This is a genomic window from Alteromonas sp. BMJM2, from assembly GCF_027257845.1.
GTDB lineage: Bacteria > Pseudomonadota > Gammaproteobacteria > Enterobacterales > Alteromonadaceae > Alteromonas.
Map to the genome: position 1 here is coordinate 1 of NZ_JAPVOT010000015.1, position 57,671 is coordinate 57,671.

Consider the following 57,671-nt stretch of genomic DNA (forward strand, 5'->3'; position numbering starts at 1 on the left):
TCGATATCCAAACGAATTGAGCAAAGCAATGCAAATTATTCACCGCGCCATTTCGACTTACATTGTTAACAAAGCTGGCTTTTCAAACAAACAAGCGAAATCAGGTGCGGTGACGCTTATTCAACGCGACTTCAACTTTGGAGCGTAGACAATAAGCAAAATAAGATACTAAGACCTAGATTCTCTTGGTAGGGCAGCCTGCACTCAATTTTCACTATTGCTGTACCAAAGACTTGAAAAGATCAAACAATGAAAACTGTGCAATTAACCCAAATGCCTAAACCATCTTCGTAACGGACATCTAGCCACACTAAAAGCCAGCTGCAACGAAGGATAGCATATAGCGTTTGCTTTTACTTATACTCCAACAATCCGAAACTCTTACCTTTGTGTATACATCTTACTAGCGTTATTTTTTCGCATTTTAGTGAGAGATTATGAATCAGTTACGAGCAATTTTGGTTTGCAGCATTTTATTTATTGTCGGTTGTGCGCAAATTTCACCGCAATTAGAAGCAGCTATCAATGACATTTCCGATGGCGTGAGCGCGCAACAAATCTTTGATAATACGTTTCTCCGACATGGCGGTGAACACCTAGCAACACTGACTGACGTTAATGTTGCTGTTGATGGTGAGTGGTATTATTTGATTACAAAAATTCAACCTGATGTTACTGACGAAGATTATCGTCAGCAGTCAGAAGAGCGCATCCTATTAGCGCCCAAGTTTTACGCCGCTCTGTACAATGGCGAAGCAGGCAGCAAGCAAGTGCTACGTTCTGAGCAGAATACGGAGGTAGCTTACAATGGGAAACAAACGACTGCGCCATTAAAAGAAGGTGCAGCGGCACTAACCGCAGACGCTTTCTACATGTTCGTACTTGGGCCATTAGCATTGTCTGAGCAAGTCAATAACTGGAAACGGCTTGAGGATGGGGATTGGGAAGGAAAATCCTATTACCGTATCAATGGTCAACTCAAACCAGGCATTGGCCAGTCAAATAGCGATTTTATTACCCTGTGGGTGGATAAACAAACCGACTTAACATTTCGTTTGCACATTACATTGGAAGGCTTTGAATCTACCCGAGGCGCTCATGTTGACACTAGCTTTCTAAATTATGCCAAAGTTGGAAATTTCACGCTTCCGACTCATTTCTTTGAACGCGTGATAGGCCCAATAAAATTGGATGCCCACGAATGGTGGTACACAGGATTAGATATTAACCGTGGGCTTGAGGGAAATGACGTCAGTATTAATGGTTGGTCTGAAAAGGCTGCAGTACCTGCCACTAAAATAAGCGGTAGGGCGTCTAACTAAGCGCCCTCTTTGTTTTACTTATACTCAGGCTGTTACCATGGCCATGCCGATTCGCTTTTGGTTAAAGCGGGCTCGGGTGCTTTAACTATGGGCGCGCCTAATTCACCAGGTATTCCTGAAGATTTTGCTAAACATACATTAACGGTATCGTTTAATAATATTGAAGAAGTAATGACAGGTTTTCGCGTAGCATTAGGTGGCGCGCAAGCATATTACAACATAAAGCCAGACTTAACCTGTTTAGGTAAAGTTATTGGCGGCGGCATGCCGGTCGGCGCATTTGGCGGTAAAACCGAGATTATGGATTACATTGCGCCTGTTGGCCCAGTATATCAAGCAAGCACACTGTCGGGTAATCCAATTGCTATGGCTGCAGGTTTAAAATCATTAGAGCTACTAAGTGAACCGGGTTTACACGATAAGCTGGAAGCGATTTCAAAAGCCATATGCGAAGGCTTTGAAGCAGGCGCTAAAAAAGCGGGTATCGCTCTTACAACAAACTACGCGGGCGGCATGTATGGCTTTTTCTTTCCTGACGCAGAAAAAAGTAACCACTTACAAACAAGCGACTGAGTGTGACCTAGAGCGTTTTAAACGCTTTTTCCACCTTATTGCTTAAAGAAGGTGTATACCTTGCACCGTCAGCATTTGAAGCTGGCTTTGTATGTGCTGCACACACAGAGCAGGAAGTACAAAATACCATAGCTGCAGCAGAGCGCTGTTTCGCAAAACTTTAATCACCAGCGTTGCCTAAACAGGGGTTATATACCTACTTTTAAAACAGGCAATCAATACTAAAGATTGAAAAAAGCCCACTAAGGGCTTTTTTTATTTGTAAAGTAACATAATTGAATGATAATTAAGCGTAACAAGGTCTAGTTGTCTTCACCCTACTTTATTAATTACAAGAGAATCTTATGTCTGGATTACGGCAGTTTGCTGCGCCTGCAATGCGATTAATGGCGAACCTAAAATACAAATCAAAAATAAGTATTACATTTGGTATTCTCTTGATCCCACTTGCACTGAGCATGTTTTTTCTAGTGTCGTTGTTGAGCAAAAGTATTCATGTATCAAAAATGGAACAGCAAGGCTTAAAAGGCTATCAGGCAATACTCACTAACCAAATAAAGGGTGAAACGGACAAAAACATTAATATAGCACGAGCACTAGGCTTCAAAATAAATGACAATGAAGGCGGAGATGTTCTTGAGCTTGTGTCTATTCAATCTAATTTAGCGCTTGATAGTGAACTTGCCAGCGCCTATTTAAATCGCGCGTTGGTAACCCGTGTCCCTGCTTTTATCACTCAAATAAACCTAACCGCCGCGAGCGCAAATACAGTACTGAACAATAACCAATTTACCCCAGATACCTTTATTGCACTTTCAAACCTAAGTAAATCGTTACCCCAATTTGAGCAGCAACTTTTGAAAACACTCGCTATTGCAACGTCAGCGGATAAATCGGTAAATAAAGTGCTTTCTCCCACTTTGAATGAACTACAAAAATCAGTCTCAGCATTTAAGAACGCGATAGATAAAAAACTACTTGAACCCGACGACATAGAGTTAACTCAGCGTGAATTTTCAGCACTCACTGACAATGTTCAAAAAAATATTAGCGCTTTAATCAACACAAGTATCCCAACTTTAGAGTCGTTAATTAGCAATAAAATAAAAGGTCAGCAGTGGACCCGAAACACCGTATTAGTTGCCTCAATAATGAGTTTATTATTTGCACTTTATTTAATGGTTGGATTTTATTTTGCAGTCGTTGGTACCATCAGTCGATTCTCTAAAGCAGCCACTAAGGCCGCTAACGGTGATCTAAATGCAACCCTTAATTCACATGGTAATGACGAAATGAGTGTTATTGCTGAGCAGTACAACGCCCTACTTAGTGCCTTTTCATATTTCCTTTCAGATGTTAAAACCAGCACAAAAGCACTCTGCGATGCCACTAAGTCTCTTTCGCATGCCAGTAGCCAAACCAGCGACGACGTAATAAAACAGCAAACGCGGGTAAATGCAATTAGCCATGCATTAAGCGACATGGCGCAAACTGCACATACAATTGAAGAATCGGCTCATCAAGCAACCCTCACCGCTCAAAATGCCGCAGAACATGTAAAACAAGGGTCGAGTAATACCATGGAGCTTGCTCAATATATGCAAGATTTAAAAATAGAGTTTACTGAAAGCCAACAAGCACTTGACCGACTAGCCCAAGATAGCCAAGAAATAAGCAAAGTTAGTAAAGGGATCAGTGAAATTGCCGACCAAACAAACTTATTGGCACTAAATGCAGCAATTGAAGCGGCCAGAGCTGGTGAACACGGACGTGGTTTTGCGGTAGTCGCAGATGAGGTAAGAACACTTGCGTTACGTACTCAAACACAAACACAAGAAATTCACCAAATTATTAGCTCACTGCAAAAAGCATCTGACGATACACAAGTGAAAATGCGTTCAAGCGTTGAAAAAATGGAGTTATCTGTTGAAGCCGCAAATCAAACAAATACAGTACTGCAAAGTGCGGAAAGTAGCATGGGTGATATAAAGCATCAAGGCGAGGTAATCGCTGAACGAGTTAAACAACAAGCCAATGCGACAACTCAGGCTCTAAATGACTCGCAAGAAGTAAATAACTTGGCTGACCATACACTCGTCTCAGCACAGTCAACGCTGCAAGACGCGGAGCAGCTCTCACGCTTATCAAACGACTTAACAACGTCAATGCGCTTTTTTAAATCTTAGTTATTAATATCTATAAACAACACAGCCGCTAAATAGCGGCTGTGTTGTTTGGGTTGTCATTTTATACAGCGCGGCCTTGGCAGTGGGTTTTAAGCCTGCCCATTCCTTTGCGATTGCTGTTGGCTCGATATCCAAACGAATTGAGCAAAGCAATGCAAATTATTCACCGCGCCATTTCGACTTACATTGTTATCAAAGCTGGCTTTTCAAACAAACAAGCGAAATCAGGTGCGGTGACGCTTATTCAACGCGACTTTAACTTTGGAGCGTAGACAATAAGCAAAATAAAATACTAAGACCTAGATTCTTTTGGTAGGGCAGCCTGCACTCAATTTTCACTATTGCTGTACCAAAGACTTGAAAAGATCAAACAATGAAAACTGTGCAATTAATCCAAATGCCTAAACCATCTTCGTAACGGACATCTAGCCGCACTAAAAGCCAGCTGCAACGAAGGACAGCATATAGCGTTTGTTTTACTTATACTCACGCTCGGGCTTTGTCTAAGAGTGCTAAAAGCACAGGCGTCGCGCCGATGTCATCCGGTTCTGGCGAGTTCCCGTCAATGACTACCGCCAACTTCCCATGAGGTAAATTAACTTGTTCAAGTACTGACTGGGGTACTACAAGCGCACGATTTCGATTTTGTATATCCGCGTGTGTAGAACAAGCCGACAGTACAAGACTTGTAAATGCAATGTGAAAAGCAGTTTTCATCAATTCCTCGTGTAGGGAGCTATCAAGCAGGCAGGTCAATTAAGCTCAATGCAAAATAACCAATAATGAACAGATATGATTATATATTGTCAACTTTAGTCACATTGTGTCAGAATGTAAATATTGTTAATAGGTGTTCTGTTTGCGGAGCATTCAGTGTGTGACCACGGTCACGTGATACTTTTCGGGAACCTTAGTACATAGAAAACGGTTTACGAGTAAGGTGAGACATGACAAACGCAAAGTGGTGTATTTTTGGTGCAATTATTACTTTATTGGCCTTTTCCGGTCAGGCGTCGCAGACCAATCAACACAATATCGTCATGATCATCGTCGATGATCTTCGCCCGGTGCTCGGGACGTATGGCGATGAAAAGGCTTACACGCCTAATATTGATAGACTGGCGTCTCAAGGCGTTACATTTAATCAAGCCTATGCAAATGTGCCAGTATGCGGCGCCTCGCGCGCCAGTCTCCTCACAGGGTTGCGACCTACTAAAAATCGGTTTCTCAATTACAAAACTTTGGCAGAGATTGATGCACCGGGTGCTAAATCGCTCCCCCAGGTACTGCGTGAAAATGGGTATCGCACTATGGCCATAGGCAAAGTATTTCATCACCCACGGGATTTAGCCGATGTTAGCTGGAGCGAAGGCGTGCATACATCGGGAATGCCTCACACAACATCGTTGCGAACCGATGCTGGAATAAAACAGGATGAGCAATTAGCAACCCCAGACAACACGAGTATTCCTTGGTACGAAAGTGCGGATGTCGATGACGAAGATTACCCAGACGGTAAAGTAAAAAACAAGACATTGGAGGCATTATCATTTCTCGCTTCCAAAGATGAGCCTTTTTTTCTAAGCGTAGGCTTTATTCGCCCCCACCTGCCTTTCTATGCGCCCAAGAAATATTACGATCTTCATCCTCTGGAAAAGTTCTCACCATTTTTTCATCGGACTCGTCCCAGCCAAGCACCTGCTTCGCTGCGCGGTTCCGGCGAAATTAAAACTTACAGTTTTGGCGATTATGTCTATAACAGTGACGAATTCCATGTCGCTTCCAAGCGCGGCTATTACGCGTCAGTAAGTTACGTGGATGCCCTGGTTGGTGATGTACTTGAACAATTAACATTCTTAGGTTTGCGGGAAAATACCACTGTAATTTTTGTAAGCGATCACGGTTTCCATTTAGGCGAACACAACTTTTGGACTAAACACACCTTATTAAAAATGGCGTTGCAAGTACCTCTCATCATAGCTGGCCCCTCTGTAGCAAAGAATGAAAAATCAGATGCACTCCTGGAACTAATCGACATTTTTCCTACCGTACTGGATTTAGCCAAAATTCCCAAACCGCAACATATTGATGGACAGAGTTTTACAAAAGTAATGACCGCACCTTCAAACACCCACAAAAAGCAGGTTTATAGTCGCTTCAAAAACGGTGACTCTATCATTACCGATGATTTGATTTTTACTACCTATAAAGCAGATGATTCGCGCGTTGAGGAAATGCTATACGATTTCACCGTTGACCCATACGAAACCATTAATCAGTCAGCAACCCCTGACTATAAGAAGCATGTAAACGCATTAAAAACGATGCTGCAAAACTGTACGAAATATCACCAATGCGTTACACGCTAGCGACTGGTCATGGCATTTAGGGGAAATAGATCGATGGGGATACGGGTGAAAATGAGACTCTACAAAATTCTTTTGGGCGTACTTTTAGCAGGTTTTCTAATGGGTTGCGCAAAACAGGAGGGGCCTGCATCGACAGCTATCCAACAATATAATACAAACCGACCCAATATTGTATTTTACCTGGCTGATGACCAAGACTATACGGATTATGGTGTTTACGGTAACAAAAAGGTCGATACTTCAGCAGTTGACCGCTTGGCAAAAGAAGGCGTGTATTTTGCCAACGCATTTACAGGGCAGGCAATTTGCGCCCCCAGCCGATCTCAATTGTTTACCGGAAATTACCCCATAAAAAACGGCGCTTTTGCAAACCATACCCCCACTAAACCCAATATAGACGCGGTAACAAAGAAAATGCGAGCCCTGGGCTATGAAGTAGTGTTAGCGGGGAAAAGTCATGTGAGACCGGAGTCAGTTTATGACTGGGATCGGGAATGGGAGCCGGTACCCAAAGCGGGAGTTCCCCGTGACTATATTCCGTTAGAAGACATTGAGAGCTACTTTTTAACAGCTACAAAACCGTTTGTGATGTTTATTGCCTCAAAGTATCCCCATGGCAAGTACTTCACGGTAGAAGATCCTGTGCCTGAAAGTTTAACGTTTTATCCTCACGACGAGCACTTAAAAACAAACCCGGACTATATTGCTAAGAGAGCAGGCTACTATCGCAGTATTCAGGAGGACAATACTCAACTGAAGTATGTGTTGGACATGGTCGACCGTATTCTTCCTGATAATACAGTGTTTATTTACAGTGCCGACCATGGAGTATCCGGTAAATTCACGGTAACAGATATCGGATTAAAGGTGCCATTTGTGGTGCGGTGGCCTGGCGTTGTTCCCGCCAATTCTCATTCAGAACAACTGATCCACTTTACTGATGTATTACCTACTTTTATTGACATCGCAGGCGGTGCAACAGCTAGCGAGATGGACGGTAAAAGCTTTCTCCCTTTATTAAGGGGAATAGATAGGCCTATACATCAATACGTTTACGGCATAAGCACCAATCAAAACATCATTAATGCCCATGTATTCCCCTCCCGCATGATTCGCGACAAGCGCTTCAAATACATACGAAACTTCAACGCACTGGACGTATTAAATGAAAACCTCACTGACAATGAAAACGCAAATGTGTTTTTGCGATTAGGTGCGTTAAAACACGCTGATACTCCCTTTGAAGAATTATATGACTTAGAAGCCGACCCTTTCGAAAAAAATAACCTGATTAATGCGCCACACATGGGAGATGTAGTTGAACGACTTAAAACAGAACTGTTTTCATGGATGGAGAAGCAAGGGGACTTTCTCGATGAAGAAATGGGTAACGTGCCGTTGCTCTATGCTCCTACATTCAAACTCGATCAAAACAACCCGCTGAAAAAAACACGACTAAAGCCTGAGCACTTAAACATCTTGAAAGAAGATGATTACCTAATAATCGAACACTGGCAGCATCGGAATGAAGAATAAGGACCGCAAATGAAATTATACATCCTCGCAATTGTATTCTGCGTTGCACTCGCTTCCTGCAGCAATGGGCCGTCGCTTTCCAATTCCAAATTTAACGAAAAAGTTGTATCGCCTAACTTCACTAAGCCCAATATTGTGATGATAGTGGTCGATGATTTAGGTTGGTCTGATGTTGGGTATAACCAGACAACTGATTTATTTGAAACGCCCAATATAGATATGCTTGCTCAACAGAGTCTGAATTTCGACAATGCTTACGCAGGAGCGGCAAATTGTGCCCCTAGTAGAGCCGTTTTAATGTCCGGTCAGTATGGCCCTCGACATGGCGTATATACGGTTTCACCATCAGCCCGGGGGGATATAAAAACACGTAAGTTGATCCCAATTAAGAATAAAAGGGGCTTATCTACAGAGATTACCACTCTAGGCGAAACCTTAAAAACCGCAGGCTATACAACGGGACATTTTGGCAAGTGGCACTTAGGAGCTGATCCTGATGAGCAGGGTTTCGATGTAAATATAGCGGGCAGTCATCAGGGGATGACGTTTCATTATTTTAGTCCTTACAACTTACCGAATATTGAAGATGGTCCAGAGGGAGAGTATCTAACCGATCGATTAACCGCGGAAGCGATCAGCTGGATGAAAGCCCAAAAAGAACAACCATTCTTTGCCTACATCCCGTACTATACTGTTCACACACCTTACCAAGCAGTGCTGGATAGAGTAGAAAAATACCGGAATAAAGGAATTTCCAACGAAAAGCAGGCAACTTATGCGGCCATGGTAGAACACATGGACACTAATGTAGGACGCATAATGAATATGTTGAAAGCTGAGGGCTTAGATGAAAATACTCTGGTGATTTTTACTTCTGACAATGGGGGATATCGCATGTCTTCCTTTCCGTCGCCTTTACGCGCGGGTAAAGGATCTTATTACGAAGGCGGTTTGCGTGTCCCCTTGTTATTTCGCTGGACGAGTAAAATCCAACCCGGTACAAAGCACACGCCGGTTATCAATGCCGATTTTTATCCAACCCTACAAGCACTTTCACATGCAAAAAGCCCAACACAACCCTTAGATGGCATAGATTTGACGCCCATATTAATGGGCCACCAGCAACGGGCTTCGAGGGACATATTTTGGCATTTCCCGATTTATCTACAAGCCCATCACGCCCCGACTGATCAGTCGCAAGATCCGCTCTTTCGTACTCGGCCCGGTAGCGCAATTCGAAGCGGAGACTGGAAGCTTATTCAGTATTTCGAAAACAATGATTACGAGCTATACAATGTAACTCGGGATGTTGGAGAAACCGTTAACGTCAGAGATCGCTATCCAGAAATTTTCAATGAATTGAAAGCCAGGCTATCGAATTGGCAGCAAACTATTGGAGCGGATATTCCCTCTCAATTAAACCCCATGTACGACGAAGCTTACAACCGACGTAGGAGTGCTGAGCAGTCTCATTAGTCACGAGCAGCTAAAGAACCTTTGGAAACCCCGTGCCAAGGTTATTCAAGTGGCCTTTACTACATATCCAGCGCGGGTTTCAGATGTTCTATAGCTCACCTGATTCGCTATAGATATTGCTGTGGCTTCCGGCTTGGTACTTGAAGCGCTGTTTATATCTTTTTTGGAAATAGCTTTTATCAGTAAGCTGCAGCGTATTTTATACCGAAAACTACCACATTGATCCCGGACAAACTAAAAAGGTCTGACAGTAAAAAAGAAAAATTAAGCCACCTATTTCTTGAACAAATAACATAACTCGTTTTCATGGCTTTGGCGAGGGTTACGAACGATGTGAACAGCTCATCAATTTTTATCGATATAGCTAAAATATTATCGTTAAATGAGTGATTTATGTGTCATCTAAGAAATTTAGCACATCAGAAAAACTTGATAGCTATCAAGTTTTAGAAAAATTGAAAATTGATTGGGGATGATGACTTAAGCGCACAGCCAGCGCTGACAATTTGCCGCGCCTTGTCGTCGTTTTCGCTCTAAATGCTCACAATATTCAGTTAATGCGGGTAATGCTCCGACTGCACCTTTAAATAATGCACCAAACTCAGTGGTGATTTTAAGCCAATTATCTGCGGGAATGTTGAGCCTATTCAGTATGTCCTGGCTGCTTGAGCTAATGGCGCCACGCTTATCTTCTCGAATAATTCGACCGGTATCTTCAACCAGTACAATGTAATCTTTAACGCTGAACATAAGCCCGTTAGGCATATTGAGTCTTTCATTTCCCACAAACGGTGATAGCTCTCGTGGTTGCTCGCCTTTCATTGCTGAATTTATTCGGCGCTGAATACTGGTGTAATCTGAGGTTTCTGGAGTTGTGGCCATCTTGGCTCTGACTGGGTTTAAATCCACATAAGCCATACAGGCGAGTACTGCGGCTTCATCAAGTAATGCCCGGGATTTAAACCTGCCTTCCCAGAATCTGCCTGTGCACTTGTCTTCTTTGTTGGCCATTCTGGCGATGGGTTCACTGAGTGAACGCATAAACCAACTGATATCAATTAAGCGCTTACGGTATTCAGTAATGCATTCATTAACCGTTTGAAGTTCAAACTGGTTAAGGTCTTCCTCTTTAAGGTATTTGTGCGTGAGTAACGTACCTTTAAAGCCCTTGTGCCATTGAATGAGCACTTCTTTATCTGACCACTGTTTTGCTTTGTCAGCATCAACTTTTAACACCACATGTAAGTGATTACTCATCACGGCATAGGCACAAATATCAATAGCAAAGATGGTCGCTAACTCAAGAATGCGTGAATCAACCCACTCACGCCGATGCTCAAAGTTCTCACCTGTTGAATTATCAAAACCGCAAAGAAATGCCTTACGCACCACACGAGAACAGCAGTGATAGTAAGGCGTATCTTCCAGGCTAACGATTGTCTGTCTTGGTCTGGCCCTCTTTAATTACCGTTTGGAAAGAGTAAATAAAACGTAGTTCAGTGCACGATATTTAGCCAACAATCTTGGGTGTCTTAATTTAATATTGATCTGAAAGAGAACTTTCAGAAGAGGTTGGCTATAACAGAACGGTGATTCGTGAACAGCTTGTTCGTCTTGAATCTTATGAATACGTAGAAATTAATCATGGCAAGTCTACAATACTTATCAAAGATCTCCCCAGCCTTAACAATTTAAAGGATGGCGATTGAGATGTCCGCTCCTTGTCTATTGTTGCCTGAGGAGGAAATTCAGCTTGGTGTATGTGCAAATGATACCAAAGTGCTGGGATAATATGTTTCTTGTAAAATCAGGTGTATACTATCGACCTAGTTATGAGAGGTGTTTATGAATACAAAGATTGAAGTTTACGGTGTTAAAGCTGTTCAACGCCCCAAAATTCCAGCAAGAAAGAAACTTGACCTTTCTGGTGAGTTTGGGCAACAGATCGTGAAGTCCGAAACTAAGCTAGTGCTAAGAACACACAAGCGTACGTTCGAAAAACTCGCTTACATGTAATGGAGCTTATTTTTTTCCCCTTCGAGCGCGTTATAGAGATTAACGCCTACATTCTCGAAAACGAGCCTGGTATGAAGGGGGCCGCTGATATCAATAAGCTTCAGGGTGCGCTAGGCAGGATTGATAATGCTATTGTTTATTCAGGCTTAAATGATGTTTTCGAAATAGCAGCAAAGTATGCTGCCTCTATTGCACTTTCTCATTCGCTTCCTGATGCGAATAAGCGGACTGGACTTGCTGTAGCTCTGGAATATTTATCTCTCAATGATTATGAATTAATTGCTGATAATGAATTATTCGCAGATGCTATTAGAGATTTGGTTGTGAGCAAAATTGGTGAAGCGGATTTTGCTGACCTACTTTATGCCCAGTATATGTCTGAACAAAATCAAAATAATTAAGATATCATACAGTTTACTTTGCTTATGGCATCGTGAGTAGTTTAAAGAAGTTCAATATCTAATAAATCATATTGTTTCTCAGTCTGATGGTTGAGCATCACCGAATTACTGTATAAAAATCTGACAGCGCCATTATTCAAAACATAAATTTCGGCCGAGCTGCCATACTTATGTTTCCGATTAAACAGGAGACAACTCATGGCAATTCAAATCCATACACCTTGGAACAAAAATCGCATTATCGGCCAGAAAAAGCCTCTTCAGATATCACATATATGGGGTATCCGAATTCGTTTAGAGCTTGAAAGACGAACGCGAGATCTCGCACTGTTCAATCTTGGTCTTGATAGCAAACTACGCGGTTGTGATCTTGTAAAACTCAAGGTATCAGATGTCGTTCAGCAAAAAACAGGGAGTCCTGTCCAATTTGAGATTACACCAAACACGGGAGAATCGATTTTGGCTTGGGTAATAAAAGCTGGATTAAAACCCTCTGACTATCTTTTTAAGTCACGTATACATGGCGCTCAGCATATATCAACCAGGCAATACAATCGTATTTTTCATGGATGGATTGAAAAACTCGGGCTAGACACGTCACTATACAGCACTCATTCAATGCGCAGAACTAAGCCTTATCTGATATATAAGAAAACCAATAATCTTCGGGTAGTTCAACTTTTGCTCGGCCATAAGAAATTAGAGAGCACTGTCCGTTATTTAGGCATTGAAGTTGACGACGCTTTGGAAATATCAGAATCTCTTGAAGTTTAGGTTCTATGGGCTGCCTGTGCAGCCCTTTTGTACGTAAAGCAGTCATACGATTAATCAGACCTGAAGAACGGACCAAGGTAAGCGGCAGTTCGTAACTTTTGAGGCTTACTTTTCATTAACCACTTCTAAGTTTTTGCATCTAGTGAGATATTCAAAATCGCATTACATCACGATAGTCATTAGCGATGATTATTGTCTTGTGTTTGCTACCAAATCTCACCACACTTTATGAGAAAGTTTGCCTTTGAAGACACATGATTATCTTTATGAAATACAAAAACTTTTTCCATTGTATTGAACATTTTCTGTTCCAAAAAATAAGGAAAACCGTCTGAATAAGCAATCCTGCGTAAAGCATTATCAATATTATGCTCATGAAACGTAGTGAAGCGCCTATAGCCCTCTTTATTACAGTTTGCCAAGTAATCTTTAAGAAGCACTTCTGTAACTGCTATTTCAGGTTGAGCATCTGAAATTCTAGACTGTAGATATGTCCTATCTTTTAGGTATTGACCTGTTAAAAAACTCAAGATTAGTAGACAGAAAAAGATAAAATATGTGAGTTTCACAAACACAGCCAATGAGATAACAAGTAGTTAACTTGTGTATTGGGGTGCTTTCCAATAAGACAATATCAAAAATCCATTCTTACAAGTTATTTGATAGAGACAGCGTGCAGCGGTTTAGGACGAGGATCAGATATTCAGTATTGCAGCTTCGAACTTCTGCCACAGTACCCACTAGAGAGAGTAACAAAGCCGAAAACGATTGACCGCTTCTTGCACAAAACTGAAATAGCAGCTCCTATGAATGACCGTCCGCTACTTTTCTGAAGCAGACTATATTCGCTGAATCACTAAGTTCTGCTTCACATTCATCGTCACCGTTTAATGAGGGGCGCATGTGAATTATCTCTTAACAGAACTAAGCCTAGACCTGCAAACCTCACTCGGTAAAATGCAGAACCCGCACTAAAGCTTGAGGTTAGCGATCGTTTCTTTGATGCAGTTATGAAATATCTCGTTAACCATACTCACCTCTCCAGCTTTGCCAGGGCGTAGTTCTTCGTTTTTAACAACATTCATTAAATGGCTAGCATTTTGCTCGATAGTTTTTGTCATTTTTCTCACCTGAACCGCTGCTAAAGAAGCGGGAACACGTAACTCCTCAGCAAATTCCATAATGTTTGCTTCAGACAATTCTCCCAAGAATTGTGCTTTCCCCATGGGCTGGGACAATTCATGATCCATGTGTTTATGCGGCAATTCATATATCGCCGTCGACAATAAATCATAATGTGGGGTCATAACTACATCAGAGTCTTTGATGAAGAATGAGAGGTTTTTCAGATGAGCGTCGCCGTTGCCAACAAACGCATTAAATAAAGCCCAGCGAAAGATATCCAGCGTTGTTTTGGCCTTCATTCTAGAAAGCTGCGCCAGCTTGTTTAGACTCTCTGCTGTACTGTTGGGGTATTTCATATTTGGTGCAAGATTCAGTAACTGACAACCATCTAAGACATGACAACGATGTTGGCTAGGGTAAAAACCTACGCGGTCAAACCGCTCTATAAGGTATACCGGCTCTGGCAAATAGCGAATATCTACTGAAGGGACGTCTAAACCACAAAGCTTTGCCAACTTCATGACAAACCATTCATTCCTAACGGTATGGTAATAAACATCTGGCGAAGAATGTTCAGGTTTAAGGATGTGAGTCGACGGAAAAAATCCAGAAGGCTCTAGAATTTCACCGTCGCGATATATAACCAGCATCTTGTGCTGCGCACCAGCTACGGACATTCTTTTACGCTCGGCGCGGTTCAAAGGCGCTTTTGGCAAATTTTTTATTCGCTCATTCACTTCTTCGTAAGTAAGTGAATGTACTTCACCTCGTGTAAGCTGCTCGCCTTCTGGCAACAAGGTTATGGCGCCAGCGGATTCAGCACCTGCAACTTTGAGTAATCCAAAGGCATCTTCTATTGGCACTCTCACGTTTTTTGCCAGCAAATCACGCGCTTTCTCTTCGGGTAACAGATTGTCAAAAAACCACTGCACCGGTCGATAAGTACCGCCGTCGATGTGCTTCCCTTCTCGCAAAGGAATATGAGGAGAAAGCGCTTGGCGACTCTCGCTTGCCAACCAACTTGGGGCGTACTCAAATCCCCAAATGTTATTTTCGTCAGTCAATTTGCCAACGAGCGTGTCATCCACGTATACATCAAGAGCTCGGTTCATAAATCAATGCCGTCGATGATTTGTGACATCCGTTTTCGTTGTGCATCTGAAAGTGCCTCTTGTTCAATTGGAACATCGATGGTGACCGTGATCCCCAATGAATCCATAACTCGCAACACTCGACCTAACTCAACCGTCGGCTTGCCATTCTCAAAATCACTCAGGAACGTTGTGCCATTGGAAGACAACGAGGCAACAGACATCTGATCTAAACCTTGCGTCTTCCTGACTAATTGCGCGGCTTTACCCAATTGTTTGGCATCTTTAACTGAAATTTTCACACAACACCTCAAATATACGCGTTCGCGGTTATCTTATAAGAGATGAGACAAATAGCAAGTTTTTATATGCGTTCGCGGTTAATTTGAATGTTACACCTTATAAAAACGAGCAGTAACCGCGAGCGCGGTTGTAATTTTTCTTCTGGTTCACGCCATCTATTAATGAGAGCTTATTCAGGTTACATATTTTCTCTAACTAAAAAGGCCGCAACATCACGCTACAGCCTTTGTCTATCGCAAGGGTTTTGGTTAAAACACCATTTGGTTTCTACCCTTCGGGCCATCGTAGTCGTATTTAAACCAGTCTACATCTATATAACCGTCGTCCTTTTTCTCATTCCAAGAAAAGAAACCGAGTCTATCCCCCGTCCATTTACCAAAGCTTATGGTAAACGTTGGGCCAAAAGCTCGATAGCTTTTGCCATCTAAGCTGTATTCGTATGTGGCTTGGTTTCTCGCATTAGAGGTTCTCACATATAAGGTGTCGCTTTCTATTATTGGGCCTACTACTTTTTGACTCATCCCATCCATGTAGAACAAACGCGTTGTGCCATCTTCTAAGCCTTCCACGCCTAATAAGTTAAACGTTCCGCCATATCTAACAAAACCCGCTAATTGATTTGGGGCTATACCGCTAATATCAAACTTCGCCACAGCTGTGCCCGTTGTAATGCCCATTATTCGTTGGCTGAGGGTGTTACTAGCGCGCCAGAAATCGCCATCGGAACCATCATTATTAGTCCACTCGTTAATTTTAGGTCCGTATTTATCGCCTTGTGGTAATACCTTACTCGCTTTGAGCCTTAACCAGCCATCTCGCTCTTTTAGCGACCAGTGGCTATCTCTTGGATTGTGATTCCACTCCCACTGGGGGCCTAATTTACTGCTGGCAAAATCGTCGTCAGAACGAGGCGCTGCAATAGGATAACCTTTTATAGGTTTTTCGAACCGCTTAACAGGCTCACCTATACCGTCGTTGTCCTCGTCCACGCCGATAATCGGCCAGTCGTTTATCCATGTAACTGGCTCTAAGCTTTGTGGACGACCTTGAAAAGGGATATCGTCATTTTGGATAAGCTGATGCATATACCACCAGCTGCCGTCGGGTGCCTGCATCAACCCGCCTTGACTGGCGCTGCGATTACCAAATTCAGTGCCTTTTTCTAGCACAGTTTTCACTTCATATGGCCCATAAATACTTTCTTTTGAACGCAAAACTAACTGCTTTCTGTCGTTTTTAGGGTTTTTTACACCTGGCTTTGTCGATTTGTCGCCCATGGTCCATTGCGCCATAAAGATGTACCAATACCCGTCTTTCTTGTAAATCTTGGCAGCCTCGGCCCCCATTCCGGTGTAGACCAACTTACCCTCATCGAGAATTTTAGTGCCATCCCAGCTCATGCGATAGATGCGGTTTTCATTACCTTCAATAGTATTGTCAGCACTTTTTTGCTTAGCGCCTGAATTAACAATAATATAGGCCTCGTGTGTTTCTTCATCCCAAAATACAGCGGGATCATCTAATACATCGGCTTTGGGCAGCATCATAATTGGCTTGCTCCACGGGCCTTCAATATTGTCGGCGGTTGTAACCATTAATCCGTGTTGATAGTCTATTTGGTACACATACCATTTACCTTCGTGGTACGCTAAATCACCCGCCCATACCCCAAAAGAATAGCCGTTCATGCGGTCCCAATTGTACTCAGGAGCCCAAGATAGACTGGAAAAAGCATGACCAACATTTTCCCAGTTCACCATATCTTTTGATTTAAGAATGGGCATGCCAGGCGACATATGCTGTTTCGACGTAATCATGTAATACGTGTCGCCAACCTGTTCAATATCTGAGTCTGGGTAGTCGGCGTTTAATATAGGATTGATGTAAGTGCCATCACCTTGATCACCAAAGCTTCCAGAAATACCTTGTTTCATTGGCTCTTCTTTTACAGAAAGTGTGCTCGACGCATCAACCTGACAACCAGAAAGCACCGTAAGAAGAACGGATGCAATGCTTAATTTCTTAAAGTTCATTTGCTTAAACGTGTCCATAAAATTTCGCGGCTCTTAAAAATGAGATGTACTAAACCATCAATTAACAATATTTACATAATGACACATTTTGATTACTATTGACAAACACCAATCATTAGCAATCACGAAGTGCTTTATTCAATCTGTTTGGAGTGACTTTTTTACTTAATATTTATGGGGCATCTGTGAAATCTTTGATAAATATAGTAGCCGCAAGCATTGTGCTTAGCGCTTGTAATCCAGCATCTCTTACTGCTAAACAGGCGGAATCTTTGTCTCTTCAGCACATCAACTTACCAAGCGGCACTCTTGCGGTGGTAATAGACGGTAATTCCCCCGACCCTGATGATATTGGTGCTACCCCAGTTTTATTAGCATTACTCGATAAAGCCAACGCTGCCGACAGATTGGTACATATTTCTCATTCTTGCGATTTAGACCCCTTTAGAAATAAAGCCCGATATCAAATAGACCCCGAGAACGAGAGCAGACGTCAGCGTGTACTCGACAGCTCTATCAACCGCGCGCTACATGTTTTTGGTCCCTTTGATAACACCAAAAAGCTGTTTAATTGCAGAACGGAACAACAAGCAGCCATTGAGGACTTAACTTTAGCAATTAATAATGCCACTGCCGATAGACCGTTGTGGATTGTAGAAGCTGGCGAACCTGATGTTATCGGCTATGCCTTACAAGATTCTGAAGTCAGTAAGCGACAATATGTAAAAGTGGTATCTCACCACCCTGCAAATGACAACAGCGGCGACTATTTTACTTGGCAGCAAATTCTAAATTTTGGTGTTGAAGAGCATCAAATAGGCGATCAAAATGTAGGTTTGCAAACACCAATAAGTGCATGGGATTGGGCTAAAGATAGTAAAGACGAAGGTATCTCGCTGATTTACGAAATGCTTGAATATGCTGAGCAAGACGGCATAGTGCCTTTTCAAGCGGGCAAATTTGATAGCTCGGATGCTGGTATGATTTATTGGTGGATAACGGGTGCAGATAATGGTGGAAATAAACATTCCACCCCAGAAGATATTAGAGTGACGCTTAAACAATAAGTGCGCTCAATTAGAGTAGCACGTGTCAAAGTAACCGACGCGTGCTATGTTTTATTCTCCTGCCACCGCATTTTCTGTTAGTACCCTAAAATACTTATTACTTTTAAACTGAGATACAGGCGACCACTTAGCGTTTTCTTTGGGTAGCTTAGTTTTGAGCTCATTTTTGACATCAGAATAGAAAGGGTTGCTAGCTAAGTTATTCCACTCGTTAGGATCTATTGAGTGATCGTACAACTCCTCACTCCCATCTTCATACCGAATATAGCGATATCTGTCACCTTTCACAGCGTGGTTGTTAGGCCCAAACGTGGTTAAAGCAACATGCTCCCAGTCGGCGTTCGGGTTGGTGAGCAAAGGAGTGATATCGTGCCCCTCATTGAGCGGGTTTTCAGGTAAGCCAGCCATTTTCACTAATGTAGGATACATGTCGACCAGACTTACTGGGCGATTACTTATATGTTTAGAGGACGATTCCGGCGATTTGATAATAAATGTAGTTTTGGTCGACGTTTCCCATAGCGCCATTTTAGCGAAACGGTTTTTTTCACCTACATCATAACCATGATCGCCCCATAGCACGACAATAGTATTGTCGGCATACTCGCTAGCTTCTAGCGCATCCAGTACTTGCCCCACGTAATGATCAACAAAAGAAACACTTGCTAGATAGGCCTGCACAATATTCTTCCACTCTCCAGACTCTATTGCCCAATCGGTTGTTGGCATCATGTCGTAAGTAGAAATACGCTTGGCAATTTCTGGCACGTCATCCAAGTCGCTCGGTAAATACGGAGGAAGCTCAATGTTCTCGATGGGATGCATATCAAACCATTTTTGCGGTACCGTCCAAGGTACGTGTGGGCGAAGGAAACCACCAGCAATAAAGAATGGTTTATCGTGCTTACGTTGTAACTGCTCGACTAACCACTTAGCCGAATCATAGTCAGGCATCATTTCGTCTTTTTCAGGATAGGCGCCCCAATCAGTGTTCGTTCCTTTTTTGGTCCAATTAAACCGTTCAGGTGCGTAAGGCCCAAACTGTCCCGCTCGTCCACCAAATACGTCGAAGCTTCCGTCTGCAATTCCATGATGGAATATCTTTCCCACAGCTGCAGTGTAATATCCGTGCTGTTTAAAATATTCACTCAAAAAAATAGATTTCGCCGTTGTCATATTTGCAGAGCGAATGTCGTTATCTTTTACGTGTCCATAAATACCAGTTGTCGAAGGAAGCAGCCCTGTCATAATGCTTGCTCTTGATGGGCCACAAAGTGGTGCTGGCGCGTGGGCGTTGGTGAACGTGGTGGCTTCTAAAGCCAACCTGTCAATGTTCGGCGTTTGAGTACTAGGGTGGCCATTCATCGCTCCTACCCAGCTGTTTAAATCATCGACAGCTAGCATAAGAACATTAGGTCGACTATTCGTATCTTCTGGCATGCCTGCGCCAAATGCATTCGCTGCCGCAAGAGCAAATACACCATTCAGTAAAAAAGCCTTGCTACGCATCATCCTGTTTGTCCTTCTCACTAGCCCACCCAATTGACTGATTATGATTAATATTGATCATAAAGTAATGATTTTGTAAACGCAATGTAATATGGTGTGCTTGAAATTGAATGTTATTGAATTGTTGCAGTATTAACATTTGATAAAAAACTATCACATTGACTATTAACTATCTTGAGCTAATAAACTTATGAAATGTCTAAAAACATTGTTAGTTTCAACTACTTTGTTGGGTGCCTTTACGCTAAACGCTGAAGTAACCCTTGAACAACAAGTGAAAATTACAGATGAAGGGCTGCACTTCGATGGCAGAGACCTTGATTTTTCTAACGTGGGCACACCCGACACGGGTGAGGAATACGACTTTTTCTTTGGTCGAAACATCTCTGCACACGGCGACGCGGTAAAGACGTACAAGCATTACGTCTTCATGACGTGGTATAAGGGCGGGAAGAACGAAAGAAATGTAATGCTTTCTCGTTACAACACTCTCAACGGCGAGCTATCAACTATAGAGTTCCCACATAGACACACGGGTTTCAGGGGTGATCCTCTGGTTGGTGAATCTCACAATACTATCGGATTATCGGTAAGCCCGATAAATGGCACCATCCACATGGTGTTCGATATGCACGCTTACGATAATAATAATCACGGCGGTAAGTTCAAAGATGATTTCTTTAGGTATTCATACAGTATTGCAGGCGCTGCCGAACTGTCACATTCAGACTTTACCTTAGATAAATTTGTTAAAGATACCAGTGAGGTTAGTCAGGGAGACAATGACTATAAGCACCTCACCATGACAGGTGACCTCGGCGATAAAGGAAATTTTGCTCGTCTTACCTACCCTAAATTTTTTACTACGGTAGACGGTACACTGCTTCTTTACATGCGCTTGGGCGGCAATAATAACGGCGCTTATGTTTTCAATCGCTATGATGCTGAGACTGAAACATGGTCAACATTCACTAAATTCAACGAAAACAACCAGAAACTTAAAGGAAACCCATACAACTGGGGCCTTTATGGAAACATGAAGTACGTGAATGGTAAGCTTCGCGTTGGGTTCCAACAGCGAAGCAACGATAATTCAGATAAGTATAAATACCAAAATGGTGTTTATTACGCATACTCAGACCATCCAGATGGTTTCGGTGATTGGAAGAATCACAAAGGTGAACCAATGACGTGGCCGCTCATCAATTCCGATGAAATAAAGGTATTTGAGCCAGGCGACTACGTAAGTCATACCGATGCCAACTCGGTTTACATTGTGGGAAGCTTTGACTGGACGGTTACCGAGAAAGGTGACATTCATATTATCAGTAAAGTTCGTTCAACAGATCGCAGCAGACCTGATTACGAAGAAGTCTATATTCATTCATATAAACCAGCTGGCGCTGAAGATTTCATAATTAGTACTGACTTTACGGGCGCAAGCGAGATTTATACATCTGGCGACAACGTTTATATTGTAGGGTTAGAGGGTGGTCGCCCTTATGTTGAAAAAGCGCAGGGTGGTACCAACAATTTTGTTAGAGTGTATGAAGCCAGCGATGGACCAACCTTTGATCATGGCACGCTGTACATAAAGGACGGTAAAGTCTACTACTACCTTATGGAGCGTACGTCTGGTAACGCGATGCCGCTTTATCTTCAAATCATTGATTTAGATTTAGAAGGTGATGCTAATGCCCCAATTGTATCCTTTCCTTCTCCTTCGATGACTGTAGAACAAGGTTTTGAGAAATTGAGCCTTAATATTTCTGCTGAAAGTCCTGTTGAAGTAAGAACTATTCAATCTGTCACGCTTTACATAAACGATGAGCTAGTGCGAACAGACGATTCGCTACCATACCTGTTTGGCCATGGCTCCAAGCCTCATGAGACAGGTGCAATGGGCTGGCTAGATACGCACGAGCCAAACCCCTCCCCTCTTCCTGCAGGTCGCCATATTTTCAAAGCCGTTGCGGTAGATAGCGAAGGTGATAGCGCTATTGCAACAATGGTACTGAACGTTAATTCAAACGCTCCAATAGTTTCATTTCCGCAAGAGAGTTTGGAAGTAGAAGAAGGCTTTGAAAAACTCAGTCTTACCATTAGTGCAGAAAGTGCGATTGAAGAACGCACCATAGAGTCGGTGTCTCTTTATATTGATGGCGAGTTTGTAAGGACGGATACTTCCCTTCCTTACCTGTTTGGCCATGCCTCAAAACCACACGAAACTGGTGCGATGGGCTGGCTTGATACTCATTCTCCGAATCCCTCGCCGCTAACTTCTGGCACCTATGAGTTTACTGCTGTTGCTATAGACAGCGAGGGTGAAGAATCTGCGGCGTCGATGCAGTTAGTGGTGAAAGGAGAGCCTGAGCCACCAGTTGTTACATGGCCTAATTCAACCGTGACTGTCTATGAAGGTTATGAAAAGTTAGCCATTACTATTGATGCAGAATCACCTGTTGAGGGCCGTGATATTCAGTCGGTTACTCTTTATCGAAATGGCGAATTAGTAAGGGTAGATACCCGCCCAGTCTGGAATTTCGGGCATTCTCATGCGCCATACGAGTTTGGCGCCATGGGGTGGTTAGACCGTCATGAACCCAACCCCGCACCTTTAAGCGTGGGCACTCATACGTTTACCGCTGTAGCAAGAGATAGCGCAGGACTTGAGACTGAATCTGATATGACGTTAATTGTTCTCAGTTTGCCTGGACCTTCAGTGATGATTAACGAAAGCGACATTTCACTGCTTACTGAATATCAAAATCTTTCTATAACGGCAGACGCCTCTACCGCGAATGATGACACTTCTCTGGTTAGCTTAGCGCTCTACATTGATGACCAATTGGTAAGAGAAATCTACGAACCTCCATTTGAATGGGGATCCGATGGTTATTCAAATGAATTACTTGAGCTGTCGGAAGGTTCGCATTTAGCACGCGTTGTCGCCACTGATTCGAACAACATACAGTCCGATTCAAGCATTTTTATCAATATTGATTTACTGGGCGACCTAAACAAGGACTCAATAGTAGACAAAGCCGATACAAGGCTTTTCACATTAAAATTACGGGCGGGTGAAATTATGGATATCCGCTATGACTTTAATGGTGATGGCGTTGTAAATAACAGAGATACACGCGGTATTATTCGTCGTTGTACTTATTCTCGCTGTAGCTCTAATTAAAAGGAATAACGAAAATGAAAATTGCGAACTTAATACTTATTATTGGTTTAATGATGTCCTTTTCATCAAAGGCATCGCTCATTACCTTTTCAAGTGATTCATCGTCATACTCAACTGGCGATTTAATAGAGCTAGAGGTGTTTATTAACGAAGCTAATCCAGCAATAGATAATCTTGAGTTTCTATGGGAGTTTGACTCCAGTCTATTTGCGTTTGAAATGCTTACTATTACTGATAGTGTTTTTGATAACGCTTATTTTGACGATGCTTTTGCCTCAGGGGATGAATTGTTACTTCAGTTAGGACTGTTTGCTGATTGGGATAGCTTCTTAGGTACATCGTTTACATTAGGAACATTCAGCTTTATTGCGTTAGAAGATAACGTGACATCGCCTGAACTTATGTTAATTGACATGTTTGCGCAAAATTTTGACGGAGATGATATAAGCGCAACATCGGTGCCTGCCCCACCAACCTTGGCAATACTTTGTATTGCAGGGCTTGTACTTCTTAGAAAACGAATGATGTAAACAAAAGTGCTCAAGGTTTAAAGCCTTGGGCACTTTCTTATTTTTTTCAACTTTGTTTTTTACTCATAAGGAGACTATGACCACTTATGCACATATGCATTTATCCCTTGAAAATGGGGTAACAGATGCTAAGCAAGACATCAGAGTATTTATAGCGGACAACAAACGTTTATTCGTCCAAGCCTAAAGGACAACCCATACATCACTCAAAGCCGTTCGCGAATATTTCCGCAAACCACAATCAATCACAATCAATCACTTTAAGTCAATTATACTTCTCCTTATTCACGTTAAATGCTAACCTCTAAAAAATGTTATCAAAATGTAAGATAAATAATTTTGCTTAACTATTTTTTAGAATTAATAAGGTTGTTTGATGTGAGAGCTTTAACAGCAGAACGAATTAGAACATGTACATCGACGTGTATTGCCGCATTGATATTGAGTTTCGGGCTCATGTCCTGCTCAAGCGACACGAGAGAGGAAATAAACGTCGTTGATGTTAAGGCCAGTAATTTATTGGCAGAAGGCATTGAAACGCCATTAAACGTCCATAACAGCCAGCCAAGGCTGTCATGGCACGCTAACGTAGTTACGCAAAGTGCCTATCAAATTCAAGTTGCAAGCTCTGAATCAAACTTGCTAGCGGGTACTGCTGATTTATGGGATAGCGAAAAGGTTATCTCCCGGCAATCGTTGAATATTCCGTATAAAGGCAAAGCGCTGAGTAGCACCGATACTGCTTTTTGGCGCGTAAGAGTGTGGTCTCAAGAAGATACAGATACCTTACAACAGTGGAGTGATGTCGCTCGTTGGGAAATGGGCTTAACACAACCACAAGATTGGAAAGCAAAGTGGATACAGGCTGAAAAGCAAACAGTGGCTAATACCAGTGATGCATTAAAAAACTGGATGCTGTATGCGGCCAATATTCATAAAAACGCCAACGATAGCTTAGCTCAAAGTAAGCAAGAGACTCAAGAGCGTGTATATCAACAACTGACAGAGCAGCCTACTGCTGGCTTGTTTCGCAACAACTTTGTAATACCAAACGATAAAACAATCGTCAAAGCACGCTTGCATAGTACTGCTGCCGGTTACTATGAAATTTTTATCAATGGAAAACAAGTTGACGATCGTATCGCAGACCCCGGACAGACAGACTACGATGAGCGAATTTTATATAACACCGACGATGTTTTGTCTTTGCTAACCAACAAAGACAATGTTATTGCCGTGCATTTAGGCAGTGGTTGGTACGACGAAAATATAGCGTTTAGCAAGTGGAATAATCCAGATGCAGCACACAGTAATGGCCCGCCTCGTTCGCTGTCTTATGGGCAACCTAAATTTATTGCTCAGCTAGAGATAAGCTATGCTGATGGGTCGAAACAAATTGTTGCTTCTGATCAAAATTGGCTTAGCCATGCTTCCCCCGTCTTAAAAGAGGGGCTTTTCTCAGGTGAAATGTTTGATGCAAACCTAGCTATTGCAAACTGGAAAAGCGTTTCACAGCCTCAAAATTTAGCACATTGGAAACCGATTCAGGTATTAGGTGAATGGCCGACAAAACAACTTACACCTCAGTTGTTACCTCCCATCCGCGCTGTTCTAGAGATGAAAGCACAAAAACTCTTTAATCCGGAGGAAAAGGTATGGGTGTTGGATTTTGGTCAGAACTTCACCGGTATCCCCACCTTACACTTAGACAAACTTAATTTGCGCCCAGGCCAGTCTATCAATTTGCGTTATGCAGAGTGGGCAGATGTAGATGGTAACATCAGTCAAAAAACTGGTGGAGGTGCCCCTTTATTAAAACAAGTAGATACATATGTTGCTGCTAACAACGCAAATCAAAACCAACCCAATACATGGTCGCCTGTGTTTACGTGGCATGGTTTTCGTTATGTTGAAATAACTGGGTTAGATACGCCACCGTCGCTTGATGCAGTGTCGGCTCATTTAGTCAGAAGTGATGTTGAAAGAGTGGGAACGTTTAGTAGCGCAAATCCACTCGTTAATCGAATTCACGATATGGCTCTGTGGAGTTATGAAAGTAATTTGATGGCAGTACCCATGGATTGTCCCATTCGAGAACGCGCAGGTTGGACTGGTGATGCTCATGCTGCACTAATTACAGGTAACTATAATTATAATATGCAAAATTTTTGGGATAAATATTTAGGCGACTTTGAAACATCAAAACACGAAGCACCTGCGGTTGTGCCCGGTAAGCGAAGTCATGGTGGTAAGTTTGATTGGGCAGCAGCAGAAGTGATGATTGCCTGGGAACACTATCGACATTATGGCGATTTGCAAGTGTTAGCATCACAATATGAAAGCATGATTGAGTATATGACAGCCGGAGAAGCCGTACTTGACAATGCGTTGATACGAAATGACCGCTATAGTTACGGCGATTGGTGTGATCCAGTTCGTGAGCCAGGCATGGGGCGAAAGCGTTGCAATTCAGAATACACACCGCCAGTAAAAACAAGTTCTGCGCTGTTTGCTCATTCAGCGAATATCATGGCGAAAATTTCCACTTTGCTTAATAAGCCTGAGAAAACACAACATTTTAATCAGCTTTTTGACGCGATTAGCCAGCAGTATCATCAAGAATTTTATAATCCAGACACTAACAGCTATGGTAGTCAAACCGCAGATTCCTTGGCATTACAGTTCGATATAGCGCCCAAAAAGCTCAGACAATTCATCGCTGATGCGTTGAATAGAGACGTCCTTGAGTCTTGGAATGGCCATGGTTCAGTGGGTGCAATTGGACAGACTTACTTGTATAAGTCCCTCAGTGATTATGGACACGGTGATACTGCGTTTAATATATTTACCGCAAAAGGTTATCCCGGCTATCAGTGGCAATTTGATACGTTGAACGCGACCACATTATGGGAGCGAAAAGGCGTGTTAGATCCCAGTTTAGATCCAGAGCGTCGCAATGCCCCGGGGCGTTCATTGAATCACCCTTTTCATAGTGGCTACGACGGTTGGTTTTACGAAGGTTTAGGCGGTATCCGTCTGTTGGAAGACAGTGTGGGTTATCAAGATTTTGAACTACGTCCCGTGTTCCCCAGCGATTTAAATTCGGCTGAAGTAGAGTACACAACAGGTTATGGTCAAATAGAGAGTCGTTGGGAACGGCAAGATAATCAGATTACTTGGCACTTTAGCATTCCCAATAATTCAACTGCCTATGTGAGCGTCGAAGGCAAAGAGAAAAAGTTATACAAGAGCGGGGACTACACGATGATTATTAGTCAATAATCTCATTATACATTAACAAGTTATAGTCAACCGCGAGAAGTGTTTGTTAGAAAGCTAAGGTTGCAATTTAGATGGCCCAAGGTTTAAAACATTGGGCCGTTTATTTTATTCTTTTGACCTTTGTTGTTTCTGGTATTCATAAAGAGAAGGGATAGCTACCCTTGAATTTATCTGCTCAATATGTGGAGAAGGATTATGTTCTATTTCGAACTTTCTATTTCCATATATTCCAATAACTCTCGCATCAGGCCCCTCTGTTCGCCCCAGAATTCTTACTGTTTCATTACTATCTGCACCACTTTCAACGAGTATCCTAGAGTTCCAGGTTGTGTTGTATCGACCATGACCGGGTTGCCAGTACCCTGCCCCACCACCAAACCACAAATCGTAGTATGGGTCATTTTCATCACGTTCTGTTTCTATATGGAACGTCATGTTGTCGTACAGGTTCTGATGGTTGGCCCCTGCATGCTGATCTAGCGTAGGCTGCGTAAAACCCTCACCTCGCAAAAATACACTTTTGGTAGATTTCGTATTGATGCTAAATGTGTGAACGGTAGGATTCATAATTTTTGCATCTTTCACCAGAACGTTGTGCACGCTGCCAAGGTGAATTCCGTAATGCCCAAATCGTGAACCGTAGCTGTGTATATTCGATATAGTCACGTTACCGCTATTTTCTGTCAAGATAGCGCTATCGGCATTGTTAAAGCGAATATCTCTTACCCAGCCGTTGAAAACACCCGTTAGGTAGATCCCATTAAACCCCTGTTCGACATGATGGCCATAGGTATCCCCCGATGGAAATTCAATCGATAGTCCCTCAATGCCAACTTCATCTAAATGCTCCCATGTTGATAAGTGAGCAGGAATATCCTGGTTAATGTCATGCAAAAGTGGATCTTTTATCTCAACTGTATTTCCGCGAACTGATTGTATTTGAGTGGGTTGCATTACAAGAGGGCGATTTGGAAAATTAAAATGGTGGGAGCCAATCACTTGGTCTGTTTCGCCATAAATGGATTCAATAATGCCGCCTTGTTCACCGTCTTTGTTATGCCAGTCGATTCTAAGCACGTCTCCCTCAGAAATATGTGAAGCGTCGTTAAGTTCTAATAATCGCTCTCCTCTTCTCCCGTTTTTAGCAATAGTGATTACTTGAGGTTCTCTATCTAACTCTTCTAAGTAAGGAACGGGCCGTGTTCCTTCTTTTTGGACCCATATCACACCACCTGACCAAGAATATTCCGAAAAGTAGTCATCTATATAAATTTCAGCGTCTCGTTGTTTTTTATTGTGAAGTCTTAGGTACTTTCTTAATTCATCTAAATTGGGGGTTTTATCAATAATCGAAAGGGGCATTGGGAAGTAGAGTTGAGTTCCACCAGCCCCCATTCCCTTTCCGCTAACGGTGATATTTCCACGATTGATTTTGATGATATCCTTTACGATAAAGCGACCTTTAGGGAATGACACTGTTACGTGCCCTTCAATAGTATTTGCATGTGTTATCGCACGCAGTATAGCTTTTGTATCATCTCTGTTGTCATTTGGAATAGCGCCAAAGTCTGTCACACTTAAATTTGTAGTAATACCGTTGGAGGGAATCTGTTTATCTCCAAAATGATATCCTGCGTATGAGTAGTCAGGAAGATATACCTTCGAAGAGCTTATTAGACTTTCTGCATCATTTGCGGTGTTTGCTGTTGACGAGGCGCTTGTTGATAAAATAATTGATGATATTAATACACGTATAAATACATCAATGTAGATTCTATTATTGGAAGTATTCATTATTAGAAGAAGCCAGTTATTCTCAAGATTTGTTTACAATATATTCACAAGCAGTCAGAAACAACCAGTTTTAGTCAATTGATATCTTTCGATGCTGTATCTTAGTCTCACGCCACATATAAATGTCCACGCTGCTCAGCTGACTTGCTTTATAGCTCACCAATAAAAATGGTTGTAATGGCGCAGCCATATAATCTTCCTTTATCTAACATCTATGTATCATCTAATGTCTGCATCAAAGGATTGTAATGAAATCGATTGTCTTTTGTTTGTCATCAACGGCCATTACTGCTCAGCAATGGAGCCTTATGTACTCATCAATGGAGTTAATATATTCATTTGTTCACGTCTTAATTTGTATATTTGCTGGTTGTACAATGGAATACACTGATCTTATTAAGAATGAACGGTTTTTACCTAGCACATATACGATTTACGGCTAATTTTTTATCAAGAAGTGTTGAGTAGGTTTGAGATTTAGTTAGGTGGGCGTAGAGGGTAGAGAATTAAACTCTGCCTAGCCTCTTTAAGTCTTTGAGGTGTTGAGCTGCTTCTTGCGGTGTTTTTGCGGCTTGGACCATATGAACTTGCCGTGAGAGGCTCGTAGAGGGTATTGTTTTATTGGCGAGTGTTGAGAGCTTAGTAACAAGCCCATTCAAAGATGTCACTGTAATTGAAAATGAATGCACAGCCAAAAACTTTAGCACCCCGTTAGTGAAATCAAAAGCGATAATATTGAGTTTCTTTAGGGTATTTAGCACTCGTCTTACTGTATTTTGAGACCAATTGAGAAAATGAGCCAGAAAAGGAACCGTTCTGCAAACTTGCTGCCTGCCTTTTTCGATATTCCATTTATGTTGATTGGATAGGTAGCCGTGTAAGATTAGTGCTTTATGCACATGCTTAGATCTATTTCCAGACAACATGCTGCAATTTCGTTTAAGTTGGCCTACTTGTACTTTAAAAAAGGTAATTATACGTTCTTGAGCTTTAACTTTCTTATTTCTCGCTGCTGTAAGCGTTTTCTCTAATTCATGAGCAAACAACAACGCATAGCTATTATCGCCTATCTTGAGATGATGAGCGATATTATCGTAATACGGATGATAAGACCCTTGTTCTCTGTTCTGCGGTTCACTTTTAATTAAGAAACCTTTGGCTATTAATGAAGACAACGCGGTTCTCACTGCGTTAGGGGAATAGCCCACTTTATTGCAGATTGCTTGTGTAGTTTGTTTAAACAAGCGATTGTAAGGTTTTAGCTGGCAAGCAAAAAAAGCGACGTGCGAAAACACAAAGGATTCCGTGTCCGTTAGTTGCTCAAATTGCCCTGACGACATAAAGAGAACATCGTCGTACTTGCTATTAGAATTCATCTTTTTACCAACAATAAACGTGATTTGTTGATAAAAAACGCGTTAGTGGTTGACCTGATCTGGTAAACCGCTAAAATTAGATGAGTAACTGCTTCGAAATAGTTACATCTAAAGACCCGTGCGGTGCGCCAACACTTCACGGGTTTTGTTTTTTTAGCGCTTCTTATCTGTCCATACTTCTACATGCTCTTCATTGAGCGTCTAAAGATTATATATTTTTTTATCTATCACTTTGATGGATGTAATCTTTATATGAAAGGTAAGAGAGATCAAGCTGGATCGCGATCTATTTATGATCTTTCTATAGATTCGATCCAAACGCTAATGGTTGATTTTACTCAGTTAAAGATTCGATCCAATTAAATGTGGATGATATATAGCTAGCGTCGATCGTCTAGTTTTCCCAATATATGAAGTGCCGACATATCACGCCTAAACGCGATTACTGAAGAACCCTGCTCTGGTGAATAGCCAATATTAATCAAATAGCCTTGTACTGTGGCTCGGCCATATTCAACAACAAGTTCTCCCTTACGTTGTTCGGAAAGATAAGTTGTTCCCACCTGTTTGGCTATCTTCGTTGCCACTGCTTCATCAATCTTCGCTTTATAAGATGGATCAGCGTTAGCCATAACCATATTCGAGAACTTGCGTTTAAATTCATTTAAACTTGAAGATGGGGCTACAGACTCGCGAAGTTCATTCCACGCGTATAGCTGTTGAGCTTGTCTACCTGTAATTAGATGTTCACGAGCCCAAAGCCCAAATAGAATTTCTATTTCATTCTTAGTGGCAAAAACATCGCTGTCGATGAGTAACATATCATCAAGCGTGCGTTTTGCTTTAATAGCTGCGATGATATTTTTCACCGTTGACCTGGGGAACTGTATTACGGCTGCCTTTTTCTCTACACTCTTTGAGTCTTCATAAGTCACGATTGCTTCTAAGCGAAACAATTTGTAATACATCTCTATATCGATGATAAAATCTTTCCTACTGTCATAGAAATCTCTCATATCAAATGTAGTTGCAGAAATCCTCTGCATCGATTGAATGGCGTTACCAATATAGCCGCCGGCAGATGCTTCTGAAATGGGTATATCTTTTGCCATTGATATTAAAGGTTCTAGGGGTAGAGTGAAGGTTTCTCCAATGGTTTCTGACTCGTCAATCCGCTCTGAAATGTGATTAATTAACCAAGTAATTGCGCTAGCGTAATAGCTCATATCAGGAAGATAGATTAATCTCCCCTCCTCCGCTCTAGCAGTTATTCGTATTGGCTTAGGCCTACCTTCTTCTCTTAGCTTTATACTGAGCGAACTGGTTTTATCTTTTCGATTTGTGCGCATTGCCTTAACGAGGTAGCGAACTATTTGCAGCTCTATAAATCGTGTTTTATCGTCGTAGCGTTCAATATTAATCGTTTCAACAGTGCTTGAAGATACTAACTGGAAGTTGTCAATATCGTGGTCTTTGTTGCTTGATTCTGCTGAGGCTATTAAATGGCCTTTCGGTACGACGAGCTTAAAGAGTTTTCCTCGGCGCTTTTTGATTGGATCCGTTGTGATAAATTCACTGACAATTAAACCTTTGTTTTCCAACTGTACAAGATGATGCCGAACATTGGATAACTTACGATTCATTTTTTCCGCTACAAATTCCAAGCTTGCGGTAAGTTCTTCAATATTCTGAAGTGAAATAAAAATATCTGAGGCCACTGCACTTGACGTTGGTGAAATATCTAGAGAGCTGCATACTCTCATGAAAACTTTAAAATCAAAGTCGTCCGACACTGAGACTAAAGGAGCTTTAAATCCATATTTTTCTGACAGCTCAAAAAGTTCACGCACGTTAAGTTACTTCCTATAGATTTTAATTACGCAGTAGATTCGATCCAAAGGTTATCTGAGAATAATTTCCTTGTCTATATTTACAATCGCCAAGTAATACAAAGCTGCTTTTAGTGATTCCGTCAAATATTAGTGAGGGGGAGCTTTAACTTATTATCGGTAGGTTTCCGCAGGCTGTTTCCGCGGGAACATTGGCCTTGAAAAACAGTTAAACTCAATAGCGACACCCACCCTAGCCACGTTTTAATTTAGTTTTAATTATCGGCAACGGTATATGCTACCTCTCTATCAGACCAGCGCATATTCTAAAGCATGTAATCATTATTAACGGCACTCGCAATACATAGCCTTATGCTCTGATGTGACGAATTCTGAAGTAGGCATCGGTTCTAACTTTTATCTTCCCCGCTCAAAGCTTCTAATAGTATGCTTTTTGGCATTTCATGGATGACTGTACCCGCGGAAACATCGTTTGTAGAAACGACTGCAGACCAATAAAAACAAGGGCCATAGAGACAAATTATTTAATTTTTATTAAAACTATTTATCGTCTAAGTATGTCGGTTTCATTCCATTTTGTATCGCTACCTTTGTATTTCTATGACATAAATAGTCATAATAGCTATCGTTTTAAAGATTCGATCCGAGACATTAGGTATTTGCCATGTCAATATATCTTAAAGTCCTGAAACAAGGTTATGCTAATGTCGAAAACAGAGTTGTATAATGGAATGCGTGTTCTCTCCAGCTATCACAGAAAAGGTGGTGTGGGTAAAACCTTCTTAGCTTCTACAATCGCTTATCTACTGGCCACTGGTGGTCCAAATGGAAAAGGGAAGAAGCGTCGCGTTTTAGTACTAGACTATGACTCACAGCAAGATTCGTCAAAAGCGTTTTTGAAAATGGACGCAATTCCAGGCGATGATGAATATGCTGCACCTCTTCATCCTGAGTTTGATGATATAGATGACCCAGAGTGGAGTGGTAGAAATACCAGTACTGATATTTTATTTAACTCCCCGGTGTATGAATATCCTACGGCTTTCGAAAATATAAAAGTCTTACCCTCAGAGGGCAACGTTGACAGGGTATTGGCGCTTACTCCTGAGTCAGACAGATTAGTATCAAAAATAACAGCTCACATGCGAGACTGGTTTTCTGTAGAAGACCTCGCTGATGATTACGATATCGTAATTGTCGATAACCCCCCAAGTAAATCGCCGGTTTCCGCCGGAATGCTTGGTGCCGCAACTCACGTAATAATTCCTACAGAACCTGAATACGACTCGATAGACGGCGTGCCTATGCTTTTAAACCGTATAGATCGTATTAACGAAGACCGTGCTTCAAGCCCATTAGAAATTATAGGAGTCGTTCCTAACAAAGTTCCAAGCAAATCTCGTTTAACGCAGAAAGACGAAGTTGCGCTGGCCAAACTCTATGATAAAGATGGTCCTACGGGTAAGCATATGAGTCCATTTTGGTTACAGCAGCGAAATTGTTACCGAGTAATGGAGCGCCCGTCGGTTGACGAGACTCACTTTAATTATGTTTATAACCATCATGCGAAAAGTGAAATGCAGAAACTTTATACCTTGATTGAAAACAGTTTATGGGGAGATAAGGCATGACAGCCAAAAAGCCAAGAAGTAGAAGAGTTGCCAAGCCAACGTCTCAAGAAGATCTCATAAGTAAATATCAATCTGGCGAAGGGGTCTCTAAAAAGTCTCAACAAATGCTCGATGATTTAAAGCAACGAGATAAATCAAAAGAGAGTAGTGTTCACGACGACCCATTGTTTAAGACTTCTTCTGAAGTTGATAGGGTGTTGGTCGACTATATACAGCCGCAGTCTGACAATCCTCGTTATCTACCGGTTAAGTTTGCAAAACGCGATGATGCAGAGTCTATTGCCTCTTTGACCGATTGCGTAGTATGCGAAAAGGATATCATCGAAAATAGATTGGATAAAAGTAACCCAAGATATGAAGCTGTAAACGCAGAGATTGAGGAAATAAAAGGCTTGGCTGAAACGCTGAAACACAGTGAATTAATTCACCCTATTGCTGTGTGGCGCAAAAATATGTCTGATTACGCTATCGTGGCTGGACACAGACGTTATTACGCAATTCGATATCTGTATGGTGGCTTAATTAAGGTAAAAGTTAAAATTTACGCAGAGAAGCCTAAAAATATTAGCGTTTTGCGCCATATTGAAAACTTTTCACGTAATGACTTGACGCTTCCTGACGCATTAAGCAGTTATTCCAATGCTGTTACAGAGCTAGAGAGCATAGAGCAGAATAAGCTTGAAACGAATCGAGCTTCAATTGTTACATCGTATTTAGGGATTGGCCGCACTACTTTCTATCGATATGACAAACTTCATGACTACAAGCTGCATGTGATGCCTTTGTTAGAAAATAGAATTGTTGAGTCGTTGAGAGGACTTTATGAGGAAATTATTAAAGCTGAGGAAAAGGGGAGGGAAGAGGTAGAAAAATATCTTGTAGAACTTTTTAGCGATGGAAAGTTTTCAAAGTATTTGCAAGCCCCCACTGTAAAGAAAGTAGGAAGAACTAAGCAATACATTTCCTTGCCTAAAGTCAAAGTTAGCCAAACTTCTGCTATTAAAAGGTTATTAAAAGAAGATGTAACTCAGTTAGAATTGGGTATCGATTGGGATAAAGTAGATTTTGATGATCCTAAGATGCTCGAGGCTGCACTCAAAGAGCTAATTAAATCGTTGACTAAATAGCATCGTTATTTCCGCGGAAACACTTAAGCTATATATCGCTGCAGCCTTTATTTTTAAAGAGCTGTAGTGATTTTGATTTTCAATATAATTATCTCGATAAATTATAGATTACATCATTTTTCGTATTCGATCCGTTGACGGGTTTTTTCGATTAAACAATTTTTCTACTAAAAATTAGTTCAGTATCGCTATTCTCTCTTTCAGGTATCCGACCGGGCTGCACGAAGCCATTACATTCGTATTTTATTATATAATGACAATTTACCGCTATTCATAATACGAAACATCTTGATAACAATTCTGTTGATTGAAACTTACAATTAAGTCATAATCGCTCAAAAGTAATCATCTTTACTTCCTTTTAAGCGGCTTTAATTAAAGCCTAAAACGAGAATAATGGAGGAAATGTGTCGAGTTCAGATGAGTTTGAATCACAACCAATAAGCCCTACTAAATTACAACCAGCTCGCGCATTTGCAGGTAGCTATGCGGGAGAACATGTAGCCGGAACCGAATTTGTCATTGGGGCGCTCTTCGTGTCCTGGGGGGTAGGTGCAGGAGATATATTACTCGGCCTACTGCTCGGTAACTTGTTAGCGGTTTTAACATGGGGGCTTTTAACAGCGCCAATTGCCACCGACACGCGTCTTACACTCTATGCTTACTTAGAAAAAATAGCAGGTAAGGGCACGATTAAGCTTTATAGCGTAGTAAATGGAATTCTTTTCAGCGTGCTTGCTGGCGCAATGATTACAGTGTCAGCATCAGCGGTTAGGATTTTATTAGATATTCCTCCACAAGTAGGTTGGCTTCCTTCTGACTTCCGTTTTGTATTAGTCGCACTCTTTGTGGGAGCAGTTGTCGTATTTATGGCTGTAAAAGGATTTGAAAAACTGGCTGCATTTGCAGAGGTTTGTGCTCCTTGGATGATCTTAATGTTTATTGTGGGCGCTTTGTTTCTTCTTCCTGCCCTAATAGATGCAACGCCAGGTATAGCCTCAATATCTTCATTTTCAGATTTTTACACCATTGCAAACGAGTCTATTTGGATAAAAACAAGTGATGATGTTGGTTTTTGGCACGTTGCTGCTTTTGCATGGGTTGCTAATTTAGCCATGCACGGCGGAATGGGTGATATGACGTTACTCCGTTTCGCTCGATATTCAAAGTATGGATTCTTTTCAGCGCTGGGCATGTTTATTGGTCATTACATGGCGTGGATATGCGCAGGTATTATGGGGGCCGGTGCTGCAATAATTTTGAGTACAGCAATAACCAGCTTAGACCCTGGTGCGGTAGCTTATCAAGCGTTGGGAACATGTGGCATTATTGCCGTAATTATTGCGGGTTGGACGACTTCAAATCCTACTATTTATCGCGCTGGTTTAGCATTTAGTTCGCTAAACCCAAAGTGGGGCAGAGAGAAATCAACAATCGTCGTTGGTGTTGTCACTACCATTATTGCCTGCTTTCCCTTCGTATTCTCACAGCTTTTGGGGTTTGTAGGAATTATGGGATTAATGATGGCACCTATTGGGGCAATCATCGTTGCAGAGCACTGGTTGTTTCCTAAAATGGGACTAACGCGCTATTGGTCTAAGTATAAAGGAAACACTACAAACTTTGCTGCAATTATAACTTGGCTGACAGCACTTGCCCTCAGCTATGTTCTTGAACAGTCAGGTGTGTTTCACCTTTTCTTTTTACTAATCCCTATTTGGCTATATTCAACGGCAACATACTGTTTATTGGCCATTGCCATGGGAGCTAAAGAGGTGTATCCGGCATCGGCTGAAGCAGAAAGACTTGAGTTAGGTCGAAAACTTGAAGAAAAAGCTTATCTGGCGAACTTAACACCGAACAATTCAGGTGGCGTACGCAGAAAAATGCCATTTAATTTATTAATAGCTTCTGTTGCCGCTATTGCTTCGCTAGTGGCTTGCCTAGTCATAGGTGTGATGGCGTTTCTAGATGGCGATAATAGCTATCTGCACACACCGTTGTTAGTCGCTACCATCATCTATTTTGTCACCGCAACGTACGCGTATCTTGCTAACTCCAATAGCATTGCTGTCGAGAGTAAAGCCGGTGATATCTCTGCAGTGTCTGAAAATTAGTTTCCAAAGTAGGGCTTCCCCTTTAGCCTCCGTGGGCTAGAGGGGCTTTTTATTTATTATCGAGGGCTCTTATAGATGAAATCTTTGCTCGTAATCTTTTTTATTTTTTTTTGTTCTTGCGCTGCAAGTGCAAGTGCTGACAACAGCGGTACTACGAATTCTCGGCCAAATATTTTATTTATACTTGCTGATGATCACCGCTGGGACCTTTTGGGCTCAAAATCGTCCATTGTCAAAACACCAAACCTTGATGAAATAGCCAGTGAAGGGGTTTTGTTCGATAACGCTTTTGTTACTACACCGATATGTGCGTCGAGTCGAATAAGTATATTAACTGGCTTAACGGAAAGAACTCATGACTTCACCTTTGGACGCCCTGCGACTGGTGAAGTGGAGTCGTCGAATATGTATCCGGCGTTACTCAAAAATGCAGGTTACAGCACAGGGTTTGTCGGCAAATACGAAATAAAAATCTCTGGTGCTGATGAACAGCGTTTTGACTACTTTAAACCATTATTACAATCGAAAAAAAATGAGTGGAAGGGAAAGCAAATACCTCAAACTTACTACATTCAGAACTTAGCGAGCGAGTTTATTGAGCAAGCTTCTAAAAAAGATAAACCGTGGGCACTTGCTGTTAATTTTTGGAATCCTCACGCCCACGATGTTGATAAAGAGGAGCAGTTTCACTATCCAGCTGAATTTGAAGATATGTACTCTGATAGAACAATTCCTCCTGCGAAAATGTCTGATGATGCAGTCTATGAAGACCTACCAGACTTTTTAAAATCATCTATGGGTCGAATTCGATGGAAATATAGGTTTTCTACCCCTGACATGTATCAACGAATTGTGAAGCGCCATTATCGGGCAATCAGCAGTGTTGATAAAGCGGTAGGATCTTTAAATCAACTACTTAAATCTTTGGGCGTGGATGACAATACAATAATTATCTACACCGGCGACAACGGCTATGCACTCAATGAAAGGCAATTAGCTGGGAAGTGGTTCGGGTGGGAGGAGGACCTCCGCGTTCCATTGATAATTAAAGACCCGCGCATTAAAAAGCAAAAGGAAGTTAGTGAGATAGCTCTGAATATTGATATCGCGCCTACGATCCTGGATATTGCTGGCGTTGAAATACCAGACTCATATCAAGGAAAAAGCTTAATTCCTCTTGTCGGAAGTGAAGAAGTTGTTAATTGGAGGCAAGAGTTTTTCTTCGAACACATGTACCAACCAAAGCGCGCCCCAATACCACCGATGTACGGACTAAGGACATCAAACTGGAAACTAGTCAACTTTTACAAAAACAACTATGTTCAGCTTTATGACTTAGATGAAGATCCAGGAGAGACGAAGAACCTAGCTTATAGCGATAAGTACGAGTACCTAAGAGATGCTCTCCTTCAGCGAGCTGACCACTACATTGACAAGTATGAAGCTGCTCGTAGCGAAGAAGTTAGAAGTCGAAATGATTTCGAAAATGCGATGCCTCCTCTTTAATTTATTCTCATGCTCACGTTGGTGCTCGTTGCGCCAGTCGTGAGCTGACTCTTCTTCACGAAGTGCCAAAACCCTTCAAAGTTCTTTTTTAACTATCTTGATAAACGCAACTCTTAATACTTTAACCTTACACTCTCATGATTGATTTTGAGTGTTGATGATTGGTAATTGTTCATATACAATCATTTTACAAATAATTAATGATTTTTATTGCGTGACGATTGCTGAAATTGCATTTCACGTAATGTAGAGGTTGGAGTGCAATAGGGTGAAGTTAGCGATTATTGGCGAATGCATGATTGAGTTATCAAACAGCGAAGGTGAGTTTTATCAACTCAGTTACGGTGGGGATACTCTTAATACCGCTATATATCTATCTCGTTGTGGAGGAGAGGTTGAGTACGTTACTGCCCTAAGCGACGATGTGTTTAGCAGCAAGATGCTCGAAAATTGGCAAAGCGAAGGTGTTGGTGTGAAACACGTAAAGCAACTTGCTAATAGTGTGCCGGGCCTCTACTTGATCGAAAATGAAGCTAATGGTGAAAGGCACTTCCATTACTGGCGTTCAAATTCACCCGCTAAGTTTCTACTGGAACAATGTCCAGAAATATTTAAAGAGCTTGAAGAGTACGATGCCTTATTTCTCAGTGGTATTACCTTATCAATCTATTCCGAAGCCTCAAGAGCCAAACTATTTGATTTTTTGAAAAAATATCGAGACAAGGGAGGAAAGGTTATTTTCGACAATAACTATCGCCCAAAAGGTTGGCTTTCGTTTAATGAAGCATCCAAAACATTTAATCAAATAATGAATCTCACTGATGTAGCGCTGCTCAGTATGGAAGACGAAATAAGCTTACATGGGGAACACTCAACTGAATATTGCATTGAACGTTGGTTAAAAGCTGGCGCTTCAGAGGTTGTGATAAAAAATGGCCCGAATGGCATTCTTACAGCCAACAGTATGGGGAAATTTGAGTTTGACGTACCAAATATTGTCAAGCCTATCGACACAACTGCGGCAGGTGATTCTTTCAACGGCGCATTTTTGGCCAGCAAAGCCAAAGGTGAAGACTTAGAAAAATGCATTCGCGCCGGCCAATTCTGTGCTGCCCAAGTCATTCTTCACAAAGGGGCAATTGTTCCGCGTGAAGTGAAATTGATTGAGGGATAGTAATGAGATGTTACCGATTGCTTTATCTATTATTACTAATTCCGTTAACTGCGCTATATGGGTGTAACGATGAAGGAAAAGATGACACGTATGTCATCAGGTTAGGGCATCAGCTCGATATTAATCACCCTGTTCATAAAGGCCTTGTTTTCTTAAAAGAGGAGTTAGAGCGTAACTCTGAAGGAAAAATGTCTATTGTTATTTACCCCTCTTCTCAAGTAGGTGACGAGAGGGAAGTTCTTGAGTTGATACAGATTGGTAGCATGGGAATGACTAAAGTGTCAGCAAGTGCACTAGAGACCTTTGTTCCTGAGATGAAAGTATTTAGTTTACCCTACCTTTTTAATGATAATGCGCATTATTGGAAAACTTTGAACGGTGAGGTAGGGAAAGCGCTTCTTGCTGCAGGCGAACCTTATCGTTTTAAGGGGCTAGGTTATTTTGATGCCGGTTCAAGAAGTTTTTATACGACGAAAAAACCAGTTCAGTCACCCGATGATCTAAAAGGTCAGAAAATAAGGGTGATGAACAGCCAAACGGCAGTGTCTATGGTAAATACCATGGGTGGGTCTGCAACACCGGTAAGCTGGGGCGAGCTTTATACATCTTTACAGCAGGGTGTGGTAGATGGTGCTGAAAACAACCTTCCTAGTTTTTACTTCTCCAAACACTATGAGGTAAGTCAGTACCTTATTTTAGACGAACACACTTCTATTCCTGACGTCATTATTGTTGGAACTCATGTTTGGGAACAGCTTAGCGCCACGCAACGAACATGGTTGCAAGATGCTATGAAGGCGGCGACCAAATATCAAAAAGAAATGTGGGCTGAGTCTACTGAGAAATCATTGGAAATTGTGAAAGAGGCAGGCGTGCAAGTTATCGCAGCAGACAAGGAGCAATTTCAACAAAGTGTCGCACCCATTTATGAAGGACTGCGGGGAAGCGAACTGGAAAAATTGGTTCAACAAATAAAAGCTCTAGGAGAAAAAATGTGAATGCGTTGACTACTTTGATTTCAGGGTTAAACAAATTTCTCCGGGTATTACTGACCTTAATGATGGCGCTATTAGTTTTGAATGTAACGTGGCAAGTAGTCACTCGTTTCATTCTGCCCCATCCAAGCTCATTTACTGAAGAGCTTGCTCGCTTTTTGTTGATATGGATAAGTTTGCTAGGTAGCGCCTATGCCTTTCATACACATAGCCATTTAGGGTTCGATTATCTCACTAAGAAGTTAAATCAAAGTGGGGCGTTAATGACAGCAAGGCTGGGCTATACGATAGTGATTTTGTTTGCATTAGGCGTACTTCTAGTGGGTGGCACGAATCTAACCTATATCACATTCTTATTAAAACAAGCCTCCCCCGTTTTAGGAATTCCAATGGGATTTATTTACATGGTTGTGCCTATAAGCGGTGTTTTGTTTGCGGTTTATGGCGTTTTAGGCCTGCTAGAAATGAAAAACACTAATAAGCTAAGGGAGCACGCACTATGACTTCGCTAGTACTGTTTGGCATATTCCTACTACTTCTACTTATTAATATTCCCATTGCGATAAGTATTATTGTCGCCACCCTAGCAACGATGCTACTGACAATCGATACGCTTCCTGCCCTAACTACTCTAGCTCAACGGTTAGCTGTGGGTGTAGACAGCTTTGCACTTTTAGCGATTCCTTTTTTTGTTTTGTCAGGCTATTTGATGGGGCAGGGCGGGATAGCAGTACGACTTATTGAGTTTGCAAAAGTATTGGTAGGCAAACTTCCTGGCGGATTGGCATTCGTAAACATCATTTCATGTGCACTGTTTGGCTCAATTTCTGGCTCAGCGGTAGCGGCCACTTCTGCGGTAGGTGGTTTTATGGTACCTGCAATGGAAAAAGAGGGCTATAGCAGACCATTTAGTACTGCAGTAACGGTTACCGCTGCTACTACTGGCATGTTGATACCACCAAGTAATATTCTAATTATTTATTCATTGGCGAGCGGTGGAGTGTCAATTGCTGCATTGTTTATTGCCGGTTATTTACCGGGGCTTTTGGTAACTGCATTGCTCATGTTAGGCGCTGGTTATTATGTAAAAAAGAATGGTATAGCAACAGAAAAAACAATAGTAGTAGGAAAGTTTTTACCAAGTCTTTTAGGTGCAGTGCCGTGCCTTTTCCTTATTGTTCTGATCATTGGTGGAATAATAGGAGGGCTTTTTACACCCACTGAAGCTGGCGCAATTGCGGTTCTTTACTCGTTAGTTTTAGCTCTCGGCTTTTACAGAGAGCTTTGCGTGAAGGATCTTTATCCTATATTGCTGAAAACTGTCAACACTACCGCAATCGTTATGTTTCTTATTGGCGCCTCAGCATCAATGTCTTGGTTAATGTCGTACGAAGAAATACCTCAAGCAATAAGCAACTCATTACTTTCGGTGTCTGAAAACGCCATCATAATCTTGCTGATAATGAACCTCATTCTATTGGCAGTTGGCACATTTATGGATGTTACACCTGCAGTTTTAATCTTCACCCCAATATTCTTACCCATCGCTGAGATGCTTAATATCTCTCCTCTACATTTTGGGATAATGATGATTTTAAACTTATCTATAGGCTTATGTACCCCTCCAGTGGGCAGCGTTCTCTTTGTCGGGTGCAGTATTGGTAAGGTATCTATTAGCAGCATAATGAAGCCGATACTGCCTCTTTATGCCGCCATGCTTGTTGCATTGGCGCTAACAATTATCTTCCCCGAAATTAGCGAATTCCTGCCCAAGCTGTTGGGCCTCATTTAATTACACAAAAAGTTAGGAGACATGAAGTGTCTGATTATTTAAGTAGACAATTTGGTTTGCACGGCAAAGTTGCCGTAGTTACAGGGGCTAGTAGAGGGTTAGGGCAGGGCATTGCACTAGCCTTAGGTGAAGCCGGCGCGACAGTTATTGCCATAGGTTCGTCGACAAAAAGCGTTGAATCTACCATTGATTTGTTAGTTAAGAAAGATGTCGAGTGTGCAGGCTACGGGTGTGATCAATCAAACACCGCCGAAATTATCGATACTGTAAGTACAATTATTGAAAATCATGGGCGCATTGATGTTTTAGTTAACAACGCTGGAACCATAAAGCGTTCTCCCGCACATGAGTTTTCAGATGAAGACTGGAACGAAGTCATTAATGTGAATCTAAATGGTGTGTTCACTTTCTGTCGTGAAGCGGGCAAACAGATGTTGAAACAAGGTAGTGGTAAAATTATTAATATTGCTTCTTTGCTAAGTTTCTCTGGCGGTATTACTGTTCCAGCCTATGCTGCAAGTAAAGGTGGTGTTGCGCAATTAACAAAAGCACTGGCAAATGAATGGGCTAATCAAAATATCCAAGTGAATGCAATCGCCCCTGGATACTTTGAAACAGACAATACGTACAACATTCGCCAAGACCAATCGCGATATGAAAGTATTACCAGTCGGATCCCGACCGGAAAATGGGGCCAGCCTGACGACCTTGGAGGCGCCGCTATCTTTCTCTCTTCTCGAGCGTCTTCATACGTGAACGGGCATGTATTACTTGTTGATGGCGGCTGGATGGCTCGCTAACGCGAACCCGCCAACTTTTCTAACAACATATCAAATAGGCACAATATGAACTTTTTATTTTCTACCAATAAGCGCAGTTACCCAAGTATGACCAATGAGGAGTTAAGAGACGCTTTTTTAACGGAAGAGCTCTTTACTCCTGGTCATCTATCGCTTACTTACACTGATGTTGACAGAGCGGTTATCGGCGGTGCTATGCCGACAGAGGCCTCTATTGAATTACCAACGCATAAAGAACTTGCTGCTGATTACTTTTGTGAGCGCAGAGAACTAGGAATTATTAACATCGGTGGGGAAGGCTCTGTCAGTGTTGATGGTGAAAGTTTCGAAATGGCTAAAAAAGACAGCCTTTACGTTACCAGAGGTAGTAAAGAAGTTGTCTTGTCGTCTAAGGATGCGAGTAATCCTGCTAAATATTACATGATTTCATATCCTGCGCACCGGGCCACTAAAACTGTCCATGTGCCAAAGACGATGGCAAAACAGATAGATCTTGGTTCTCAGGAAACCTCTAACGAAAGAACAATATTTCAGTCTATTAGACCGGGAATTGTCGATAGTTGCCAGTTAGTCATGGGTATTACCGAATTAAAAACCGGAAGCGTTTGGAACACTAAGCCCCCCCATACGCATTTTCGTAGGACTGAAATTTATATGTATTTCGACCTCGATAAAAGCGAAAGGGTCTTTCATATGCTTGGTGAACCCAAAGAAGTTAAAACTCTTCCATTAGCGCCTGAAATAGCAATTGCCTCACCTAGCTGGTCTATCCACAGTGGGGTAGGGACGACAAATTACAGCTTTATTTGGGCTATGGGCGGAGAAAACCAAGAGTTTGATGACATGGACCACATTGAAATTTCTTCTTTAAGTTAAGTTTTAGCCTGTAAATTGCCATCAAGTATGTAATTTTTATCAAAATCAATCATGTTTTGAGTTTTTTGATTGATTTTGGTTGCTTTGGTGATTATATTAAACGCTATAACGCCAAATAGGACAGAAAAGTAATGCTTGAAAAGCAGCGACAACAGTTAATCCTAGAAGTATTAGAAGAGTCCACCTTTGCGAGTGTGCCCGAATTGTGCAGTCAATTGGGCGCATCTGAGGCAACGATTAGAAGAGATTTGAAAAAATTATCTTCTCAAAAGAAGATTAAAAAAATAAGAGGGGGTGCACAAGTAATAGATACTGGCTCGACCTCAAATTTCTATCTTTCTGGCAATGCCTTTCTAATTGATAAAGAAAAGAATGCTGATATTAAACGTGCCATTGCTAAAACGGCATGTGAGCTTTGTAACGATGGCGAGTCTATTATTATCAACGGTGGTAGCTCTACCTATATGATGGCCGAGTTCTTAAGAGATAAAAGATTAAATGTGCTAACCAACTCATTTGTCTTGGCTCAAGACTTGGTAGAGAACAGTCAGAATCAGGTCACCCTGCCAGGTGGTGAGGTGTACAGAAAGCAAAGCATCATTCTAAGTTCTTTCGAAAATGATACTACACAGAATTATCGTGGAACTATGATGTTTATGGGCACGCCCGGCATCAGCAAATATGGCGTTATGGAATCTGACCCCCTACTAATTCTTGCAGAGAAAAAATTACGCAAGCAGGCTGATAAGTTAGTTGTATTGGCTGATAGCACGAAAATTGGCCTACAAAGCAATTTAGTTTTTTGTGATTTGAACTCTGTGGATATTGTAATTACTGACAACCGTGCTGATAAAGCACAGTTAGACGAAATTAGAAGTTACGGTATCGAAGTGATTGTTGTAGACGTGGAGACACTAGAGGCTGCATAACAAGCTATTACACTTTTCTTATGAGAGGTTTCTCACGATGATGGAACCTCTTCACTTCAAATTATCCCCCGCTGACCCCATTTATTTCAGTATTGAGCAATAAATTGCAAGTAGTCGTATCAGTTACTTAAATCAATCAAAAGCTTTCAATTTCAATCATTGTTTGTTATACATTAACTTAATATTTTGGAAGTATCCTCGAGAGAAGTCATGAACGGCATTGCTGATAAGCGTTTCAGCTCACGCTATAGCTACAACTAACTTGACGCTCCTTTGATATTACATTCACAAGAAAATTCGGAGTTAATGCTAGAGTGAAAGCTGTTTTAGATATTGGTAAAACTCATATAAAACTATTGTTTGTTTCAGATTCTGAGCAAGTTGCAAGCTTCAGCTGCAAAAATGCCCCAATTGCAGGTCAGTATCCTCAGGCGGACGTAGACAGTATCTGGGATTGGATAGTAGAAACCTTGAAGTCGTGCACATATACAAAAGAGGTTGAGGGATTTGTGGTAACTACACACGGTGCCACAGCCGCACTGATTGATAGCAATGCGACAGATAGATCTAAGGCACTTGCACTTCCCATTCTAGACTATGAATATCAGGGTATTGATGAATGTACGCAACGTTACAAGGTTGAACGTCCTGACTTTAATGAAACTTTGTCTCCACTACTGCCTGCAGGTTTGAATCTGGGAAAGCAGCTCTATTGGTTACAGGAAAAGTACCCGCAAGAATTTGCAAAGGCTAATGCTATTCTCTTATATCCGCAGTATTGGGCATGGAGACTGGGGGCAGAATTAAGCGCAGAGGTAACTTCTTTAGGATGCCACACAGATTTATGGCATCCCGCCGCGCAACAATTTTCTTCGTTCACAGTTAAAAAGAAATGGGCGGCGCTATTCCCACCTCTAAAGAATGCATGGGACTGCATAGGACAAATAAGCGAAGACGTATCTAAGCAGACTTCACTGCCTACGTTATGCAAGATTTACTGCGGCATACACGATAGCAATGCGAGCTTCTTGAGATATTTAAATATCAATCCTCAATCGAGCGAGCAATTTACTGTCATGTCTACGGGTACGTGGACTATATTAATGCAGTCTGGAGGAGACGTAAGTACTCTTCATGACAAAGTAGACACCCTCGCTAATGTAGACATTAACGGTAACCCAGTTTCTTGTGCGAGATTTATGGGAGGTCGTGAGTACGAACGTATTTGTACTACGCTTGGTGGCAATATAAAAATGAACCCCACAGAATCAGAAATTCAAGACGCTATTAGTAATTATTGGCGGGTTACACCTGACTTTAGTGAGGGCAATGGTCCTTTTCCCGACTTGACCCCTCAATTGCTTTGCCCCGAAAGGCCAACTGCGCCACAAGCTATCGCAACACTTTACTGTGCACTTATGATTAATCAACGATTAGATGATCTTCAAGCTACGGGAGCAATCTATATTGAGGGTGCTTTTCTCAAGAACCCACTACTGTGTCGCTTAGTTGCCCAATTACGCTGTCAGCAGCCGGTTTTTGCTTCAACAGATAATACTGGCACAGTACTAGGTGCAGCAGCGCTTATAGGCTATCAAAAACTAAAGCAACATTCATTAGACTTGGAAAAGGTAGAGCCCTCCAATTTTTCTGGACTAGACTCCTATGCTGATGAGTGGGTTGAACTAATCAAAAACGCTCAAAAATAGACTCATATCAGCTTGCAAGCTGTTTAATAATCATAATGCAGTCAAAATGAAACCAATAATGATTGAAAATGATTGACAGGGATTGGAAGTGGCGTGTATTGTTACCGCAATAATCAATGTTTACATTTATGAAACATATCTAACTGATAATTTTAGGACACTGTAATGGCTTTTAAACCCGATGATTACAAGCATGTTAAGTACCTTTGGAAAGATGAAGAAGCAGATAAGCTCTCACCTGTAGAGAATTTAGTATATCGTTCAAATAAGCTAGGTGAAGACCAACGAATCACCAATACTGGCGGCGGAAACACATCTGCTAAACTGCTCGAAGAAGACCCATTAACAGGCGAACAAGTAGAAGTGCTATGGGTTAAAGGTTCAGGAGGTGATTTAAGAACATCGAAAAAAGAGAACTTTTCTTCTCTTTATGCTGACAAACTCCGTGCGTTGGATAACGTTTATCAGCAATATCCGGATAAAGGTTACAAGAGCTCTGGTGAAGACAAAATGGTAGGCATGTTTAAGCATTGTAATTTCTGCTTAAATCCTCGCGCCTCATCAATCGATACGCCTCTGCATTCAATGATTGAAGAGAAGCACGTTGATCACCTACATCCAAATGCCGTAATTTCTGTAGCATCATGTAAAGACCAAGAAGCGCTCACTGCCAAAATATGGGATGGGAAATTAGCCTATGTTCCTTGGATGCGCCCTGGTTGGGAAGCAGCAAAAGTATGTGAAGATGCTTATGAAGCGAACCCGGATATATGGGGTATTCTTTTAGGTCAGCACGGACACACTAATTGGTCTTCAGAAAGCAAAAGTTGCTACGAAACCTCATTATGGGTCATTGAAACTGCGGCGCGTTATATTGAAGAGCATGATAAAGGCGAAAATACGTTCGGTGGACAAAAAGTAGAATCTCTTGCCCAAGATAAAGCAAGAAGCCTACTTACCGACTTTATGCCTATCGCAAGAGGAAAACTATCTTCAAATGTTAAGTATATTGGCACGCTTCAAAATGATGAGGCCACACTAAGGTTCGTTAATAGTGTTGATGCTCCCCGTCTTGCTGAGCTTGGTACTTCTTGCCCAGACCATTTCCTAAGAACGAAAATTAAACCACTTTATATTGACTTTAATCCTAAATCAGACGGACTTGAAGAGCTTGTTGCGAAATTTGATGCGGCGTTAGAAAAATATAGATTGGACTATACGGCGTATTATGAAGCATGCAAACGTGACGACTCACCAGCAATGCGCGATCCAAGCCCAACAGTAGTCCTAATTCCTGGTGTTGGAATGATTGCTTGGGGTAAGAACAAAAGTGAATCCCGTGTTACCGCTGAGTTCTACAACTGTGCTATTGAGGTAATGAGAGGCGCGGAAGCAATTTCTGAGTATACTGCTCTTCCTGCACAAGAAGCATTTGATATCGAATACTGGGCTTTAGAAGAAGCCAAACTGCAAAGAATGCCAAAAGAGGCTCCTCTTGCTAGAGACGTTGTTGTTGTTATAGGTGCTGGAGACGGTATTGGTAAAGCAACAGCTCATCGCGTTGCACGAGAAGGCGCGCACGTTGTCTGTGCCGATCTTCGCCTTGAAAACGCTAAGGCAACGGCAGAAGAGTTAGAAGCTATTTACGGCAAAGGTATTGGCGTAGCTGGCACGGGTATTTCTTCGTGCGGTCCAGCTATTGCGCTTGGTGTTGATATAACCAAGAGAGAAACCGTAGAAGAATTATTTACCAACGTAACCTTAGCTTATGGCGGCATTGATAAAGTGATTGTTACTGCGGGTGTCTTTATCGCAGAGGGCGCAGATTTAGCGAAAAATGATGAAGTCTTTGAGCTGAGCTTTAACGTGAACGTGAAAGGCGGCTATGTTGTGGCTTCTGAAGCGCAGAAAATCTGGGAAAAGCAGCAAATGAAAGGAAATATGGTACTCACCACGAGTGTTAACGGTGCTGTATCTAAGAAAGGTTCATTAGCTTACGATACAAGTAAATCTGCTGCTAACCACTTAGTTCGAGAGCTTGCGGTTACGTTGTCGCCCTTAGTTAATGTTAATGCTCTTGCTCCTGCTACCGTAGTACAGGGGAGCAGCATGTTCCCGCGCGATCGGGTTATATCTTCACTGACTAAGTACGATATTCCGTTCCAAGAATCAGATTCCACTGAGAACCTTCGTACAAGTCTAGCTGAGTTTTACGCGCAAAGAACATTAACAAAGTCACCAATTACACCTGAAGATCAAGCTGAGGCAGCCTATCTCCTCGTGTCTGGTCAGCTAAACAAAACCACAGGTCAAATTATTAGTGTAGACGGCGGTTTGCACGAAGCCTTCCTACGCTAGGAGTACATTATGTTACGTAGAATAGAATCAGCTTTAATAAGCGAAAAGAACGAAGAACTTTATAAAGATTTAAAATCTGACTATGACGCACTTGGTGAAAAGCTTGGTCGCGACGGTATTGATATTGAAACGTTCACAAAAGCAGCGGAACAATTTCAAATAGCAGTACCCTCGTGGGGCACTGGCACTGGTGGAACTCGTTTTGCACGTTTTCCGTTAAAAGGCGAACCTCGTAATATTTACGAGAAGCTTGAAGACTGCTCGGTTATCAATGAATTATCTGGCTGTACTGATAGTGTTTCACCCCATTTCCCATGGGATAAAGTTGACGACTTTAGTGAATTGAAACAGACGTCAGATGAATATGGTCTTAGTTGGGTATCAGTAAACTCAAATACATTTCAAGACCAACCTGGCCAAGAGGTATCGTATAAGTACGGTAGCTTGAGCAATACACAGGAAGCATCTCGTGAACTTGCTATTCAGCACAATCTCGATTGTATTGAATACGGTCAAGCTCTAGGTGCTAAAAGCCTTACAGTGTGGGTAGGTGACGGTTCTAATCATCCAGGCCAGCAACATTTTCAACGCGCTTTTGAGCGCTATTTGTCAAGTATGGAGAAAATCTACGCAGGGCTACCAAGTGATTGGGAAATGCATATCGAACATAAAATGTTTGAGCCAGCATTTTATTCAACCGTTATTCAAGACTGGGGTTCAAACCTACTTGCGGCAATGCACTTAGGCCCAAAATGCAAATCACTTGTGGACCTTGGACATCACGCGCCAAATACTAATATCGAGATGATAGTGTCTCGTTTGATCCAGTTTAAAAAGCTGGGTGGGTTCCACTTTAATGATAGTAAATATGGCGATGATGATTTAGATAGCGGCTCACTGCATCCTTATCAGCAGTTTCTCATATTTAATGAGTTAGTAGATGCGAAGCATCGTCAGCAGGAAGGTTTTAATCCTGCCTACATGCTAGATCAGTCACATAATGTTACAGATCCAATCGAAAGCTTGGTTATTTCTGCTATCGAAGTTCAGCGTTCGTACGTAAAAGCATTACTAGTTGATAGAGATGCCTTATATGGCTATCAGCAAGACAACGATGCAATGATGGCTTCTATGGAGCTGAAAAAAGCGTTCAATGTAGATGTTACTCCTATTCTTGCAATGGCTCGCTATCGTAAGTCTGCGGCAATCAATCCTATTGGGACTTACCGTTCTCTTGATTATCGTGAGTCTATGGACAAAGTACGTCCACGTGACCCAAATGCTACGGGTTCGGGTATTGTTTAAGCATTCAATAAGATAGCCGCTTTCTATCTGTACTCTACATAAAAGCGAACGAAGAATAAGAAAGAAGAATAAGAATAATAAAATTAACTGTTGTCAAACTATCGGAATAAGAAAACGCATATGTTGTTGAGCAATTGTCATAACTATCATGATTTTAGAAAGTTAGCGCAAAAAAGGTTGCCCGGTCCAATATTCAATTATATTGATGGCGGAGCCGATGACGAGGCGACAATGCGTCGCAACTCTGAATCTTTTCAGAGTTGCGATCTTATTCCAAACGTTCTGACCGGTGTCAAAGAGATTGACTTAAGTGTTGAGGTAATGGGGCAGAAGCTTGCGCTTCCGGTTTATCTTTCACCTACCGCACTACAGCGCTTGTTTCATCACCAAGGCGAGCGTGCAACAGCTGGCGCAGCAGAAAAGTTTGGAACAATGTTTGGTGTTTCTTCATTAGGAACAGTGAGCATGGAAGAAATTGCTAAAAAATACGATACTCCCCAGGTTTATCAGTTCTATTTTCACAAAGATCGTGGTTTAAATAGAGCCATGATGGAAAGAGCAAAAGAATCTAACATCGAAGTTATGATGTTAACTGTAGATTCTATTACGGGCGGCAACAGAGAGCGTGATTTACGTACTGGTTTTGCCATCCCATTTAGACTGAATCTTAAAGGTCTGTGGCAATTTGCAACGCGCCCGATGTGGGGTATCAACTACGTTACCCATGAGAAATTTTCTCTTCCTCAGCTAGATGCTCATATCGATATGGGAGGGGGCGCCAGTTCGATTGGCGATTATTTTACCAATATGCTTGACCCTTCAATGAACTGGAAAGACGTTGAAGAGATGGTTAAATTTTGGGATGGTCAATTTTGTCTCAAAGGCATCATGAGTGTTGATGACGCCAAACGCGCGGTAGATATAGGCTGCACAGGCATAGTCATTTCTAATCATGGTGGTAGACAGCTTGATGGCTCTAGAAGCTCCTTTGATCACTTAGCGGAAATTGTCGACGCTGTAGGCGATCAAATAGACGTTATATTTGATAGCGGTGTTCAACGAGGAACTCATGTTTTAAAAGCACTCGCGATTGGCGCAAAAGCTGTTGGCCTAGGGCGCTACTATCTTTTTGCACTAGCGGCAGCTGGACAAAAAGGGGTAGAACGAGCCATGCAGTTAATGGCTTCAGAAATTGAACGGGACATGCGATTAATGGGCTGTTCAAAAATAAGTGATTTGAACCGTGATCATATTCGATTTAGATAAATTCTAATCTCACGGACTACTTTCGTCCCCGTTTTGATAAATAACTAGTCTTCATAGTTTTAGTTTTAAAGTAACTGCAAACTTAACTGAATCTAAACGGATTAACTATGAAGACTATCGCTGCATTAATATTAGCTGGCTTATCTTTTCCCTCTTTAGCTAATACTTCAGAAGTACAGGACTTTAGGCCTGTTTTTAAATTAAGAAACGACTTACAGTGCTGGCCAACTGAGCCCGCTCAAGGGCTAAATTCTGGTATCTGTAATAACAAATCCTCATTTCAGGTGACGCCTCCTTCTGTTTACGCGGAAAGCTATTCCGAATCAATAAGCGGAAATAGTCATTCACTTATCACTTATTGGGCTTACTACGGTAATCAAAACGGCTGCACTACCTTTGATAGCGGTCATTCGGACGATTGGGAGCCAGTAACGGTGCACACTGTAAATGGCTCGATAAAGCATGTCACTTACTGGCAGCACAATGGTAGATACACAAAACCTGTTTCAGAGATTGAGACGGATGGCAGTCATCCGGTGGTTTATGTCGGAAAGTACTCTCACGGCAATTATCACGACCAGCGTAGTAGGGCATCTTTTGACAGTTGGGCGTTTGGATCGGGGGATTATTGCTACTATTGGAAAGATCCTAGAGGGCCAGGTCAAACCTGGTCTCCTGGTGTACGAGCACTTACTAGTGTTGGACATAACAGTATTTTCCCTGGTTCTCAAAACCCAATAAACAGAGATATTTCGCCGCATGAAAGAACAGTGTGCAGATCTGACGGTGGAAGGGTTTTAGCAGGAATAATCGACGGAACAGAAAATACTTGTGATAGAAACCCTTCTTATTTAAAAGATGAAAACATGTTGCTTAAAGATTTGTTTTATCTTGATATCTATTAATTTTCAGTGAGGTGAATTTTTTCACCTCATTTCACTTATTATTTGAGGCGAAGTGTTAGATTTCAAAGGGTGTTATTGAGCTACTGAAATCATAGTGTCACACATAAGATATATGATAATAATACGAAAATTTAGTAAATTAACTAACAATGAAACCAGCGGCAGATTTACATTGGGATGAGTTAGATAATAACGACGTTAAAGATTTATTAACGTCGCTTAAGGCATTCATCCGAAGTTTAACGGTCGATAAAAGCCAAGCTGACGATATCTTCCAAGAGACAGTGTTAAGGACGAAGAAAAGCAAGCAACTATCGGAATTAGACTCTCCACTCGCCTATATGATTACGGTGTCGAAAACAGTTTTATACGATCTTCAGAAAAAAAGCGTTCCGCACTACGTCGATATTGAAGAAGTAAGTATTCAGTCTAATGACTATTCGCCAAGTAATACGTATTTTAATCAACAGAAACTGGCGCTGGTAGACAGTATACTTTTAAACATGTCACCCATTAGAAGAGAAATTTTTCTGCTTCGAAGAGTAGATGGCTTGGCGCGAGATGACATCGCTGAAAGGTTAGATGTTAGTGTTGAGGTAGTCAAAAAACACCTAACAAGAGCGATGGTAGAAATCACGATGAAACTTGAAGAGGCTGGGTGGCTTGAGGACAATTAAAGATGAAACTCTATCTCTTAATTTTATTGTACAGGTTTAGCGGCGTGAAAAGATGACATTGATAGTGTTAGAGGAAGCAGCAGATTGGTTTGATCGTATTGATGAACTGAATGAACAGGAGCGGCATGATTTCGCGCACTGGCTTGCTGTAGAAAAAAACAAGGCAGCTTTTCAAAAGATAGCAACCGCCATGGGACAGCCTGAACTCGCTGCACGTGCTATAGCCATGTCAGCTAGAAAAGAGCCGCTATTGAAAAATAGTCCAGTGGTGAATCAGAATGCAGAGAATAAGATAGAGAAAAGTCGTATTGCTACTTACTGGTCAATTGCTTCAGCAGCGTGTATTGCATGTATGGTAGTGTATTTTACTGCGGGTAATGTTGATTCAACGGCGAACTCTGATAAAGGGCTATCCGCTCTTACTGAATATGAAACCAGTACTTTTAACGTTATTTCAACTTCTGTAACAGAAGAGAAGTCTAACGTGTTAGATGATGGCTCAATTGTTTATCAAGGTGGTGATAGTCAAATAAGCGTAGCGTTTAGTGCGGAAAAAAGAGAGGTTAAACTCACTAAAGGCCAAGCATATTTTGACGTTACGCATGCGCCTCAAAGACCGTTTATCGTCGATTTAGATGACGCAACAATCACAGTCGTAGGGACTGCTTTTGACATTGATCGGCTAGAAGATCAGACTATTGTAAAAGTCTATGACGGTACGGTAAGAGTTAATGCCGACCGCGAAATTCTTTTAAATAGAGGTGAAGAAATTACCCTTTTAAATGGTGCTATTGCAGAAAGCTCGGTATTTACGCCACAGCAGCTTCCAAGTTGGAGGATGGGATGGTTAAGTATTAAGGACACACCCATAAACGAGGTGATAGCAAAATTGAACCGTTATTCGTCACGACACCTCACCTACATTGGTGACCCAGATGTAGTTATCTCAGGACGGTTTAGCTTACGCAATATTAGTGAGTCTCTAGACTTATTATCTACAATGCAAGAGTTCTCGGTTGAGCAAACGAGCTCAGATTACATAGTGAGACAAGTAAAGTAGTCGTTCATTATGCTTAAAAGCGTCTTGTGTAGATGTAGGGTGATATTGCTTTGGTCGTTACTTGTAAGTGATACAAGCTCTTTTGCTTATGCCTCTACCGTAGACCATGAGAGACTAGAAAGTATAACGCTTTCTTCTACATCACTGAGTCAAAGCTTAGAGCTAATTGTAGAAAAATTTGGTGTCGGTTATGTCACATCCCCTTCCCTTATTAAGGGGGTAATGTCGCCAGCTATCTCTGGCAGGTTTACGCTCGAAACGGCGATGAAACATGTACTAGATGGAACAGGATTAACCTTTAGCATTACACGTAGTGGGGTAGTCATACGAAAGTCTGAAAGCGTAATCGACGAAACTGTTATAGAAGAAATAAACGTTAACGGAATTCGTGGCTCTCTAAACCTCTCTAGACAAGAAAAGCGCAACGAGAAACAGGTCACAGACGTTATCGTCGCTCAAGAAATTTCAAGATACCCAGACAGAAATCTAGCAGAATCGATGCAACGAATTCCTGGAATGAGCATTACGAGAGAAGCGGGTGAGGGACGTCAGGTGGTGCTGCGTGGCTTAGACCCCGATCTTACTTTGGTTACGATAAATGGAATGCCTGTACTGTCAAATAATGACTCTCCTATGGATAGCAGGACACAGAGGGATAGAGATCGTTCCTTTGATCTCAACTTGTTTACGTCAGAACTTTTCAGCCAAATTAAAGTTTTTAAAAGCTACTCTGTAGAGCAACCAAGCGGCGGCGTGGCTGGTATTGCTGCAATAACCACAGCAAAACCTTTCGATTCACCAGGACTCCAATGGAACGTTTCTCATCAAGTCGACGCAAACCAATATGCTGAAGGTCTTTCAAAACGTTCTTCATTTACTTTGTCTTCGACGAATAAATATTGGGGCATGTTGATTTCAGCAGCCTACGGACGAAGGTCGTATCAAGAGCAAGGTGCAAATACCTTTAGATGGAGACGACTTGCTCCCGAGGGAGCAAATGTCTCTGCCTTAGATTCTGAACTGGTTGAAGCTTGGCAGAATCAAGAAATTAGGGTTCCAAGAGGAAATCGCTATTCTGTGTGGCGAGGAGATATGGACCGCCTAGGTATTGGAGCGACTCTTGAGTATCAAACTGACCTCAGTCATTTCACAATCGACTGGATCTATGGCCGACTTGATAGCCAACGACAAGAGAACCATCTTTATCCACGGGGCTTTCAATCTACGCCAACTATCGAGGGCGAAACTCTTATTACGGAGGCAGAGGTTAACTCAAAGCATGAACTCGTTTATGCGGACTATCGAAATGCTCGTGTTGGCACAGAAAGCCGTCATCAGGAAGTATCAACGCAGTTTAAACAAGCCGTGCTGAATTTCGAGCACAGAATGTCGAATAATTTTTTATTTGATGGTGTGCTAGGTGTGCAAAGTGCTACTTATAAAATGCCTCACAGTATTCGAGCTTACATGAGAGGAGAAAGTGATGTTTCTATCGACTACAGAGACGATTATTACTTCCCTAGCATAAAATATAGCGCTGAGTTGACTCATCCCGATATGTGGCAAATGAACGAGCTCGACTCTGAGCAGTTTATCTCTACGTCTGATTTTACTTACCTGAAAGGTCAATTACAGGTAAATACAAGCCACCGAAGTGCCTGGGAGCTGGGTTTTGAAATCGTGCAGTTTGAAAATACGTCCAAATACACGGATATCCAAAACATCCTAAAAGAACGCTGGTTATCTACACGAGAGGCAGTACCTCAAAGCACAGCATATGTTTTTGATAGTCATCAGCATTTAAATTGGTTAGCTCTTAGACCAGAACAGGTATATTCTTTTTACAACAAACCTTCTTCGGTAGATTCACTATCACTGTCTTATGCTCCAGACCGCGTTATTGACAACGTGATAAAAGAAAGCCGAACGTCTTTCTTTACTCAATATTCTGTAGAAGGTAGTGATTGGACATTCAATGCAGGGCTTCGAGCTGAGCGGGATAAGTCTTTTATTTCGGTGTTTCAGTCTAGTCTTAGTAATCGCTATAACCTAAGCAATATTGCCCTCCTTCCCTCAATGCAATTTAACTACCGAAGAGATGAGCAAGTAGTTAAAGTCGGAATTAGCAGAACATTGGGCCACCAAGAATTGGATACCTTGACACGAAATATTCAGCTCATCGATGATGAAAATATTGTTATTCTTCCCAATGATAGGCTTAAGCCTATAAGTGCTTACAATCTCGATCTAAGCTTCGAATCATATCCGGGAGAAATCGATAGATACTCGGCCAATGTATTTGGAAAATGGATAAAAAACAGTATAGCTCCCATGAGTCAACGCTTGCCCTTGAGTGACGTAGCGAGAGATTATCCTGAATTATTTTCTAGTGATTTTGAAAGTGTTTACATAGATGTCGTAACGCCAACGAACCAAGGCACTTATTTTTTATATGGCGTAGAAGGAAGTGTGCAGTTGGAATGGCCCTTGGGCGAATATATGTCGCGCTTTAACGTACTTCACGTTGGGATAGTGGCAAATGCCAGTTATACGTTTGGAAATGTTCAGTACTACAACACTAATACCGGTGACCGCCTAGATAAAAAGGCTGCCCCTTATCTTTCTCCGCTATTGGCTAATCTTACCGCCTATCTTGAGGGATACGCTTTGAGCCTAAGACTCTCAGCCACCTATCGCGATGAGTATATTGCAAGGGTAGATGGAGGAACCTTAGTTGATGAAAATGAGACAGGATTTTTATCAACACTATATATGGATGCAGTAATAGCTTATCAAATCACTGATAATGTAGAGCTCAGGATCGAAGCAACTAATCTCACTGATGAGCGAGAAATTCAGTACTCCGATTCTTCTTATCGTCCATACAATACTACAGTAAGTGGTCGTAATTACTCTCTTGCCATTTCTTATCGCTATTAAAAACTCGAAGAGCTTATTTTTGTAGGCTCTTCGAGTACATTCATTTACATCGAGTAAGTAAGACCTAAATAAAAGGTTCTTCCACTTACCGTCGTGTTGTACAAACGGTCATCCGAATCGCTGTATTGCTCTTCGCGTTCATCAGAAAGGTTAATACCTTCTAGTGTTACCTTAAGATTATCATTTACATTATAAAATGCTGAGAAATCCCAGTAAGTGGTGCCATGAAAGCCTGCCTCGTCTTGGTCGCTGCTCGACGTTTCAACCTGCGTTAAGTAATCATCACGATAGGCTGCTGAAACGCGCATTCCCCAATTGTCTGTCTCGTAATACATCGTTGCATTGTAGATATTCTCAGACAATCCGTAAAAGGGGCGGTAAACTTCTACACTTTCACCATCAACTAAAATATTGTGTAAAGATTCGCCATCAGAATACGTATAGTTCACAATAGCACCAAGATTATCGAATGGTGCTGGCAGAAAATCGAAATCACGCTGGAACGCTATTTCCCAGCCTGAAAAGTCGCTTTCTGCTAAATTTTGAGGTTGAGAGAATGTATACAGTGTATCTGGCGTTTGCGTGTTTCCATTTTCGTCTACCATGCCTTCGATTAACGATAGCGGATATCCTGTATCACCATAGGCTATTGGAGAAACATTAGTAGCAATAAAGTTATCAATTTCTTTTTGGAAGTAAGT

Annotated in this window: 41 protein-coding genes and 2 pseudogenes (1 of these 43 running past the window's edge); 33 read left to right on the forward strand and 10 right to left on the reverse strand. The window is 41.7% G+C overall.

Going from position 1 to position 57,671, the window contains the following annotated elements; translation table 11 throughout:
- The first annotated feature begins 437 nt into the window (after nt 1-437).
- From O9X84_RS14655 to O9X84_RS14665, 3 genes and pseudogenes are all read left to right on the forward strand, one after another.
- Nucleotides 438-1,322: a hypothetical protein gene (locus tag O9X84_RS14655; RefSeq protein WP_269520449.1), complete on the forward strand. Its 885-nt coding sequence runs from the start codon at nt 438-440 to the stop codon at nt 1,320-1,322.
- A gap of 21 nt (nt 1,323-1,343) precedes the next feature.
- Nucleotides 1,344-2,059 (forward strand): annotated as a pseudogene (locus tag O9X84_RS14660) (aminotransferase class III-fold pyridoxal phosphate-dependent enzyme); the annotation flags it as partial.
- A 180-nt stretch (nt 2,060-2,239) separates the two neighbouring features.
- Complete coding sequence (locus O9X84_RS14665) at nt 2,240-4,081, forward strand: methyl-accepting chemotaxis protein (RefSeq protein ID WP_269520450.1); 1,842 nt, start codon at nt 2,240-2,242, stop codon at nt 4,079-4,081.
- A 486-nt stretch (nt 4,082-4,567) separates the two neighbouring features.
- Here O9X84_RS14665 and O9X84_RS14670 read toward each other — a convergent pair whose 3' ends face one another.
- The gene (locus O9X84_RS14670) at nt 4,568-4,798 is read right to left on the reverse strand and encodes a hypothetical protein (RefSeq protein ID WP_269520451.1); all 231 of its coding nucleotides are present in this window, start codon (nt 4,796-4,798) and stop codon (nt 4,568-4,570) included.
- A 230-nt stretch (nt 4,799-5,028) separates the two neighbouring features.
- Between O9X84_RS14670 and O9X84_RS14675 the strand changes: the two genes are divergently transcribed.
- The 3 genes from O9X84_RS14675 to O9X84_RS14685 are packed head-to-tail and all read left to right on the forward strand — an operon-like array spanning nt 5,029 to nt 9,462.
- Nucleotides 5,029-6,450 carry a sulfatase gene (locus O9X84_RS14675; RefSeq protein ID WP_269520452.1) on the forward strand — a complete coding sequence of 474 codons (1,422 nt, stop codon included), beginning with the start codon at nt 5,029-5,031 and terminating at the stop codon, nt 6,448-6,450.
- 51 nt (nt 6,451-6,501) lie between these two features.
- Nucleotides 6,502-7,986: a sulfatase family protein gene (locus O9X84_RS14680; protein WP_269520521.1), complete on the forward strand. Its 1,485-nt coding sequence runs from the start codon at nt 6,502-6,504 to the stop codon at nt 7,984-7,986.
- Between the two features lie 9 nt (nt 7,987-7,995).
- On the forward strand, nt 7,996-9,462 hold the full coding sequence (locus tag O9X84_RS14685) for a sulfatase (protein ID WP_269520453.1): 1,467 nt from the start codon (nt 7,996-7,998) through the stop codon (nt 9,460-9,462).
- Between the two features lie 480 nt (nt 9,463-9,942).
- Here O9X84_RS14685 and O9X84_RS14690 read toward each other — a convergent pair whose 3' ends face one another.
- Nucleotides 9,943-10,899, reverse strand: coding sequence for a transposase (locus tag O9X84_RS14690; protein ID WP_269520522.1), 957 nt, complete (start codon nt 10,897-10,899; stop codon nt 9,943-9,945).
- 122 nt (nt 10,900-11,021) lie between these two features.
- On the opposite strand from O9X84_RS14690, the pseudogene O9X84_RS19665 reads away from it, so the two are divergent.
- From O9X84_RS19665 to O9X84_RS14705, 4 genes and pseudogenes are all read left to right on the forward strand, one after another.
- Nucleotides 11,022-11,171 (forward strand): annotated as a pseudogene (locus tag O9X84_RS19665) (hypothetical protein); the annotation flags it as partial.
- A gap of 136 nt (nt 11,172-11,307) precedes the next feature.
- The gene (locus O9X84_RS14695) at nt 11,308-11,478 is read left to right on the forward strand and encodes an acetyltransferase (RefSeq protein WP_252736069.1); all 171 of its coding nucleotides are present in this window, start codon (nt 11,308-11,310) and stop codon (nt 11,476-11,478) included.
- Nucleotides 11,478-11,879 (forward strand): type II toxin-antitoxin system death-on-curing family toxin, encoded by a 402-nt coding sequence (locus O9X84_RS14700; RefSeq protein ID WP_269520454.1) that lies wholly within the window; start codon nt 11,478-11,480, stop codon nt 11,877-11,879. Before O9X84_RS14695 ends, O9X84_RS14700 begins: the two co-directional genes overlap by 1 nt.
- 198 nt (nt 11,880-12,077) lie before the next feature.
- Nucleotides 12,078-12,653, forward strand: coding sequence for a tyrosine-type recombinase/integrase (locus O9X84_RS14705; RefSeq protein ID WP_269520455.1), 576 nt, complete (start codon nt 12,078-12,080; stop codon nt 12,651-12,653).
- 971 nt (nt 12,654-13,624) lie between these two features.
- Here O9X84_RS14705 and O9X84_RS14710 read toward each other — a convergent pair.
- The 3 genes from O9X84_RS14710 to O9X84_RS14720 form a co-directional block, all read right to left on the reverse strand.
- A complete protein-coding gene (locus O9X84_RS14710; RefSeq protein ID WP_269520456.1) occupies nt 13,625-14,890 on the reverse strand; it encodes a HipA domain-containing protein in 1,266 nt (421 codons plus the stop codon).
- On the reverse strand, nt 14,887-15,171 hold the full coding sequence (locus tag O9X84_RS14715; RefSeq protein ID WP_269520457.1) for a transcriptional regulator: 285 nt from the start codon (nt 15,169-15,171) through the stop codon (nt 14,887-14,889). Before O9X84_RS14715 ends, O9X84_RS14710 begins: the two co-directional genes overlap by 4 nt.
- 249 nt (nt 15,172-15,420) lie before the next feature.
- On the reverse strand, nt 15,421-17,223 hold the full coding sequence (locus O9X84_RS14720) for a glycoside hydrolase family 43 protein (RefSeq protein ID WP_269520458.1): 1,803 nt from the start codon (nt 17,221-17,223) through the stop codon (nt 15,421-15,423).
- Nucleotides 17,224-17,390: 167 nt separating this feature from the next.
- Between O9X84_RS14720 and O9X84_RS14725 the strand changes: the two genes are divergently transcribed.
- The gene (locus O9X84_RS14725) at nt 17,391-18,272 is read left to right on the forward strand and encodes a hypothetical protein (protein ID WP_269520459.1); all 882 of its coding nucleotides are present in this window, start codon (nt 17,391-17,393) and stop codon (nt 18,270-18,272) included.
- A 51-nt stretch (nt 18,273-18,323) separates the two neighbouring features.
- On the opposite strand, the gene O9X84_RS14730 is transcribed toward O9X84_RS14725, so the two are convergent.
- Nucleotides 18,324-19,784 carry a sulfatase gene (locus tag O9X84_RS14730; RefSeq protein WP_269520460.1) on the reverse strand — a complete coding sequence of 487 codons (1,461 nt, stop codon included), beginning with the start codon at nt 19,782-19,784 and terminating at the stop codon, nt 18,324-18,326.
- A 187-nt stretch (nt 19,785-19,971) separates the two neighbouring features.
- Between O9X84_RS14730 and O9X84_RS14735 the strand changes: the two genes are divergently transcribed.
- The 3 genes from O9X84_RS14735 (at nt 19,972) to O9X84_RS14745 (ending at nt 26,783) form a co-directional block, all read left to right on the forward strand.
- Nucleotides 19,972-22,971 carry a BNR-4 repeat-containing protein gene (locus tag O9X84_RS14735; RefSeq protein ID WP_269520461.1) on the forward strand — a complete coding sequence of 1,000 codons (3,000 nt, stop codon included), beginning with the start codon at nt 19,972-19,974 and terminating at the stop codon, nt 22,969-22,971.
- A 14-nt stretch (nt 22,972-22,985) separates the two neighbouring features.
- Nucleotides 22,986-23,501, forward strand: a complete 516-nt coding sequence (locus O9X84_RS14740) for a hypothetical protein (RefSeq protein WP_269520462.1) — start codon at nt 22,986-22,988, stop codon at nt 23,499-23,501.
- Between the two features lie 456 nt (nt 23,502-23,957).
- Nucleotides 23,958-26,783, forward strand: coding sequence for a family 78 glycoside hydrolase catalytic domain (locus O9X84_RS14745; RefSeq protein WP_269520463.1), 2,826 nt, complete (start codon nt 23,958-23,960; stop codon nt 26,781-26,783).
- A gap of 105 nt (nt 26,784-26,888) precedes the next feature.
- On the opposite strand, the gene O9X84_RS14750 is transcribed toward O9X84_RS14745, so the two are convergent.
- From O9X84_RS14750 to O9X84_RS14760, 3 genes are all read right to left on the reverse strand, one after another.
- The gene (locus O9X84_RS14750) at nt 26,889-28,577 is read right to left on the reverse strand and encodes a glycosyl hydrolase family 28-related protein (protein ID WP_269520464.1); all 1,689 of its coding nucleotides are present in this window, start codon (nt 28,575-28,577) and stop codon (nt 26,889-26,891) included.
- 506 nt (nt 28,578-29,083) lie between these two features.
- Complete coding sequence (locus O9X84_RS14755; RefSeq protein ID WP_269520465.1) at nt 29,084-29,953, reverse strand: hypothetical protein; 870 nt, start codon at nt 29,951-29,953, stop codon at nt 29,084-29,086.
- Nucleotides 29,954-30,333: 380 nt separating this feature from the next.
- Entirely contained in the window at nt 30,334-31,803 is a 1,470-nt protein-coding gene (locus tag O9X84_RS14760) for a hypothetical protein (RefSeq protein ID WP_269520466.1), read from the reverse strand.
- Between the two features lie 704 nt (nt 31,804-32,507).
- Between O9X84_RS14760 and O9X84_RS14765 the strand changes: the two genes are divergently transcribed.
- From O9X84_RS14765 to O9X84_RS14855, 19 genes are all read left to right on the forward strand, one after another.
- Entirely contained in the window at nt 32,508-33,434 is a 927-nt protein-coding gene (locus tag O9X84_RS14765; protein WP_269520467.1) for a ParA family protein, read from the forward strand.
- Nucleotides 33,431-34,561 (forward strand): ParB N-terminal domain-containing protein, encoded by a 1,131-nt coding sequence (locus O9X84_RS14770; RefSeq protein WP_269520468.1) that lies wholly within the window; start codon nt 33,431-33,433, stop codon nt 34,559-34,561. Before O9X84_RS14765 ends, O9X84_RS14770 begins: the two co-directional genes overlap by 4 nt.
- A gap of 407 nt (nt 34,562-34,968) precedes the next feature.
- Nucleotides 34,969-36,678 carry a purine-cytosine permease family protein gene (locus O9X84_RS14775; RefSeq protein ID WP_269520469.1) on the forward strand — a complete coding sequence of 570 codons (1,710 nt, stop codon included), beginning with the start codon at nt 34,969-34,971 and terminating at the stop codon, nt 36,676-36,678.
- Between the two features lie 75 nt (nt 36,679-36,753).
- The gene (locus tag O9X84_RS14780; RefSeq protein ID WP_269520470.1) at nt 36,754-38,184 is read left to right on the forward strand and encodes a sulfatase-like hydrolase/transferase; all 1,431 of its coding nucleotides are present in this window, start codon (nt 36,754-36,756) and stop codon (nt 38,182-38,184) included.
- A 268-nt stretch (nt 38,185-38,452) separates the two neighbouring features.
- Nucleotides 38,453-39,358, forward strand: a complete 906-nt coding sequence (locus O9X84_RS14785; protein WP_269520471.1) for a sugar kinase — start codon at nt 38,453-38,455, stop codon at nt 39,356-39,358.
- A gap of 2 nt (nt 39,359-39,360) precedes the next feature.
- Complete coding sequence (locus O9X84_RS14790; protein WP_269520472.1) at nt 39,361-40,356, forward strand: TRAP transporter substrate-binding protein; 996 nt, start codon at nt 39,361-39,363, stop codon at nt 40,354-40,356.
- Nucleotides 40,353-40,856 carry a TRAP transporter small permease gene (locus tag O9X84_RS14795; protein ID WP_269520473.1) on the forward strand — a complete coding sequence of 168 codons (504 nt, stop codon included), beginning with the start codon at nt 40,353-40,355 and terminating at the stop codon, nt 40,854-40,856. The genes O9X84_RS14790 and O9X84_RS14795 overlap by 4 nt, the downstream gene beginning before the upstream one ends.
- The gene (locus O9X84_RS14800) at nt 40,853-42,145 is read left to right on the forward strand and encodes a TRAP transporter large permease (RefSeq protein WP_269520474.1); all 1,293 of its coding nucleotides are present in this window, start codon (nt 40,853-40,855) and stop codon (nt 42,143-42,145) included. The genes O9X84_RS14795 and O9X84_RS14800 overlap by 4 nt, the downstream gene beginning before the upstream one ends.
- A gap of 26 nt (nt 42,146-42,171) precedes the next feature.
- A complete protein-coding gene (locus O9X84_RS14805) occupies nt 42,172-42,945 on the forward strand; it encodes an SDR family oxidoreductase (RefSeq protein WP_269520475.1) in 774 nt (257 codons plus the stop codon).
- Nucleotides 42,946-42,990: 45 nt separating this feature from the next.
- Nucleotides 42,991-43,821 (forward strand): 5-dehydro-4-deoxy-D-glucuronate isomerase, encoded by an 831-nt coding sequence (gene kduI, locus O9X84_RS14810; protein ID WP_269520476.1) that lies wholly within the window; start codon nt 42,991-42,993, stop codon nt 43,819-43,821.
- 131 nt (nt 43,822-43,952) lie between these two features.
- Entirely contained in the window at nt 43,953-44,750 is a 798-nt protein-coding gene (locus O9X84_RS14815) for a DeoR/GlpR family DNA-binding transcription regulator (RefSeq protein WP_269520477.1), read from the forward strand.
- A gap of 314 nt (nt 44,751-45,064) precedes the next feature.
- Nucleotides 45,065-46,459: an FGGY-family carbohydrate kinase gene (locus tag O9X84_RS14820; protein ID WP_269520478.1), complete on the forward strand. Its 1,395-nt coding sequence runs from the start codon at nt 45,065-45,067 to the stop codon at nt 46,457-46,459.
- Between the two features lie 165 nt (nt 46,460-46,624).
- Nucleotides 46,625-48,817, forward strand: a complete 2,193-nt coding sequence (locus O9X84_RS14825) for a bifunctional rhamnulose-1-phosphate aldolase/short-chain dehydrogenase (protein WP_269520479.1) — start codon at nt 46,625-46,627, stop codon at nt 48,815-48,817.
- A gap of 9 nt (nt 48,818-48,826) precedes the next feature.
- Complete coding sequence (gene rhaI, locus O9X84_RS14830; RefSeq protein WP_269520480.1) at nt 48,827-50,122, forward strand: L-rhamnose catabolism isomerase; 1,296 nt, start codon at nt 48,827-48,829, stop codon at nt 50,120-50,122.
- Between the two features lie 120 nt (nt 50,123-50,242).
- On the forward strand, nt 50,243-51,388 hold the full coding sequence (locus O9X84_RS14835; protein ID WP_269520481.1) for an alpha-hydroxy acid oxidase: 1,146 nt from the start codon (nt 50,243-50,245) through the stop codon (nt 51,386-51,388).
- A 107-nt stretch (nt 51,389-51,495) separates the two neighbouring features.
- Nucleotides 51,496-52,293 (forward strand): hypothetical protein, encoded by a 798-nt coding sequence (locus O9X84_RS14840; RefSeq protein ID WP_269520482.1) that lies wholly within the window; start codon nt 51,496-51,498, stop codon nt 52,291-52,293.
- A gap of 149 nt (nt 52,294-52,442) precedes the next feature.
- Nucleotides 52,443-52,970 carry an RNA polymerase sigma factor gene (locus O9X84_RS14845; protein WP_269520483.1) on the forward strand — a complete coding sequence of 176 codons (528 nt, stop codon included), beginning with the start codon at nt 52,443-52,445 and terminating at the stop codon, nt 52,968-52,970.
- A gap of 52 nt (nt 52,971-53,022) precedes the next feature.
- The gene (locus O9X84_RS14850) at nt 53,023-54,030 is read left to right on the forward strand and encodes a FecR family protein (protein ID WP_269520484.1); all 1,008 of its coding nucleotides are present in this window, start codon (nt 53,023-53,025) and stop codon (nt 54,028-54,030) included.
- Between the two features lie 9 nt (nt 54,031-54,039).
- Nucleotides 54,040-56,970: a TonB-dependent receptor gene (locus tag O9X84_RS14855; protein ID WP_269520485.1), complete on the forward strand. Its 2,931-nt coding sequence runs from the start codon at nt 54,040-54,042 to the stop codon at nt 56,968-56,970.
- 44 nt (nt 56,971-57,014) lie between these two features.
- On the opposite strand, the gene O9X84_RS14860 is transcribed toward O9X84_RS14855, so the two are convergent.
- Nucleotides 57,015-57,671, reverse strand: the end of a protein-coding gene (locus O9X84_RS14860) for a TonB-dependent receptor (RefSeq protein ID WP_269520486.1). The gene runs 2,088 nt beyond the window's last position; only the last 657 of its 2,745 coding nucleotides appear in the window; its start codon lies off the right edge, out of view; its stop codon occupies nt 57,015-57,017.

Coding starts and splice junctions, on each gene's coding strand:
- O9X84_RS14675 (WP_269520452.1), top strand. CDS start 5,029: ATGACAAACGCAAAGTGGTGTATTTTTGGTGCAATTATTACTTTATTG.
- O9X84_RS14840 (WP_269520482.1), top strand. CDS start 51,496: ATGAAGACTATCGCTGCATTAATATTAGCTGGCTTATCTTTTCCCTCT.
- O9X84_RS14720 (WP_269520458.1), bottom strand. CDS start 17,223: ATGGACACGTTTAAGCAAATGAACTTTAAGAAATTAAGCATTGCATCC.
- O9X84_RS14705 (WP_269520455.1), top strand. CDS start 12,078: ATGGCAATTCAAATCCATACACCTTGGAACAAAAATCGCATTATCGGC.
- O9X84_RS14700 (WP_269520454.1), top strand. CDS start 11,478: ATGGAGCTTATTTTTTTCCCCTTCGAGCGCGTTATAGAGATTAACGCC.
- rhaI (WP_269520480.1), top strand. CDS start 48,827: ATGTTACGTAGAATAGAATCAGCTTTAATAAGCGAAAAGAACGAAGAA.
- O9X84_RS14765 (WP_269520467.1), top strand. CDS start 32,508: ATGTCGAAAACAGAGTTGTATAATGGAATGCGTGTTCTCTCCAGCTAT.
- O9X84_RS14815 (WP_269520477.1), top strand. CDS start 43,953: ATGCTTGAAAAGCAGCGACAACAGTTAATCCTAGAAGTATTAGAAGAG.
- O9X84_RS14685 (WP_269520453.1), top strand. CDS start 7,996: ATGAAATTATACATCCTCGCAATTGTATTCTGCGTTGCACTCGCTTCC.
- O9X84_RS14710 (WP_269520456.1), bottom strand. CDS start 14,890: ATGAACCGAGCTCTTGATGTATACGTGGATGACACGCTCGTTGGCAAA.
- O9X84_RS14740 (WP_269520462.1), top strand. CDS start 22,986: ATGAAAATTGCGAACTTAATACTTATTATTGGTTTAATGATGTCCTTT.
- kduI (WP_269520476.1), top strand. CDS start 42,991: ATGAACTTTTTATTTTCTACCAATAAGCGCAGTTACCCAAGTATGACC.
- O9X84_RS14770 (WP_269520468.1), top strand. CDS start 33,431: ATGACAGCCAAAAAGCCAAGAAGTAGAAGAGTTGCCAAGCCAACGTCT.
- O9X84_RS14665 (WP_269520450.1), top strand. CDS start 2,240: ATGTCTGGATTACGGCAGTTTGCTGCGCCTGCAATGCGATTAATGGCG.
- O9X84_RS14825 (WP_269520479.1), top strand. CDS start 46,625: ATGGCTTTTAAACCCGATGATTACAAGCATGTTAAGTACCTTTGGAAA.
- O9X84_RS14735 (WP_269520461.1), top strand. CDS start 19,972: ATGAAATGTCTAAAAACATTGTTAGTTTCAACTACTTTGTTGGGTGCC.
- O9X84_RS14845 (WP_269520483.1), top strand. CDS start 52,443: ATGAAACCAGCGGCAGATTTACATTGGGATGAGTTAGATAATAACGAC.
- O9X84_RS14670 (WP_269520451.1), bottom strand. CDS start 4,798: ATGAAAACTGCTTTTCACATTGCATTTACAAGTCTTGTACTGTCGGCT.
- O9X84_RS14745 (WP_269520463.1), top strand. CDS start 23,958: ATGTCCTGCTCAAGCGACACGAGAGAGGAAATAAACGTCGTTGATGTT.
- O9X84_RS14855 (WP_269520485.1), top strand. CDS start 54,040: ATGCTTAAAAGCGTCTTGTGTAGATGTAGGGTGATATTGCTTTGGTCG.
- O9X84_RS14850 (WP_269520484.1), top strand. CDS start 53,023: ATGACATTGATAGTGTTAGAGGAAGCAGCAGATTGGTTTGATCGTATT.
- O9X84_RS14750 (WP_269520464.1), bottom strand. CDS start 28,577: ATGAATACTTCCAATAATAGAATCTACATTGATGTATTTATACGTGTA.
- O9X84_RS14680 (WP_269520521.1), top strand. CDS start 6,502: ATGAGACTCTACAAAATTCTTTTGGGCGTACTTTTAGCAGGTTTTCTA.
- O9X84_RS14835 (WP_269520481.1), top strand. CDS start 50,243: ATGTTGTTGAGCAATTGTCATAACTATCATGATTTTAGAAAGTTAGCG.
- O9X84_RS14780 (WP_269520470.1), top strand. CDS start 36,754: ATGAAATCTTTGCTCGTAATCTTTTTTATTTTTTTTTGTTCTTGCGCT.
- O9X84_RS14800 (WP_269520474.1), top strand. CDS start 40,853: ATGACTTCGCTAGTACTGTTTGGCATATTCCTACTACTTCTACTTATT.
- O9X84_RS14655 (WP_269520449.1), top strand. CDS start 438: ATGAATCAGTTACGAGCAATTTTGGTTTGCAGCATTTTATTTATTGTC.
- O9X84_RS14695 (WP_252736069.1), top strand. CDS start 11,308: ATGAATACAAAGATTGAAGTTTACGGTGTTAAAGCTGTTCAACGCCCC.
- O9X84_RS14790 (WP_269520472.1), top strand. CDS start 39,361: ATGAGATGTTACCGATTGCTTTATCTATTATTACTAATTCCGTTAACT.
- O9X84_RS14755 (WP_269520465.1), bottom strand. CDS start 29,953: ATGAATTCTAATAGCAAGTACGACGATGTTCTCTTTATGTCGTCAGGG.
- O9X84_RS14730 (WP_269520460.1), bottom strand. CDS start 19,784: ATGATGCGTAGCAAGGCTTTTTTACTGAATGGTGTATTTGCTCTTGCG.